Origin of the sequence: Mesobacillus foraminis (assembly GCF_004340465.1) — a bacterium.
GTDB lineage: Bacteria > Bacillota > Bacilli > Bacillales > Cytobacillaceae > Mesobacillus_B > Mesobacillus_B foraminis.
In genome coordinates this window covers 172224-229894 of sequence record NZ_SLVV01000002.1, presented here as the reverse complement: position 1 = coordinate 229894, position 57671 = coordinate 172224, and the positions used below count along the sequence as shown (strand labels likewise).

Annotated in this window: 54 protein-coding genes and 1 riboswitch (2 of these 55 cut by a window edge); of the genes, 31 read left to right on the top strand and 23 right to left on the bottom strand. The window is 42.8% G+C overall.

Annotated features, from left to right (window positions below; translation table 11 throughout):
* Window positions 1-1690 carry the 5' portion of a glycosyl hydrolase family 28-related protein gene (locus EV146_RS03545; RefSeq protein WP_132001944.1) on the bottom strand. 2 nt of this gene lie to the left of the window's left edge, so the window shows 1690 of its 1692 coding nt (coding positions 1-1690); its start codon is at window positions 1688-1690; the stop codon is cut by the window's left edge — 1 of its three bases falls inside, at window position 1.
* Window positions 1691-1850: 160 nt separating this feature from the next.
* Window positions 1851-1963: riboswitch (TPP riboswitch) on the top strand.
* Between the two features lie 87 nt (window positions 1964-2050).
* On the opposite strand from EV146_RS03545, the gene thiM reads away from it, so the two are divergent.
* The 3 genes from thiM to thiE all read left to right on the top strand — a co-directional run bounded on the left by thiM (window position 2051) and on the right by thiE (window position 4418).
* Complete coding sequence (gene thiM / locus EV146_RS03540; protein ID WP_132001941.1) at window positions 2051-2866, top strand: hydroxyethylthiazole kinase; 816 nt, start codon at window positions 2051-2053, stop codon at window positions 2864-2866.
* Window positions 2856-3665, top strand: a complete 810-nt coding sequence (gene thiD, locus EV146_RS03535) for a bifunctional hydroxymethylpyrimidine kinase/phosphomethylpyrimidine kinase (protein ID WP_132001938.1) — start codon at window positions 2856-2858, stop codon at window positions 3663-3665. Before thiM ends, thiD begins: the two co-directional genes overlap by 11 nt.
* An 84-nt stretch (window positions 3666-3749) precedes the next feature.
* Window positions 3750-4418 carry a thiamine phosphate synthase gene (thiE, locus tag EV146_RS03530; protein ID WP_373566047.1) on the top strand — a complete coding sequence of 223 codons (669 nt, stop codon included), beginning with the start codon at window positions 3750-3752 and terminating at the stop codon, window positions 4416-4418.
* Between the two features lie 40 nt (window positions 4419-4458).
* Here the strand turns inward: thiE and EV146_RS03525 are convergent, their stop codons facing one another.
* On the bottom strand, window positions 4459-5430 hold the full coding sequence (locus EV146_RS03525; protein ID WP_121613228.1) for a bile acid:sodium symporter family protein: 972 nt from the start codon (window positions 5428-5430) through the stop codon (window positions 4459-4461).
* A gap of 196 nt (window positions 5431-5626) precedes the next feature.
* Between EV146_RS03525 and EV146_RS03520 the strand changes: the two genes are divergently transcribed.
* From EV146_RS03520 to EV146_RS03515, 3 genes are all read left to right on the top strand, one after another.
* On the top strand, window positions 5627-6109 hold the full coding sequence (locus EV146_RS03520; RefSeq protein WP_132001935.1) for a hypothetical protein: 483 nt from the start codon (window positions 5627-5629) through the stop codon (window positions 6107-6109).
* A 526-nt stretch (window positions 6110-6635) separates the two neighbouring features.
* Window positions 6636-6947, top strand: coding sequence for a hypothetical protein (locus tag EV146_RS27760; RefSeq protein ID WP_241993794.1), 312 nt, complete (start codon window positions 6636-6638; stop codon window positions 6945-6947).
* An 18-nt stretch (window positions 6948-6965) separates the two neighbouring features.
* The gene (locus EV146_RS03515; protein WP_277873206.1) at window positions 6966-8471 is read left to right on the top strand and encodes a M6 family metalloprotease domain-containing protein; all 1506 of its coding nucleotides are present in this window, start codon (window positions 6966-6968) and stop codon (window positions 8469-8471) included.
* Window positions 8472-8714: 243 nt separating this feature from the next.
* Here EV146_RS03515 and EV146_RS03510 read toward each other — a convergent pair whose 3' ends face one another.
* On the bottom strand, window positions 8715-9527 hold the full coding sequence (locus EV146_RS03510; RefSeq protein ID WP_121614064.1) for a YitT family protein: 813 nt from the start codon (window positions 9525-9527) through the stop codon (window positions 8715-8717).
* 284 nt (window positions 9528-9811) lie between these two features.
* Between EV146_RS03510 and EV146_RS03505 the strand changes: the two genes are divergently transcribed.
* From EV146_RS03505 to ppc, 3 genes are all read left to right on the top strand, one after another.
* Window positions 9812-10465 (top strand): TetR/AcrR family transcriptional regulator, encoded by a 654-nt coding sequence (locus EV146_RS03505; protein WP_132001932.1) that lies wholly within the window; start codon window positions 9812-9814, stop codon window positions 10463-10465.
* 907 nt (window positions 10466-11372) lie between these two features.
* Entirely contained in the window at window positions 11373-11717 is a 345-nt protein-coding gene (locus EV146_RS03500) for an ArsR/SmtB family transcription factor (RefSeq protein ID WP_132001929.1), read from the top strand.
* Window positions 11718-12176: 459 nt separating this feature from the next.
* Window positions 12177-14939 carry a phosphoenolpyruvate carboxylase gene (gene ppc, locus EV146_RS03495; RefSeq protein ID WP_132001926.1) on the top strand — a complete coding sequence of 921 codons (2763 nt, stop codon included), beginning with the start codon at window positions 12177-12179 and terminating at the stop codon, window positions 14937-14939.
* Window positions 14940-15068: 129 nt separating this feature from the next.
* Here ppc and EV146_RS03490 read toward each other — a convergent pair whose 3' ends face one another.
* The 3 genes from EV146_RS03490 to EV146_RS26765 all read right to left on the bottom strand — a co-directional run bounded on the left by EV146_RS03490 (window position 15069) and on the right by EV146_RS26765 (window position 16567).
* Window positions 15069-16037, bottom strand: coding sequence for a DMT family transporter (locus EV146_RS03490; protein WP_132001923.1), 969 nt, complete (start codon window positions 16035-16037; stop codon window positions 15069-15071).
* 141 nt (window positions 16038-16178) lie between these two features.
* Window positions 16179-16292 carry a biofilm-forming protein gene (locus EV146_RS03485; protein ID WP_121613221.1) on the bottom strand — a complete coding sequence of 38 codons (114 nt, stop codon included), beginning with the start codon at window positions 16290-16292 and terminating at the stop codon, window positions 16179-16181.
* Window positions 16293-16423: 131 nt separating this feature from the next.
* Entirely contained in the window at window positions 16424-16567 is a 144-nt protein-coding gene (locus EV146_RS26765) for a hypothetical protein (protein WP_158286987.1), read from the bottom strand.
* Window positions 16568-16776: 209 nt separating this feature from the next.
* Between EV146_RS26765 and purT the strand changes: the two genes are divergently transcribed.
* A complete protein-coding gene (gene purT, locus EV146_RS03480; protein WP_132001920.1) occupies window positions 16777-17961 on the top strand; it encodes a formate-dependent phosphoribosylglycinamide formyltransferase in 1185 nt (394 codons plus the stop codon).
* Between the two features lie 22 nt (window positions 17962-17983).
* A complete protein-coding gene (locus EV146_RS03475; protein WP_132001917.1) occupies window positions 17984-19249 on the top strand; it encodes an L-lactate MFS transporter in 1266 nt (421 codons plus the stop codon).
* 320 nt (window positions 19250-19569) lie between these two features.
* Here the strand turns inward: EV146_RS03475 and EV146_RS03470 are convergent, their stop codons facing one another.
* Entirely contained in the window at window positions 19570-20850 is a 1281-nt protein-coding gene (locus EV146_RS03470) for an MFS transporter (RefSeq protein WP_132001914.1), read from the bottom strand.
* A gap of 719 nt (window positions 20851-21569) precedes the next feature.
* On the opposite strand from EV146_RS03470, the gene EV146_RS03465 reads away from it, so the two are divergent.
* The 9 genes from EV146_RS03465 (at window position 21570) to EV146_RS27755 (ending at window position 27636) form a co-directional block, all read left to right on the top strand.
* Window positions 21570-21821 carry a spore coat associated protein CotJA gene (locus EV146_RS03465; protein ID WP_132001911.1) on the top strand — a complete coding sequence of 84 codons (252 nt, stop codon included), beginning with the start codon at window positions 21570-21572 and terminating at the stop codon, window positions 21819-21821.
* Window positions 21818-22078, top strand: a complete 261-nt coding sequence (locus EV146_RS03460; RefSeq protein WP_132001908.1) for a spore coat protein CotJB — start codon at window positions 21818-21820, stop codon at window positions 22076-22078. The genes EV146_RS03465 and EV146_RS03460 overlap by 4 nt, the downstream gene beginning before the upstream one ends.
* 94 nt (window positions 22079-22172) lie before the next feature.
* Complete coding sequence (gene cotJC / locus EV146_RS03455; RefSeq protein WP_132001905.1) at window positions 22173-22742, top strand: spore coat protein CotJC; 570 nt, start codon at window positions 22173-22175, stop codon at window positions 22740-22742.
* Between the two features lie 136 nt (window positions 22743-22878).
* Window positions 22879-23619: a Cof-type HAD-IIB family hydrolase gene (locus tag EV146_RS03450; protein ID WP_132001902.1), complete on the top strand. Its 741-nt coding sequence runs from the start codon at window positions 22879-22881 to the stop codon at window positions 23617-23619.
* Window positions 23620-23730: 111 nt separating this feature from the next.
* Window positions 23731-24648, top strand: a complete 918-nt coding sequence (locus EV146_RS03445; protein ID WP_158286986.1) for an ABC transporter ATP-binding protein — start codon at window positions 23731-23733, stop codon at window positions 24646-24648.
* Window positions 24629-25471 (top strand): ABC transporter permease subunit, encoded by an 843-nt coding sequence (locus tag EV146_RS03440; RefSeq protein WP_132001895.1) that lies wholly within the window; start codon window positions 24629-24631, stop codon window positions 25469-25471. Before EV146_RS03445 ends, EV146_RS03440 begins: the two co-directional genes overlap by 20 nt.
* Window positions 25472-25572: 101 nt before the next feature.
* Window positions 25573-25854: a hypothetical protein gene (locus EV146_RS03435; RefSeq protein ID WP_132001892.1), complete on the top strand. Its 282-nt coding sequence runs from the start codon at window positions 25573-25575 to the stop codon at window positions 25852-25854.
* 42 nt (window positions 25855-25896) lie between these two features.
* Window positions 25897-26430 carry a histidine phosphatase family protein gene (locus EV146_RS03430; protein WP_132001889.1) on the top strand — a complete coding sequence of 178 codons (534 nt, stop codon included), beginning with the start codon at window positions 25897-25899 and terminating at the stop codon, window positions 26428-26430.
* A gap of 99 nt (window positions 26431-26529) precedes the next feature.
* On the top strand, window positions 26530-27636 hold the full coding sequence (locus tag EV146_RS27755) for a CAP domain-containing protein (RefSeq protein ID WP_241993792.1): 1107 nt from the start codon (window positions 26530-26532) through the stop codon (window positions 27634-27636).
* Between the two features lie 427 nt (window positions 27637-28063).
* Here the strand turns inward: EV146_RS27755 and EV146_RS03420 are convergent, their stop codons facing one another.
* Both EV146_RS03420 and EV146_RS03415 read right to left on the bottom strand, forming a co-directional pair.
* Entirely contained in the window at window positions 28064-28258 is a 195-nt protein-coding gene (locus EV146_RS03420; protein ID WP_121613208.1) for a hypothetical protein, read from the bottom strand.
* Window positions 28259-28374: 116 nt separating this feature from the next.
* On the bottom strand, window positions 28375-29289 hold the full coding sequence (locus tag EV146_RS03415; protein ID WP_132001886.1) for an aldo/keto reductase: 915 nt from the start codon (window positions 29287-29289) through the stop codon (window positions 28375-28377).
* 559 nt (window positions 29290-29848) lie between these two features.
* On the opposite strand from EV146_RS03415, the gene EV146_RS03410 reads away from it, so the two are divergent.
* Window positions 29849-31675: a rhamnogalacturonan lyase gene (locus EV146_RS03410; RefSeq protein ID WP_132002597.1), complete on the top strand. Its 1827-nt coding sequence runs from the start codon at window positions 29849-29851 to the stop codon at window positions 31673-31675.
* 93 nt (window positions 31676-31768) lie between these two features.
* Here EV146_RS03410 and EV146_RS03405 read toward each other — a convergent pair whose 3' ends face one another.
* The 4 genes from EV146_RS03405 to EV146_RS03390 all read right to left on the bottom strand — a co-directional run bounded on the left by EV146_RS03405 (window position 31769) and on the right by EV146_RS03390 (window position 37378).
* Window positions 31769-32953 (bottom strand): rhamnogalacturonan acetylesterase, encoded by a 1185-nt coding sequence (locus tag EV146_RS03405; RefSeq protein WP_132001883.1) that lies wholly within the window; start codon window positions 32951-32953, stop codon window positions 31769-31771.
* 327 nt (window positions 32954-33280) lie between these two features.
* Window positions 33281-34765: a potassium/proton antiporter gene (locus EV146_RS03400; protein ID WP_132001880.1), complete on the bottom strand. Its 1485-nt coding sequence runs from the start codon at window positions 34763-34765 to the stop codon at window positions 33281-33283.
* A gap of 1099 nt (window positions 34766-35864) precedes the next feature.
* On the bottom strand, window positions 35865-36452 hold the full coding sequence (locus EV146_RS03395) for a hypothetical protein (RefSeq protein ID WP_132001877.1): 588 nt from the start codon (window positions 36450-36452) through the stop codon (window positions 35865-35867).
* Window positions 36453-36967: 515 nt separating this feature from the next.
* On the bottom strand, window positions 36968-37378 hold the full coding sequence (locus tag EV146_RS03390) for a GNAT family N-acetyltransferase (protein ID WP_132001874.1): 411 nt from the start codon (window positions 37376-37378) through the stop codon (window positions 36968-36970).
* A gap of 158 nt (window positions 37379-37536) precedes the next feature.
* Between EV146_RS03390 and EV146_RS03385 the strand changes: the two genes are divergently transcribed.
* Window positions 37537-38499, top strand: coding sequence for a M20/M25/M40 family metallo-hydrolase (locus tag EV146_RS03385; RefSeq protein ID WP_132001871.1), 963 nt, complete (start codon window positions 37537-37539; stop codon window positions 38497-38499).
* A 40-nt stretch (window positions 38500-38539) separates the two neighbouring features.
* Here the strand turns inward: EV146_RS03385 and EV146_RS03380 are convergent, their stop codons facing one another.
* Window positions 38540-38983, bottom strand: a complete 444-nt coding sequence (locus EV146_RS03380) for a hypothetical protein (RefSeq protein WP_132001868.1) — start codon at window positions 38981-38983, stop codon at window positions 38540-38542.
* An 11-nt stretch (window positions 38984-38994) separates the two neighbouring features.
* A complete protein-coding gene (locus tag EV146_RS03375) occupies window positions 38995-39345 on the bottom strand; it encodes an ASCH domain-containing protein (protein WP_132001865.1) in 351 nt (116 codons plus the stop codon).
* A gap of 165 nt (window positions 39346-39510) precedes the next feature.
* On the opposite strand from EV146_RS03375, the gene EV146_RS03370 reads away from it, so the two are divergent.
* Window positions 39511-39888 (top strand): PH domain-containing protein, encoded by a 378-nt coding sequence (locus EV146_RS03370; protein ID WP_132001862.1) that lies wholly within the window; start codon window positions 39511-39513, stop codon window positions 39886-39888.
* Window positions 39889-39951: 63 nt separating this feature from the next.
* Here the strand turns inward: EV146_RS03370 and EV146_RS03365 are convergent, their stop codons facing one another.
* Both EV146_RS03365 and EV146_RS03360 read right to left on the bottom strand, forming a co-directional pair.
* The gene (locus EV146_RS03365) at window positions 39952-41298 is read right to left on the bottom strand and encodes an FAD-dependent oxidoreductase (RefSeq protein WP_132001859.1); all 1347 of its coding nucleotides are present in this window, start codon (window positions 41296-41298) and stop codon (window positions 39952-39954) included.
* Between the two features lie 256 nt (window positions 41299-41554).
* The gene (locus EV146_RS03360; RefSeq protein ID WP_132001856.1) at window positions 41555-42247 is read right to left on the bottom strand and encodes a DUF421 domain-containing protein; all 693 of its coding nucleotides are present in this window, start codon (window positions 42245-42247) and stop codon (window positions 41555-41557) included.
* Window positions 42248-42396: 149 nt separating this feature from the next.
* On the opposite strand from EV146_RS03360, the gene EV146_RS03355 reads away from it, so the two are divergent.
* Window positions 42397-42942, top strand: a complete 546-nt coding sequence (locus tag EV146_RS03355) for a DinB family protein (RefSeq protein ID WP_241993791.1) — start codon at window positions 42397-42399, stop codon at window positions 42940-42942.
* 67 nt (window positions 42943-43009) lie between these two features.
* Here EV146_RS03355 and EV146_RS03350 read toward each other — a convergent pair whose 3' ends face one another.
* Window positions 43010-43207 carry an H-type small acid-soluble spore protein gene (locus tag EV146_RS03350; protein WP_132001853.1) on the bottom strand — a complete coding sequence of 66 codons (198 nt, stop codon included), beginning with the start codon at window positions 43205-43207 and terminating at the stop codon, window positions 43010-43012.
* Between the two features lie 432 nt (window positions 43208-43639).
* Here EV146_RS03350 and EV146_RS03345 point away from each other — a divergent pair, with 432 nt between their 5' ends.
* From EV146_RS03345 to EV146_RS03330, 4 genes are all read left to right on the top strand, one after another.
* Window positions 43640-46783, top strand: a complete 3144-nt coding sequence (locus EV146_RS03345) for a family 43 glycosylhydrolase (protein ID WP_158286984.1) — start codon at window positions 43640-43642, stop codon at window positions 46781-46783.
* 712 nt (window positions 46784-47495) lie between these two features.
* Window positions 47496-49325: a heparinase II/III family protein gene (locus EV146_RS03340; protein ID WP_132001847.1), complete on the top strand. Its 1830-nt coding sequence runs from the start codon at window positions 47496-47498 to the stop codon at window positions 49323-49325.
* A gap of 13 nt (window positions 49326-49338) precedes the next feature.
* Entirely contained in the window at window positions 49339-50466 is a 1128-nt protein-coding gene (locus tag EV146_RS03335) for a glycoside hydrolase family 88 protein (protein WP_132001844.1), read from the top strand.
* Between the two features lie 87 nt (window positions 50467-50553).
* Window positions 50554-52416 carry a DUF2264 domain-containing protein gene (locus EV146_RS03330; RefSeq protein ID WP_132001841.1) on the top strand — a complete coding sequence of 621 codons (1863 nt, stop codon included), beginning with the start codon at window positions 50554-50556 and terminating at the stop codon, window positions 52414-52416.
* Window positions 52417-52578: 162 nt separating this feature from the next.
* Here the strand turns inward: EV146_RS03330 and EV146_RS03325 are convergent, their stop codons facing one another.
* The 3 genes from EV146_RS03325 to EV146_RS03315 all read right to left on the bottom strand — a co-directional run bounded on the left by EV146_RS03325 (window position 52579) and on the right by EV146_RS03315 (window position 54672).
* Window positions 52579-53274 carry an LrgB family protein gene (locus tag EV146_RS03325; protein ID WP_132001838.1) on the bottom strand — a complete coding sequence of 232 codons (696 nt, stop codon included), beginning with the start codon at window positions 53272-53274 and terminating at the stop codon, window positions 52579-52581.
* Window positions 53271-53645, bottom strand: a complete 375-nt coding sequence (locus tag EV146_RS03320) for a CidA/LrgA family protein (protein ID WP_121613190.1) — start codon at window positions 53643-53645, stop codon at window positions 53271-53273. The genes EV146_RS03325 and EV146_RS03320 overlap by 4 nt, the downstream gene beginning before the upstream one ends.
* Before the next feature lie 133 nt (window positions 53646-53778).
* Entirely contained in the window at window positions 53779-54672 is an 894-nt protein-coding gene (locus EV146_RS03315; protein ID WP_422392467.1) for a LysR family transcriptional regulator, read from the bottom strand.
* Between the two features lie 158 nt (window positions 54673-54830).
* Between EV146_RS03315 and EV146_RS03310 the strand changes: the two genes are divergently transcribed.
* Window positions 54831-55265 (top strand): DMT family transporter, encoded by a 435-nt coding sequence (locus tag EV146_RS03310; RefSeq protein WP_132001832.1) that lies wholly within the window; start codon window positions 54831-54833, stop codon window positions 55263-55265.
* Between the two features lie 67 nt (window positions 55266-55332).
* On the opposite strand, the gene EV146_RS27390 is transcribed toward EV146_RS03310, so the two are convergent.
* On the bottom strand, window positions 55333-55479 hold the full coding sequence (locus tag EV146_RS27390) for a hypothetical protein (protein WP_181215813.1): 147 nt from the start codon (window positions 55477-55479) through the stop codon (window positions 55333-55335).
* A gap of 207 nt (window positions 55480-55686) precedes the next feature.
* Between EV146_RS27390 and EV146_RS03305 the strand changes: the two genes are divergently transcribed.
* The gene (locus tag EV146_RS03305; protein WP_181215812.1) at window positions 55687-56223 is read left to right on the top strand and encodes an HD domain-containing protein; all 537 of its coding nucleotides are present in this window, start codon (window positions 55687-55689) and stop codon (window positions 56221-56223) included.
* Between the two features lie 90 nt (window positions 56224-56313).
* Here EV146_RS03305 and EV146_RS03300 read toward each other — a convergent pair whose 3' ends face one another.
* Window positions 56314-57147, bottom strand: coding sequence for a glycerophosphodiester phosphodiesterase (locus tag EV146_RS03300; protein WP_121613187.1), 834 nt, complete (start codon window positions 57145-57147; stop codon window positions 56314-56316).
* 421 nt (window positions 57148-57568) lie between these two features.
* Here EV146_RS03300 and EV146_RS03295 point away from each other — a divergent pair, with 421 nt between their 5' ends.
* A protein-coding gene (locus EV146_RS03295) for a tripartite tricarboxylate transporter TctB family protein (protein ID WP_121613185.1) crosses the window boundary here: on the top strand, window positions 57569-57671 show its beginning. 359 nt of this gene lie beyond the right edge of the window; only the first 103 of its 462 coding nucleotides appear in the window; the start codon lies at window positions 57569-57571; the stop codon falls past the right edge of the window.

The following is a 57671-nucleotide window of genomic DNA, read 5'->3' as shown; positions in this document are numbered from 1 at the left end:
AGGAAAAGGTCCGGTATTCTTTGCCGTTAATAAATGCAGGAAGTCTGTATCCTTCGGTATAGATCCCTTTTAACTCGGCAGGTGGGTGAACAGCTTTTATGGCATATGTTCCACTAGTGGATAATGCCTTGATATTTTCCACAGCTATTTTTGCGACTCCCTGGCCTATGTCGATCGCATGCTGGGCAGAGTCTTCTACATAGATGTTCCTGAGGGCGATCTGGTCAGCATGCTGCTTCCCTCCAAAAATTTTAATATCAGCTCCTGCGCTGTGAAAACCGCGGATGGAAACTGAATTCAAGGTAATATTCCGTGCTTTGTACTGGACAGCAACGACAGGATTACCGCGATAATCATATTCCTGATCGCCAATGATCGTGAACTGGTTAATGACAACATTCTTATATGCGGAAACAACCATGGCTCTTGGTGTTGAACCTTTGTAAAGCTCTGTGTCGACAGGATCAATGGAGATAATCTTCGTGGCTCGGATATTGGAAGCCGTTTTTGAGTCGGGATCAGCCTCTCTATGATGGCCGATGTGGCGAAAATTATAGGAACGGTTGTCGTTAACCGACAGATGCCCGACAATCTGTACGTTATTTCCTGCAGATGAAGTATGGTGCGCCTTCACTTCAACCCCGCCAAAGCACCTTGTTGTGGAGTTATGGACAAGCCATACATTTCTTGAGCCATCGTCAACTTCTATGCCATTTGAATTGGAGAACCCTTTCGCGTGGGCCCGGCCGCTGGGATCACTCATATGGCAGTTGGAAATGAAGATGTTGTCACTATGATGGGTGGTTATGCCGTCATCTCCAAAGCCGTAGCCATTTAATCGATCAAGCCAGACGTATTGGCTGCCGCCGCGCGCTCTGTAGCCATCCCCTGAGTAATCATAAAACGTGGAGGATACATCGAAGCAGTGTAACCCTGGATTTATTCCTTCCACATTTTTTACCCAGCCGCAGGTGACATTTGCATAGGTCAGGCAGCTGGAATGGTTCCCCCACGTACTTGTCTTTTGAACATCCCCCAGACGCTCGATGTTCCAGTCCAGACTTAAAGCCTCAACTGAGATATGATGATTGCCACGCCAATGATTTGAATTTGTCACCAGCCGCATCCCTTTGGGAGCAGAATCGCTTAACTTAATGGTCGATTTCCCTTTGCCTTCTCCAACAAGGCAGGTCCAGGAAGGTAGCCTGATTCCTTTTGTGATAAAGACACCTTCCGGAACTATAACTTTGACCCGGCCGTGGCCGATTGCTTTTTTAAAGGCATCCGTGTTGTCTGTCAGGCCGTCGCCTATGGCCCCGCAGTCGAGAATGTTGACTTCCCTATGAATCTCTTTTTGAAGCTGTTTGTATTCATCGTCAAGCATAGATTTCCATTCCGGATACACCTCTTCCCGATTGTCGGCAATCGTTTTGTATGGCGAGAGAGGGGTATGCGCGGAAACTGTTGCAATGGAGCGAACAAGACCTAGTCCCAGCTTTTTAAAAAGGAAAGGAAATCGATTAATATTAGAACCTGAATGCATGACTCCAGAAATTGCCGTGTTCGAAAGGCTGTCAAACAATTCATCCGTCTCCTGGATTGCTGTTTTTAAGTTCCCTTTATGATGGCTGAATTTCTCTATTAAAAAAGCGTTTCTGCGCGGGTCGTGCTTTTTATCCAAATGGAGCATTCTCTCACTTCCTTTAACTTGAAACAGGATTATGGTATTATTCCCTTCAATTTATTCATATAAAACGAAACCAGGATTGATTTAATTTATCTGTTAAGTGTAAGTTAATCTTCTTTACATACTATCAGCAGAAGGCTATCATGAAATTAGAATATTTTTAAAACACTGCTAGGGGTGCCCGCGATCATTTGGGCTGAGAGGAAAGCTTTTGCTTTCTAACCCTTTGGACCTGAACTGGATCATGCCAGCGTAGGAAAGTAGGAAAAATGAGATTGCTTATTTTTGCTCCTTTAGCCAGGTCCATAGGGATTTGGCTTTTTTGCGTCTCAGGGATCCCGGGGTTAGGGGAGGAAAAAAATAATGGAACTTGGAGTTATTTTACAAAAAGTTAGAAACGAAAGTCCTTTAATACATAATATCACGAATGTGGTCGTTACAAACTTTACTGCCAATGGACTTCTCGCTTTAGGAGCGTCACCAGTAATGGCCTATGCCGCTGAGGAAGTAGCCGATATGGCAAAAATAGCGGGAGCGCTCGTCCTGAACATCGGAACGTTGAATCCTGAAGTTGTTGAGTCCATGCTAATTGCCGGAAGAGCAGCGAATGAACATGGGGTTCCTGTCATCCTTGATCCAGTCGGGGCAGGTGCTACCCCTTATCGGACTAGTACTGCTCAAAAACTGCTAAAGGAATTGACTATTTCGGCAATAAGAGGAAATGCAGCAGAAATCGCCAATATAGCGGGTCAAAACTGGAGCATAAAAGGGGTAGATGGTGCAGCTGGGAGCGGTGACGTGTTGGAATTAGCAAAAAGTGCGGCAAGGATGTTCCATACCGTTGTGGCAATTACCGGGAAAGAAGACATTGTGTCGGACGGTTCTATTACACTGACAGTGAAAAACGGGCATCCAATACTTACAAAGGTTACTGGAGCTGGCTGTCTTCTTTCTGCGATTGTTGGAGCTTTTACAGCGGTCGAGAAGAATCCTGTTCATTCAGTAGCTGCAGCTCTGGCCTATTATGGAGTAGCTGCCGAAATAGCTGCTGAACGTACTTCAGAGGCAGGACCGGGCAGCTTTCAGATTGAATTGCTGAACCAGCTTGCCCTGGTTACACCATACGAGGTTGAAAAGCGTGGAATTATTACACTTGGAGGTGCTGCAAATGTCCATTAAAAAAGCATTGACTATTGCCGGATCTGACAGTGGCGGCGGTGCCGGTATACAGGCGGATCTTAAAACCTTTCAGGAGCTGGGTGTTTTTGGAACAACGGCACTGACAGCGGTGACAGCCCAGAATACACTAGGAGTCCAGGATGTATTTCCTTTAACTCCACAAATGGTGAAAAGTCAGATGGAGTCTGTAGGTGACGATATAGGTGTACAGGCACTGAAAACAGGAATGCTGTTTAACGCTGAGATCATTTCGGCAGTATCTGAGACGATTTCCCGCTATAAATGGGAAAAGGTCGTGGTAGACCCCGTCATGATTGCGAAAGGAGGAGCTTCCTTGCTCCAGCAGGAGGCTGTGTCTGCCTTGAAATCCAAGCTGCTCCCATTGGCCATGGTTGTCACACCGAATATCCCGGAGGCTGAGGTGCTGACCGGTATGAGGATTAAAACCGAAGAGGAGAAACGAGAGGCAGCGAGGAATCTATTTGAACTTGGTGTCAGCAACGTGGTTATTAAAGGCGGGCATGATGAAAATACGTCAGAATCAATCGATTTGCTGTATGATGGCCTGGTTTTTATAACATTCCGGAGTGAAAGAATCCGGACAAAAAATACTCACGGAACAGGCTGCACATTTTCTGCGGCCATTACGGCAGAGCTTGCTAAGGGGGTGGCTGTCCCTGATGCAGTTTCGACAGCCAAAAGCTATATCCAGGCAGCAATAGAAGACCAGCTTACGATTGGCAGCGGCCATGGGCCAACGAACCATTGGGCATATAAAAGAAAATTTATGAATGTCTGATATGAAAAATTGATCGAGCGAGAAGACAATGTCAGTGAAGATGATAAAACTGTGGATGCGTTAGCAGGAAAGGGAACAGAAATGATGGTTGATTTAAGAGAGTATTTAAAAGTTTATTTTATAATGGGCAGTGTCAATTGCAAAAAAAATCCGGCAGAGGTTTTACGGGAAGCCATAGACGGGGGAATTACCATTTTTCAGTACCGAGAAAAGGGTGAAGGAGCACTGGAGGGGAAACAAAAGCTTGAGCTGGCAAAAGAGCTTCGGAAAATATGCCTTGAAAGCCAAATCCCTTTTATAGTCAATGATGATATTGAACTTGCTCTTGATGTCGATGCAGACGGCGTCCATATCGGACAGGAAGATGAATCTGCTGCGGAGGTACGGAGCAAAATCGGGAACAAATTTCTGGGAGTATCAGTCCATACCTTGCCGGAGGCCGAAGAGGCTATCCAAAATGGCGCCGATTACTTTGGCGTAGGACCCATTTACCCTACAAGCACAAAAGTGGATGCCAAACCAGTCAGGGGAGTCGCCTTTCTTCAGGAGTTAAGATCCCATGGCTGTCAGGTTCCGATTGTCGGAATCGGGGGCATAACTGCCAAGAATGCCGATGCTGTGACCTGTGCGGGGGCAGATGGCGTTTCTGTGATTTCAGCAATTACACATGCAGGAGATGTACGTGCGGAAGCAGATAAAATCTCTAAAGCTGTTTACAGAGGGATCGAAGAGAGAAGTACAGCTGATAGATAACAAGAAAGCCGTCTGCGGTTCAGCAGACGGCTTATTGGAGTTATATGCTTGGGGCTTCTGGGTTTGAAACCGGCTCATTATTTTCTTTTCTGGCCTTTTTCCCCCAATAATTAGCTAAAAGGGATCCCGATACATTATGCCAAACGGAGAAGATGGCTCCGGGCACAGCCGCAAGCGGTGAGAAGTGTGCTGTTGCCAGTGCAGTTGCAAGACCTGAGTTTTGCATGCCAACTTCTATTGATATAGCTTTGGAATCATGGTAATCCATTTTCAAAAGTTTTGAGGCAAAGAACCCAAGCATATAGCCCAGTGCATTATGTAAAATCACAACAGCCAGGATAAGCAGGCCACTTTCAAGTATTTTTTCTTTGCTGCCGCTGACAACAGCAGCCACAATGGCAACAATTCCAATAACCGATACCAACGGAAGGGCCTTAACACTTTTCTCAACTTGTTTGCGGAACAACGCTTTTGCTACTAACCCAAGAATAATTGGAATTAGGACGATTTTTACTACAGAAATGAACATGGAGCTTGCTGATACTGGAAGCCATTGGCTGGCTAATAGCAAGGTAATCGCCGGGGTTAACAATGGTGCGAGCAAAGTCGAAACGGATGTAACCGCTACTGATAAAGCAGTATTTCCTTTCGCAAGAAAGGTCATAACATTGGAAGAAGTTCCTCCAGGACAGGAACCAACGAGGATGACGCCTACGGCAACCTCATCAGGCAATTTAAGGGCGACAGCCAGTAAATAGGCCAGCAGCGGCATGATAAGGTATTGGGCAAATACCCCAATAAACACTTTTTTAGGATGGCTAAAAACTTCCTTGAAATCATCAAGAGATAATGTCATTCCCATGCCAAACATAATAATTCCCAGCAAAAGGGAGATGTGCGGCCCAATCCACGTAAACCCGCCTGGAACTAACAAGGCCAGGCCAGCAAACAACAGAACCCAGTAGGCAAAGGTGTTTCCTGCAAATGCACTTGCTTTTTCTAAAATCCTCATTTTTAAAATCCTCCTTAAAAAACTAATTTTCATTATACTCTCAAAATAACAATTTTCAATATATTTAAAATACAAAAATATTATTAATTTAATAATATTAGGTTTTCCTAACAGTTTAGCAAGCTTATTTCAACCCTAACAAAAATGCTAAAATAGGCGTATAGTATATGGGACAGTAATTTTTGGAGGCATTCATATGTTGTTGCAAGAAGAAAAGAAAATGAAGAAATTTATGTTACAGATCAAAGAATCCGGTTTGAAAGAGGCCATTCTTCAATCGGTAAATCACAAGGTAGCCGAAATCAAGGAAACAAAAGATACATACAGGTCCGCTATAGGACAAACGGTTCAAACGTATAAAACAGTGGATGGCGTTTTCCTGGGTGAAGTAAACAGAAAGTTAAATATCATAGCTAAAAAAGGAATACATACGAAACAGCTTCATAAGGGATGGGTCACCATTGTTCTCTCCCGTAAAAAGACGAATGTATTAGCAACAGTGGATGAGATTTCACGGATTGAGGAAATGATTGATCGGCTCGAAGGAATGGAGAATTTAAGGTTAAGTGAATTTTATAGCTTTCAAGTTAAGTATTTCGAGAAAAAGTGGTTAAATAATGTCATACGCTGGGTGGAAATTCATATTTCAACTCCTCGAGAGGTAATATCTTGTGATTAAAAGCTCTTTTAGAAAGGGCTTTTTTTTATTTGGTTTACATAACAAAATTATTGTTCAGTTTATAATTCTACCTTTTTAGGAAACTTCCAAGGTGGCGTTCAAAAAGTGTTAGGTGTTCTTCTATGGGAATATAATCTTTACTAATGGAATCTAGTAAAATTGACCGTTAATAGAAGGGTCTGCAACATTGGGGAAAACGGAGGATTTTGGTGGTTTTTGTCTGTTCCTAATAATCTAAGGGTTAGCATTGTGAAGCGACACCGGCATTGTCAATGTTTTTTGATCTTTTATATAAAACAGGACTATTTACCTCAGTGAAAAGCCCTTTAAAAAAACAATTTATAACCCCTTGAACAATTTTTCTTGTTACGAAATAGGTACAAGATGATAAGGACCCAAGTTGGGCGAGCCAAATACGCCTTATTATTGGAAGATCACTCCAAAAAAATGAGCTAAATAGCATTTGTTTATTGTTGTATTATTCAGATATATTAGAATTATATAACAATAGATAGGAGTGTTGAACTTGCTGAAAGTATTTTCAACATCTGTTCTGTCTCTAGCATTAGCCGGAGCACTCGTAATTCCGGGCCTACAGGCAGAAGAAGAGAATGCACAGGAAAAGAGCACCTATAATTTGCATCTTGCAGAATATGTTGGTGCTGCACCAGAACTAGCTGAAAAGACTAAAAAGCTTGGTGTTGATTTGTCAAAGTCCGACCCTGCGGAAAAAGCTGCAGAAAAATTGGGAACCAAATTTCAGCGGCCTGGCGATCACCAAGTTTCTTATCAAGAAGCAACTGGAGATATTCCAGTACTTGTCATCCTAGCTAAATAAAAGGATGGTGATGAGCCGATAGGAGACCTTGAGGGACAAGTTCCAGCTCACTATTATGAAGACTTGATTTTCGGAACAGAGTACAATCCATATGAACTGGATTATTTTAAAGAGTATGCTGAGCATAATGGTGTAAAAGCACCGACTGACAGAACGATGCAAAACGCGTATAAGGAATCCAGCTATGGAAAAACAAATCTCGTCCGAAAAGAAAACACTGAATTTGTCTGGGTGGAGCTTCCAAAAGGAGCGTCCTACTATCTTGACCAGGAAGGGAAGTATGCGGAGAACGGAAAATATGTTCTGGGCAATGTAAATGGCGATGCACATACCGGTGAATTTATCCGCGACCTTCTTAAGGCTGCAGATGAACAGATCGACTTTTCCAAGTATGCGGAGGATGGAGAAGTTCCAAATGTTTTTGTTATTCACGAAGGAACAGGTGCGGAGTGGAGCCAGGACCCTGCACAGTTCTGGTCACATAAATGGAGTCTTCTGAGCGCACTGTATTATGGGAAATATTATGAAACAGGGAAACCGGCAGATCAGCATGCTGGAATGAGCCAAACGGAATGGATCAGCAAGACAGTTAAGGAAGATATGACCTATGATGGTGTTATTGTTGATAATTATAATATCCAGCCGGCAATTGGAGGGAATGTCTCGGGGTATAACGCTGTCTCAGGAGGATATGAAGAAACATCGAAAACCGGGCCTTATCCGGCGCAGGCTGGTGTCTATGCCCACGAATTCGGCCATGCTCTTGGGCTGCCTGACTTTTATGATACAGTCTATTCCTCAGAAGGCGTCGGAAACTATTCCATGATGGCAGGAGGGTCGTGGATGCGCTACCCAGATGCCGGAGAGTATTCAGGAAACTCGCCAACTCATTTTGATCCTTTCTCTAAAATTTTCCTGGGATGGGTTAATCCCATTGAGGTTAAGCCGCAGGATGGAGTAAAGACCATCAATCTGCCGCCTGTCAACGCTGCCACTTCGAACAATGGTATTGTGAAAATGGTGGTTCCCGGCTCAACTGGCACAGAGTACTTCTTATTTGAAAACGTTCAGCAACAAGGGTTCAACCAAGGCTTAATCCGCCAGGGGACAGAATCCCATGGATTGCTTGCCTGGCACGTGGATGAGAACGTTATAAATCTTTATCAAACGGCGGGCTTCCGTCCTAATAACGTCGAGAACTGGATGAACAAACGATTCCAGTACAATCAGTCCCAGACAGCGAGCAACGGGGAAGTGGTTACACACTATGGGTTATCGGTCCTTCAGAAGGATGGTCTCTATGATATGGAGAAGAACCTGAACAGGGGCGACGCTGGAGACTTCTTTAAGACAGGGTCCAAACTTACTCCAGTCTCGGGCAACGTCCATACAGGCTCTTATTATTTCTGGAAGGGCTTCAGTGCAACCCCGGCCGACTCGGGAATCCACGTTACAGATATTAAAGAAAATAAAGATGGATCGATCACGGCAAAATTTTATTATAACTTCACTGAGTCTAAATAGAATTGTATGGTGTCTAAAAAAGAACCCGCTCATCCTAAGAGGAGCGGGTTCGCTTTTTTAGTGAAGCGGCTTGAGACAATGGAATCATGCCACAAGAAATTATTGAGATTGGGACCACCGTGCATTTGGACAACCAAAAGAATAACGCCGTGAAAGGTTGGAGCAGCATTATTAGCAAGCTTGAAAAAAGATATTCAAAGGGAAAACTGAACAAGGCTATTAAGTTCTTCGCAAGTTAACTTTCTAATGAATATCCTTCTTCTTGAATTGGCCTCCACGCACTTCTGCCATATCCGCAATTGCTAAAAAGGCATTGGGATCCCAATGCTGAACGATCGTCGTCAGCTTGGATTCTTCAATTCGGTTGATGACACAAAAGATAACCTTTTTGTTATCTCCTGTAAACGCACCTTCACCTTTCAGGAAAGTAACTCCCCTTCCTAGCCGGGCGTTGATGCTATCAGCAATTTCAGTTGCGTAGTCCGAGATAATCCAAACGGATTTGGATTGTTCAAACCCATCAACGACAGTATCAATTGCCTTTGATGCAATATAATAGGCAAGCAGCGAGTACATCGCCCGGTCCCAGGTAAAAACAAATCCTGCAGCTCCGAGAATAAAGAAATTAAAAAACATCACGATGCTGCCTACGGAAACTGGCAGTTTTTTATTGATCAGGATTGCAAGAATTTCTGTTCCGTCCAAAGCTCCGCCACTTCTTATCACTATTCCAATCCCGATGCCGATAACCATGCCGCCAAACACAGTAGCTAAAAGGACATCATCTGTAAAGGCGGGAACAGGATGTAAAAGAAACGTAAAAATGGACAGCACAGTAATTCCAAATACAGTGGAGAAAGCAAAGGTCTTCCCGATTTGTTTATAACCTAAATACACAAATGGTAAATTTAAGAGGAAAAGAAAGATTCCCAGGCTCAAACCGCTCAGGTGGGAGATCATTATGGATATACCGGTAATTCCTCCGTCAACAACCTGGTTTGGCACCAAAAAGATTTCAAGTCCGACAGCCATCATCAAGGCTCCGAGCGTGATCATAAACCCTCGGATCAGGACTCGGGTTAATGGAAGCCTGGGGTGCTGATTTAACTTTTGGTCATTTTCATTTTTGCTCATAAAATTCCCCCGTTGCTGTAAAGTATGAACGAATTATGTTCCTTTCATAACCGTTTATAAGAAGGAAACAACTATAATTATTTGCATAATTTTAAAACATGAACTATAGTTCAAGTATATCAAGGTGGTCCCAGAACCGTCAACAAAAATATGAACACGGGTTCATGTTTTGCGGTTGTATGTTAAACTGTTTGTGAGGTGATCCAATGCGAAATGGAAACGATGAAAATCTGGTCGGCTCGTTCCCTTTTGTCCCAAGGCAGGAAAGGGCTGTGAAGAAAAAGGATGCGCTATTACAGAGCGGTCGTTATCTTTTTATTACAAAAGGATATGAAAATACCACAGCCAAGGAGATAGCGGCCCATGCTGGAGTAGCGACAGGAACGTTTTATCGATACTTTTCTGACAAGAGGCAGCTATTTATGTATTTGGTAAAGGATAAATTGGCCAATCTTCTTCCTCCGGAACCAGAGTGGGAGGCAGGTGACCCAGAGCAATTGTTATTTTCACTTTTGGAGAATTACCAACAGCGGCTTTATGAGGTAAAACTGGATAAAGTAGTAGTGGAATTGCTTCCAAAGGACCCTGATTTGGCTGAAACCCTCAAAGAAGCAAAAAGGAACATGCATAACCGCATCTGTAACGGATTAAAACGAGCACAGGAAAAGGGACATGTATGGAAGGACCTGGATCCATCTGCGATTGCCTGGTCTGTTTTAGTTCTTCTTGAAAATGCTGCAAAGGATGATTCCGGGCAGTCCATCGATTTCCGTCAGCTTGCCAGGCTGATCGGACGCATGGTATTTCCGCCTGAGATAATAAAAAGGCTGCAATCCGAACAGCAAGCAAAATCCGAATAAATACCCGAATCTTAATAACCTGCCTGTAAGGACCTGCTTCAGCAGGTCCCTCTTAATGTGCCGGGCAGGACTATGGAGAAGTTCAATGGAAATGATCAAGCAAATGCTGACGCTAATTAAGAAAATCCCCCTAATTATTTGCTGACACAAGAATAAAATTGATTTAGTATTTATTAAAATATATTAAAAAATTCCAGACGAATATATTCAATATTGGGGGTCAGTGTTTCCTGTACTTTTAAAAACTGAGACCGCCGACTCACGAATATAGGTGGTTACATGCAAGTTGACTTTCTTTGTGAAACTGACTGCAGAGGTTGAAATAGGACTGTGTTGGCAGTTGTTCTTCTCGCACAAAAAGAATGAGTATATAATGGTTGCCTCCAGTGCTTTGCAAAATTCAAATATTACAAGGGAAAATAGAAAGCCAAGGAGCCAATGCGCACCATTGTCCGCAATTCAGTATTTATATTGAAAGCCCGCTTTTATTCGGTACTGTCCAAACTTTTGAGCAGAGTGTCATGGTACAATCAACCAATGGCCAAAGGCATTCTATTTAAGAATGGGATAGGTGCCTTTTCATTGACCTCACCGGGGTATCAACTCACTCAACTTTGGCCGAGCATTTTTCAAAGAGAGGTCTTGTGCTCATATCGGATATTAAGATGCAGCCAGAAGCGCTGTTGAAGAAGACTGGCGTATAGGACTTTTAATTGGCCAGGAGTTTTTCTCAAGCACACGTGGGCAAGTCATATGCTTTACTTTAACCCATGTGAATGAAAACGATTGCCAGGGCCGCCGGCATTTTGTCTTTAAGGAAAGCAATGAATTTTCAGGTGCAAATCAAGAGTCCCAAAATAGATTGCAGCCTTGTTCAGTTGAAGTATAGAAGGAAAGGAAGAGAGAATTGAATCTAGAAATGCAGCGTTTTAAGGCGGATTTTTTTAAGGCATTGGCGCATCCGCTCAGAATCAGGATATTGGAGCTGTTATCTGAAAGTGATAAAAGTGTAAATGAAATCCAAAGCCTCGTAGGAAGCGAAGGTTCGGCAGTTTCGCAACAGTTGACTGTATTGAGGTCTAAAAATATTGTAACTGGCACGAAAGACGGCAATCGGGTTATTTATTCACTAAGAGATCCCATGATAATTGAACTGCTGGCAGTTGCAAGACAAATATTCAACAATCATTTAGTTGATACGATTACCATGCTTGACAAGTTTTATGAAAATGAAACAGAGGAGAGCACTTGAAGGATACAGCTTATCTCTACTAGGATTCTTGCAGATTAAAATTCCAGACGCCAAGAAAATTCCCCATTTGAGGTTTGGGACACCGCCGGAGAGGGTAAAGAAGACAGGGGAATTTATGTTTGTCCCACAATTTTATATCAATTGCTCGCTGTTTCGAATAGTGAATACGCTTTTTTATTTTAATAGAATATTAAAATAGGATATAATGGTGTATACATTACATAATTTACAGGCGCTTTTCCTGAATATAAAGCTCTCTTTGTCTGTAAATGAAGATATCGCCGGAATGTCAGCAAGCCGGCAGAAGACAGGGGGAAGATAGCAGTTTTTCTCTGCGATTATCAGCTGACTGTTATAAAAAATAATCAAAAAATTCTATTTTCCCCTATCATGTTAATGAAAAGGTATGGTATATTATTTAAAAATTCAAAGAACTGTACTAGTTAGGAAGGTGAAACAATGGCAACAGGAATAACAGTAAATGACAGCAGTCTTCCGTTGCGCCGAGATGTAAAAATGCTGGGCGGCATGCTTGGAGAAATCCTTGTCTACCAAGGCGGAACTGAGCTATTGGACACGGTGGAAAAGATTCGGATCATGTGTAAAAAACTCCGTAACGAATTCCAGCAAGAAACTTATGATGAACTGAAACAGGAAATTGCACTATTGGATGCACCAATGCGCAAACAGGTTATACGTGCATTCTCCGTATATTTTCATTTGATTAATGCGGCTGAGCAAAATCACCGGATCCGCAGGAGGCGGGAATATCAGCTGAGGGCTGATGTGAATGCACAGCCGGGATCCATTGACAGTGCCATCCTGTCTTTAAAAGACAATAATATTACATCCGATATCATTCAAAATGTCCTCGATAAATTATCTTTAGAGCTGATCATTACAGCTCACCCTACAGAAGCTACGAAAAGAACCGTTCTAGAGCTTCAGAAAAGGATAGCCGATATCCTTAAAAACCTGGACAATCCATTGATTTCGAAAAAAGAGCTCAAAAAACTGCAGGAGAGCCTCTTCAATGAGATGATGGCCTTATGGCAGACAGATGAATTGAGACACCGTAAACCAACGGTCATCGATGAGGTGCGAAATGGATTATATTATTTCGATCAAACCCTTTTTGATGTCCTTCCTGAAATCCATCAGGAAGTGGAGGATTGTCTTGAAGAGCACTTTCCTGACCAGCAATGGAAAGTTCCAAACTTCCTTCGATTTGGTTCTTGGATTGGCGGGGACAGGGATGGAAATCCAAATGTAACCCCTGAAGTAACATGGGAAACATTGAACAAACAAAGACGGCTGGTATTAAAGAAATACAAAGCAGTCCTCATTGAACTGATGAAAAGGATGAGCCAGTCTACTTCAAGGGCAAAGGTAAGCGATGAAATACTTCAAAGCCTTCCTGAGGAAGAGGCAAAATACGTTGATGAAGATAAAAGATGGCCAGTGGAAAATGAAGTGTATCGCAGGAAATTTGCTGTCATCATTGAGCGTCTAAGGCAAGTCGGAGTTTCAGAGGCAGGATATCAGTCTGCAGAAGAACTCCTGGAAGACTTATTGATGATCAAACGGAGTGTTTATCAGCACCATCCTGTCATGCATGAATTAAAAATGCTGCAGAAACTGATCCGGCAGGTGCAGTTATTTGGATTCCACCTTGCTACACTTGATATCCGCAATCATAGCGGCGAGCATGAAAGTGCGGTTGCTGAAATGCTTCGCAAGGTAAGGATTGCGGAAGATTACTCAGCTCTCCCTGAGGATAAAAAAGTCAGCCTTTTACGGGAAGTTCTTGCAGATCCCAGGTCCCTGCAGCTTCACCACGGAGATTACTCCCAGGAAACACAGCAGATGCTTGATGTGTTCCATCTGATCAAAAAGGCTCACAATACGTTCGGCAAAAGGTCCATTTCCGTTTACCTCATATCGATGACACAATCAGCGAGCGATCTGCTAGAGGTTTTGGTTCTTGCCAAAGAAGCCGGCATTTACCGCCTGCATGCTGATGGGTCCATTGACAGTGACTTAAATGTTGCTCCATTGCTTGAAACGATTGATGACCTGACTGCAGGGCCAAAGATCATGGAGGAAATGTTCCAAATGCCGCTTTATCGTGAACATCTGCGCAAAATGAATAACCAGCAGGAGATCATGCTGGGGTATTCGGATGGAAGCAAAGATGGAGGAACCTTGACAGCTAACTGGAAGCTTTACAAAGCTCAGCTGGAAATCCATGAAATGGCGAAGAAGTATAATATTGGACTCAAATTTTTCCATGGCCGGGGCGGTTCACTTGGACGTGGAGGCGGTCCGTTGAACAAAAGCTTGTTGTCTCAGCCTGCAGAAACGCTGGGAGACGGCGTCAAAATCACTGAGCAGGGAGAAGTTCTTTCCTCGAGATACTTGCTTGAGGATATTGCTTACCGGAGCCTTGAACAGGCTACATCCACACTCCTGCTGGCGGCTGCGCATGTCTCGAAGGAGTCAGAGCAGGCACATCATCGTGACGAAAGATGGGTACAGGCCATTGAAGAGATTTCAGAAATGAGTCTGGGAAAATATCAGTCTCTTGTTTTTGCGGATTCTGATTTTATTACCTACTTTAACGAAGCGACGCCATTAAAAGAAATTGGCGAGCTGAATATTGGTTCACGGCCTATGGCAAGGAAAAACAGTGCTAAATTTGAAAATCTCAGGGCTATTCCTTGGGTGTTTGCCTGGACTCAAAGCCGTCAGCTATTTCCGGCTTGGTATGCTGCTGGATTTGGACTTGAAGGCTTCATTAACAAAAATCCAGGAAATCTTCAAATCCTTCAGGATATGTATAAGGAATGGCCATTCTTCCGGTCAACGATTGACAATTTGCAAATGGCTTTAATGAAAGCAGATCTGACAACTGCAAAAGAATATAGTCAATTAGTGAGTGACCAGGAAATCGGCCAGCGCATTTTCTCCAACATTGTCGAAGAGTACAACAGGACCAAGCACGTACTTCTGCAAATCGCCGAGGATGAAGAACTGCTTGACCATACGCCGAACATCAAGGATTCCGTCCATCGTCGTAATCCGTATGTTGATCCATTGAACTTTATCCAGGTTGAGCTGATTAAAGAGCTCCGCAAGGTAGAAGAACCAGATGAGGAGCTTGTCACACAGGTATTGTTAACAATCAGCGGTGTGGCAGCGGGACTTAGGAATACAGGTTGATTTAACTTGAAATAGAAAAAGCAACAGCCTTATTTTTCAAGGCTGTTGCTTTTTTTTTTTACAAGGTTCAAGGCTCGACATGGAAGGGTGTGGTGTACTTGCAGGCTTTTTTTCTGCTTTAAAGGTATGTTACATATTTACAGCGGTTTCCGCTGGATTTTCTTTTATTCGTGAGGCATAAGAATGAGCTGCCATTCCTATTATGACAAGTAGAATTCCAAACCATGAAAGGAGGGAAGGGACAGCGAGTGACAAGAACACCATTTCCCCTGCGAGAGCAAAAAGAACTTCAATTGACTGTGTGGCTTCCACTGCAGCAAGCTTGTGCATATTTCCCCTGACTATATCGGTAGCCATAAAAAACAAGACTGTGGCGATGACACCTGAACTGATGGCGACAAGCAAGGATTGAAAAGTTTGGGACGTAGAAGGAGCTCCAACCGTGAAATATCCATATACAGAGAGCACTAGCCACAGAGGCATGCTTGCCAGTGTCATCCCCAGCACCCTTTGATAGGCGTCAAATTCACCACCGCATACTTCCATCATCTTTCTGTTTCCCAAGGGATAGGCAAAAGAAGCTACCAGGACAGGAAGAAGTCCGAGTACCAGGGTGCCCAAGGAAATTTGCCTGGCATGCTCGGCCTGCATGATTATTATCCCAAAGAGTATGATGCATGACATAATTAGGCCTTTTAGAGGAATTTTTCCACGGACTTTTTTTGGACCAGTACATGTATGTATGGTTTCGAGGAACAAAGGTGCAAGCAGAGACCCGGAAATAATAGTGATTTGCCAGGTACCGGCTATCAGCCATCCGGGAGAATACGCCGCGGCTAAACATAAGGGGGCATAAAAAAGTCCAAAACCTACAAAACTCCATAACATCCATGCCAATGGGCGTGCTTTCATCGCTTTAATAAGATGCTGAAGGTTTCTCCTAACCATAACAATTGCCAAGAGGAAGGGAATCATAAAGAAGTATCGAAGGGAAGCGCTCCATAGCCAGCTTCCTCCCGATAAATCTATTGCCCGGTTTGCAACAAATGTGACAGCGAAGAAGAGTGCTGCAAGGATTCCCAGGATAATAGGCTTCACGAATAACACCTCCTAGGTTCTATTTGTATAAAAGTACTACATTAATTATGTATGAATGTTCAATCAATGACAATCATTTGCTCTCTATTAGTGTTAAAGATGCCAAGAATAAAAAAAGGAACCAGCTGGCTCCTCAAAACCTTACTTATTCTTTTTTTGCTGTTTCTTTGCTTGATTTTGATGGAAAGCTGTTTCAGTTTCGTGATCCTTGCCAATCTGTTCCACGCTTGAATTTTGGATTCCCTTCTTAGCCATAAATTTCACCTCCTTATTAATTCCCTGCCCTTATTTTGCCTAACTCGTTCAGGAACCATTCCCGGAAAAAATGCTGCCGTGCTTACCTTACTTCCGGCATCCACTCTAAGGGGAGGATAAAGAGCACGCGTTTATAAATCTTCTACATCATCATCAATCTGTCTCCCGTTCCTCCCGCGCGGAGGGGGTGCCTGGTTCAAATGCTGTGTCTGCTCGTCTGTGTTTTTCTTGCCCTCAAACGGCTTCTCAGTCGATTTGTGCTTATTGAAATTCAAAAAAATCACCTCCGTTTTATAACATTTGAAGAAGAATAAAAAATATTCAGGGGATCTTATTATCCATAGGATATGTGATTGCCTCCCTTAAAGGCGAATGTTTTTAAGAAGTAAAATAAAAATTGTTCGTAAATTGGTTTAAAAAAGATTGAAACATCCATGAATATGAGTTAATATGTTGAAATAACAAACAATAAGGGGGAAATCAGATGTATGGAGCACCAATGGGACAGCATGCGAAAAAAATAATGCTGCTTGGTTCAGGGGAACTTGGCAAGGAAGTAGTCATTGAAGCACAAAGGCTTGGAGTGGAAACAATTGCAGTAGACAGATATGCAGATGCACCTGCCATGCAGGTGGCTCACCGCTCTTATGTCATTGATATGCTGGATGGAGAAGCACTGAGAAGGACCATTGAGCAAGAAAAACCAGATTATATTGTTCCTGAAATAGAAGCAATCGCTACGGAAACATTAATCGAATTGGAAAAGGAAGGCTTCAATGTTGTACCGACAGCAAAAGCTGCCAATTTAACAATGGACAGAGAAGGTATCCGAAGACTGGCCAGCGAGACGCTCCAGCTTCCAACAGCGAAATACGCATTTGCGAATACTCTTGAAGAATTAAGAAGCGCTGTTAATGAGATTGGTGTTCCTTGTGTAATCAAGCCGATCATGAGTTCATCCGGAAAAGGGCAAAGTGTCTGCCGGTCATTGGAGGAAGTTGAGCATTCTTGGAATGAAGCATTGGAAGGCGGACGAACCAAGAGGGCAAGGGTAATTGTAGAAGAGTTCATCCGCTTTGAATCTGAAATCACCCTGCTTACAGTTCGTTCGGCATCGGGAACGTCCTTTTGTGCTCCAATTGGTCATATCCAAAAAGACGGAGACTACATTGTTTCCTGGCAGCCCCATAATATGTCAGACAGGCAAATAAAAGAAGCGGAGGAGATTGCCAGTAAAATTACCGATGCTCTTGGCGGCTACGGCCTGTTTGGCGTCGAGCTCTTCCTCACGGAGAATAAGGTCTTTTTTAGCGAAGTATCGCCTCGTCCTCATGATACCGGAATGGTCACGTTGGCAACACAGGACCTTTCCGAATTTGCGTTGCATGTAAGGGCCATTCTTGGGTTCCCTGTTCCGGAAATCACCCTGAGGACACCTGGGGCGAGTCACGCTGTAAAGGCCTGGCAGGAAAGCAAGGACTACCAGGTTAATGGACTGGAAAAGTGTTTGGAGTTACCCGGCACGCAGGTCCGCTTTTTCGGAAAGCCAGAAACAAAAATTGGCAGAAGGATAGCCGTGGTTCTGAGTTCGGGGGAAACGGCAGAAAAAGCCAGGGCTGTTGCCGAAGAAGGAGCTACGAAACTCAAGATCACCTACCATACATCGTGAGCATACAAAAGGGGATGAAAGTATGAGAGATAAAAATCGTTGGCTTATTGCTCTTTCAGCAGTAGGAATTCATATTTCTATCGGATCTGTCTATGCGTGGAGTGTATTTACAGGGCCGTTACAGGAACAAAAGGGATGGGGGCTCAGCCAAATATCCTTCACCTTTAGCCTGGCCATCTTATTTCTTGGTTTATCTGCTGCTTTTCTTGGACATTTTGTTGAAAGATATGGACCGCGTGCAGCGGGAACCTTAAGTGCCATTTTCTTCGGGGCGGGCATGACAGGAGCTGGATTTGCGATCCAGATCGATTCCTTGCTTTTATTATACGTGTTTTATGGGATGCTTGGCGGGATTGGCCTGGGGGTTGGTTATATTACTCCTGTTTCCACTCTGGTAAAATGGTTCCCTGACAGAAGAGGGCTGGCAACCGGCCTTGCCATAATGGGCTTTGGATTCGCCTCCCTGATCAGCAGTCCAATTATGAATAAGCTTATTGAGTCATTCGGAATCTCGAATACCTTTTACATGCTAGGAATTATCTATTTCATCATTATTTTGATTTCTGCCCAATATCTGGCTCCACCAAAGGAAGGCTGGACACCAAGCTGCTTTACAACCGTAAAACACGCAAATGGATCGAAGAGAGTAATACCTGACCTGTCCCAGCTGACTGCCAATGAAGCGGTAAAGACAAAACGTTTCTGGTCATTGTGGCTAATGCTGTTTATCAATGTTACTTGCGGGATTGCCATCTTGTCGGTCGCATCCCCGATGGCCCAGGAGCTTGTGGGGATGAGTGCTGCAGGAGCGGCAGCAATGGTTGGCATCATGGGGTTGTTTAATGGAGGCGGCAGAATCTTCTGGGCAAGCATTTCGGACTATATTGGAAGGCCAAATGTTTATACTTTATTTTTTGTCTTTCAAATCATTGCGTTTTTCCTCCTGCCTAGCATCACCCTGAGCCTTTTATTTTCGGTGATCGTATACCTGATTATGACTTGTTATGGAGGAGGGTTTGCCTCCATACCTGCCTATATAGGTGATTTATTTGGGACGAAACAGCTTGGGGCCATCCATGGGTATATCCTGACAGCCTGGGCCGCAGCGGGAGTATTCGGACCTGTGCTTGTTTCATGGATCCGGGAAACAACGGGCAGCTACCAAGGGACCCTGCTGTTCTTCGCCATTCTGTTCATTGTAGCATTGTCAGTCTCTTTATTGATCAGGCTGGATATAAAGAGGATTCAATTAATGACTGAAAACCAGCTTTTTAAGAAAACAAGTTAATGACAATACGGGGTCTCTAGTTTGTACCTCATAAACTTAGAGACCCACTATTTTGAAAGAGTACAGCTAAGGCAAGGGATGCTTAGAAGGCACTTTTTCTGGGAATTGCCATCCGCGGATTAAATAGATGGAATTAGAGTTTCTGGCCCGCAGTTGCCGTGATATCCCTGATCTACCTCTAATGAGTGACCGAGATTTCGGGAAAGTGTTTCCTGGAGTTTTGCCCCCAAACCAGATTACAGCCCCTACAGGAAGAGCAAGCGCGGGTACTGCTCATGAAGACGGTTATGGGAAAAGAGAGTCAACCCTATCCGTCATTTTTAAAGCGTCTTTATATTTCCCGGGACGGGAATGCTGGCCTTCGGATCTGGTACCCTGGATAGAAGGATCAGGCCTGCTATGAATAAGAAAATAAGGCTGAATACCCCGTGGCTGGAGCTTCCGGTTACCTGTGCAGTTGCACCCACCAGCAAAGGTCCCATGATTGAAGCGAACTTTCCAAATATATTGTAAAAGCCGAAGAATTCGTTTGATTTTTCCTTAGGAACCAGCTTAGCAAAATAGGACCTGCTTAGAGCCTGAATCCCCCCCTGTGAGGTGGCCACCAGCATGGCAAGTATCCAAAAATCCATCGCAGAGTTCATGAAATAGGCGTAAATACAAACAATAATATAGATAATAATGCCAATATAAAGCATGAATTTCCCTGTAAAACGGTCGGCCAGCCTGCCATACAGGATGGCAAAAGGAGCAGCTGCAACTTGTGTGGCAAATAGAATCACTAGGAGGCTGGTTGAACTGATGCCTAAGTCCGTCCCGTAAGCGGTGGACATTGTAATGATTGTCCCTACGCCATCAATATAAAAGAAATAGGCAAGTAAAAACAGGAAAAGTCCCTTGTATTTCCGTATGTCCTTAAAGGTCTCTGCAAGTCTCTTGAAACTTTTGGCAACTGGATGTTTCTCTTTTTCGATAAAATACCGCTGCTCGACATTTCGAAGTACAGGCAGGGTGAATATTCCCCACCATACTGCGGTAATGATAAAGGAAATCCTGCTTGCGGCACTTGCAGAGAGGGGCAGGATTCCATTTTGAGCCGATATAATGATGGCGATGCTGACAATGAATGGGATGGTACTGCCTATGTATCCCAAACTAAACCCTCGGGAAGAAACCCTGTCCATTCTCTCTTCCGATGAGACATCGACCAGGAACGCATCATAAAAAACGTTCGAGCCTGCGGAGCCTAACACAGTAATCGTGTATATAATCAACAGCAGCAGCCATTGCTCTGGTGGAATAAGAGAGAGCGCAGCAGTTGCCACAACTCCAAGCGCTGCGAAAAACCTAAAGAATTTTTTTTTGTTGCCCCTGTAATCCGCAATGGTGCCAAGGATGGGTCCCAGCATCGCCAATATAAACGTAGCAATGGCAATTGTGTAGCCTAAGTATGCGGTCGAATCAGCACCTGTAATACCGGCTTCAGTGGCAGAAGCCTTATAATAAAGCGGGAATACGGCAGTTGATATAATTATAGAATAAGCAGAATTTCCCCAGTCATAAAACATCCAGCTATTTTCTTCCTTAGTGAATCGTTTCATCTTTTATTTGCCTCCCTCAATTATTTTTCGGAACGCAATCATGGCAGAGAGAAAAACAACCCTTGATAGTCCGTGGGCTCATGCCTTGACGACTGGTTTCCATTGTCAGTGCCGAGCAGGCGGATAAAGTCAGGACCTTTGCCTGCAATATCCATATAAGGGATAGAGGAGACTTATCTTAATGCCTGTCTTTAGCTATGAAAAAAGGTCGGGTAATACCCCTTGCGGAAAAAAAACTGCGTCAACGCAGAACTCTTGGGTTTAACCTCTCATCTGCAAGGGGCTCAAAAATTCACCTTTAAATTTCCTCAGAAAAACTTCGGCATGGATGCTGCCTTCGGATCTCCCCCTTTTATGGTCACCTCAGACTGGAAAATACCTTTTGGATTCCATTATTTTTTCAGCCAGAGCCTCGGCTGAAAAAAGAAAGTGAAATGTAATTACAAAAAATAGTCAGTCAAACCATTCAGAAGCATTTTCTCTGCTATTGAGGAATTCTGCGAAAACACCCCATTATTTTTATATATTATATTTTGACTCTTGTACGCTTTGGATAGAAAGCTCTATATTAGAAACTATATTCGGTATAAAGGAAGGATTTCCCTTTGGGCTGACTATTTTTCTTTTTCCTTTTAAACCACCTGAATATAATGCGGGAATAAAGACAATCCGTTTCTGAGTATAATGAATGGAAAAATTCTGAAAGGGGTGTGTAAAAGTTGCCAAACCGCCTCGAGAGTGTCAACTTTACCAGTACTAAAACCTATCGTCCTTACCATAGCCCATTCGATCCATGCAGGCCCATTGGAATAAAATACTATTCAACCCCTCCGCAGGTATATATAGGGTTTCAACCGCCGAACATGAATCAATTCCCCCCGAGAGAAGCCCTTTACAAAGGTACATTATGGCCCGCATTTTGGGATTACTATGACAATCCCTATGAGGCAAAGGGGAGGGACCCCTTATGAAGCAGATGCCTGAAGACTATTACCGGAGATTAGAAGAAATTCAGGCTGTAGACTTTGTGTTAGTGGAACTTACATTGTACTTAGACACACATCCTTCCGATCAGCAGGCAATGCAGCAGTTTAACCAATATGCCCACTATTCAAAACAGTTAAAGCAAGTTTTTGAAGAAAAATATGGCGCGCTCCAGCAATTCGGAAACAGCTATACCGATTCCCGCTGGAGCTGGGGTACAACTCCCTGGCCCTGGCAGGTATAAAGAATGTTTTACAGGAAAAAAATCAAACCTGGATAGATTACTATAATCAAATTCATGTGAAAAGCTGTAAATAGAAGAGCGGGGAGGGACCGGGATGTGGATTTATGAGAAGAAGCTGCAATATCCAGTAAGAGTCAGTACGTGCAATCCAACCCTTGCAAAGTATTTGATCGAACAATATGGCGGAGCAGATGGGGAGTTGGCTGCTGCATTGCGGTACCTCAATCAGCGGTATACGATTCCCGATAAAGTAATTGGACTCCTGACCGATATTGGGACAGAGGAATTTGCCCACCTTGAAATGATTGCTACAATGGTTTATAAGTTAACAAAGGATGCAACTCCTCAGCAGATGCGTGATGCCGGGTTAGGTGACCATTATGCCAATCATGATGGTGCCTTATTTTATCATAATGCTGCAGGTGTGCCTTTTACAGCTGCATATATTCAGGCAAAAGGTGATCCTATTGCTGATCTATATGAAGATATCGCTGCAGAGGAAAAAGCAAGGGCTACCTATCAATGGATAATAGATATGTCAGATGACCCTGACTTAAATGACGGACTCCGGTTTTTAAGGGAACGGGAGATCATCCATTCTCAAAGGTTCCGGGAAGCAGTAGAAATAATAAAAGATGACCGGCAGCAAAAAAAGATTTTTTAGCATCGGAAGGCAGGAGAACCTGTCTTTTTTTGTCTTCTGGGTGGACAGGCTTTATTGGCAAGCGCGACGGTTCCATCTCTGGAAAGATAAATGGTATGATGTGGATACTACTATTTTATACGGAGTTGAATGGTCAATGGGAGAATATCCAGGAATCAAACTTATTGCTATTGATATGGATGGTACTTTATTGGACGCAAATCATCAGGTCTCAGAGGAAAACCGCCTCGCAATCAGGGAAGCGGAGGAAAAGGGAATTAAGGTCGTTCTTAGTACAGGCCGGGCAATCAGGACGGTCAAAGACTATGCAGTTTCACTTGAGCTTTCATCTTATCTTGTGACAGTGAATGGGAGTGAGATTTGGGGCCCGGATGGGGAGCTGGTAGAAAGAAATCCTGTCAGCACTCCGCTCATAAAGTGGATGTGGGACATGTCAAAGCACCATAAGACACATTTCTGGGCAATTAGTTCCACTGGGAATTGGCACAATGAAATGCCAGAGGACTTTGAGAAGCATGTCTGGCTGAAATTTGGATTTGATGTAGAAGATGATAAAGTAAGGGAGCTAATTCTAAAGGATTTGGAAGCCCGCAAAGAATTTGAATTAAGCAACTCAAGCCTTAAAAATATTGAGGTTAATGCACAGGGGATAAATAAAGCCAAAGGCTTAAAAAATGTATGTGATTTGCTTGGAATATCAATGAATAATGTACTTTCAATTGGAGACAGCCTCAATGACGTTGCGATGATTAAAGAGGCTGGCATTGGAGTGGCAATGGGAAATGCCCAGGATGCAGTTAAGAAAGCTGCAAACTGGGTGACCGCGACCAATTTAGAAAGTGGTGTGGCCAAAGCTATCCGTAAATGGGCAATATAGCCAAAAAGTGTTAAATCATTCGATTTAACACTTTTTTTATTTTTTTTTGAACAAAAACAACTTCTGGTTCGTTAAATTAGAAAACAGATTATAGAGCAGGGCGGGGTTAGGGTGAATTTGATTGAAGTATCCAATGTAGACAAAGCTTTTAATGATAAAAAAATTTTAAATAATGTGTCCTTCACTGTGAAAGAGGGAAGCATCAATGGGCTGCTAGGTCCAAATGGTGCAGGGAAGACTACGATGATCCGGCTGTTAAATGGGGTGATTCATCCTACAGGAGGAGAAATTAATGTCATGGGTTATGACCCTCAAAAAAATGGGGATGAAATTCGGAGACGAGCTGGTATTATAACCGAAAGTGCCGCGTTGTACCATGATATGACGGCATGGGAAAATCTCTCATTCTTTGCCAGGATTTATGGAGCCTATGATGTAAAACGGATTGATTATTTGCTGCAGCAATTCAATATGGTTCAGCATAAAGATGAATTGGTGGGTACCTTTTCGACGGGTATGAAAAAAAGAATCTCCCTTGCTAAGGCATTGCTGCACAAACCTAGGCTGCTATTTCTAGACGAACCAACAAATGGGCTGGATCCGGAAGGCATTAAGGAAGTTATCCAGTATCTGGGGCAAATAAATCAGGAAGAAAAAGTAACCATTTTAATTTGTTCACATGTACTGCATCAGCTTGAAACGATTTGTGATTCATTTTTGTTTTTATCAAAAGGAAGACTTATTGAAAAGGGCACAAGGTTGGAGCTTGAGGATAAGTATTTATCCCAGGTTTATGTTGTGATTGAAACCGGGCTTCAATTGGAGGGAAATACATTCATGGAATTTGCATTCCGGAGGATTGGCCCGAACAGGCTGGAATTCTGTTTGCCTTCGAAGGATGAGATTCCTGTCTTATTAACCCGCATACTTCAGGTTTCCTGGGTTCATTCATGTGAAATTACGAACCGAAGTCTAGAATCCCTGTATTTTAAAATTAAAGGAGACAGTAATGAGCAAACACATCATTAAAGCCATCGTTGAAAAAGATATTAGGGCCACATTTTCTTCTAAGAAAATATGGGTTCCCATGTTTATCCTGGTCATCCTACTCTGTATGATTGTACCGGCCATTATCGCCTACTGCGGATTATATACAGGGGTGTTCAATAACCCTGCTGAAGATATCGAAAAACCAATCAATTCAGTTATTCAATCCTTCCCGGATGAAGCTATGAGGGAGAAACTTGCAGCCTTGCCTACACTTGGATCCAAATTTGTTTATTACTTTATGAATTTTATGCTCATCCCGTTCTTTCTAATGGTGACCATCATTAATTCTATGGTTATTGCCTCAAACAGCTTTGCCGGAGAAAAGGAAAGGAACACACTGGAAACCTTGCTATTTGCACCTGTTTCCATAAAAGAACTTTTTGTCGCAAAGGTCATTGCTGCCTTTATCCCTACAATTGCACTTACTTTTGGGGCCTTTATCGTAAATATCCTTGTGCTTAATTTTATTTCTTATTCCATTATCAGAGAATTGCTGTTCTTAAATGTAACATGGCTTCTGCTGATGTTTTGGGTCATACCAGCTTTAGTCCTTTTTAACATTATCCTGAGTGTCCTTGTTTCAGCAAAGGTCAAATCATTCCAGGAAGCCCAGCAATTTGGGGGGATCATGGTTTTGCCGATTGTCGGAATCATTATTAGCCAGGCAAGCGGGCTGTTCTTCTTAAGTTCTCTTATCCTTTTTCTCATCGGCGTCGGTCTGCTGTTAGGGAATATTCTCCTCCTGAAATGGGTAACGGTATTTAATTCAAGAAACAATCTGTTTGAGAGCCAGATTCATTGAAAATTCGATTGTTTCATTTGCCAACCCTTCAACTATGCGATAGATTAAACGAATAGAAAAGTGCGTGGCTATTGCAAGAAGAGAAGGGTGGTTTGTTTACAATGCTTATTATGCTGCCATATATAAGGGTGATCCGAAGAATTCATAATAATTCCCAGCAAATCATTGAAACAGAAGAGTATCTAACTCTTTATGAAGATAAGGTAGTATCCGCAAATGACCACTTTAAAATGGAAGACATACTTGATATGTCATACAGGCCTTTTAATGACAGGAATGGCTTTCTTTACTTTCACACGATCAGAGGGCTGTATTCCTTCCATTTAAAGACTGATCCAAATGCTTTTATGACTATTTATAAAAAAATAAGGCTGACCAATTAACATCAGTTTTATTTTATTACTAATCAATAGGGGAAGGTAAACGTGAAAATTGGCTTGATACGGCATTTTGAAGTTACAAGGGGATATCCTGGGAAAATGGTGTCATCGGGAGAGCTAATGGCATGGCAGGATGAATACAATCAGTCCGATGTCATTGAAAAAGAAATTGATACCATGAATATTGAGTGGAAGCATTGTTATTCAAGCGATTTGAAAAGAGCAAGAACCACTGCGCAAAAGGCATTTCAGGGTAATATCATTTTTTTGGAAGAATTGAGGGAGATACCTCTTTCTCCATTCTTTAAGACACGCCTAAAGCTTCCCTTGGCTTTACATCTGCTTTTTATCCGGATGGCCTGGTTCTTTAATCATCGTTCTCAGCAAGTGACGAAGGCAGAGGTAATCAGGCAAATCAATAAAACACTTGATATGGTGATCAAACATGATGAGAACCTGCTTATTGTTGGCCACGGTGGTTTAATGATATTCATGAGCAATGAGTTATTGAAACGAGGTTTTTCCGGCCCGAAAATTAAAAAGGCAGAAAACGCTAAAATATATGTGTTCGAACAATAGTGACTGCGGTCTTGTCTGCTCCATCCTTTCATTCCCATCTATAATTTAATGAAAAACATTAAAAATAAGAGGGATATTCGAAAAAAGGAGGAGACTCAATTGCTCAAACGAAAATTTGGATGGATTGCTGCCGGCGTCCTGACAGTCAGTCTTGCAGCGTGCAATACTGGCGACAATGCAGATAATGCCATGGATAATCGCGGTCCTGGTGTATACGGAACAAATAACAATCAAGGCACCCGCAATAATAATGACGGGGATAACGGTATTGATAATAATGGACCGCTTACCGAGGACTACAACAAGGAAGAAGGAGACTTAAACCTGTTTGGAAACAATCGGGACAATGAAAATAATGCGCGGAAGAAAGGCGAAAGAGACAATAACACAGCGCAACATGACAATCGTAATGCCAGAACCAATGATAATAGGGATCGAGATCTGAACATATTTGACAACAACGGCAACAGGACGAATGATGAAGAGGATATGAATATTTCCAGTTACAGAACTTCACAGTCAAGTAAACAGTATCCGCATACAAGGGCAGTTTTGATCAGGGAAGCAAAATATCAGTTCCTGCCAGTAGGACCTAGAAACGGAATGTGGTTCCATGCTGGTGGTCCTATGGCTCCTGCTCCGCGTCAGGATCAGCAAGCAGCACCACCAAACCAAGGGGCAGCACCGGATCAGCAGGCAGCACCAAACCAGGGGGCAGGACCGGATCAGCAGGCAGCACCAAACCAGGGGGCCGCACCAGAACAAGCACTAGAACAGCAGCCGGCTCCAGAACAACAAGCACCTGCAAAACAGCAACCGGCTGCAGGAATCAGCAAGGAAGCTCAGCAAGTCATTGATTTAACGAATGAACAGAGAAGACAAAACGGTCTGCCGCCATTAAAAGCAGATGCCCAGCTGAGTGGGGTCGCTCAGAAAAAATCCGTTGATATGCAGCAAAAGGGGTATTTCTCGCATACAAGCCCGACATACGGCTCTCCTTTTGACATGATGCGTGATCATGGAGTCAACTACAGGTCGGCGGGTGAAAATATTGCCCAGGGACAGCGCACACCTCAGGAAGTCGTTCAATCATGGATGAACAGTCCTGGCCACCGTAAAAATATTTTAAGCCGTGATTTCACTCATATCGGTGTAGGGTATGAATCTCAAGGTAATCACTGGACACAGATGTTTATCGGAAAATAAAATAATGGATGCAGTGGCTGGCGTCTGACGTCAGCTATTGCTTTTTCAGACTCTTGAGGGTCTGATGAAAAGCAGACTATTCTTCGGGAGCATTTTTCCGCTCTAGGGCAACGGCAGAAAATTTCATTATTTCAGCATCCAGTTTACAGGACTGCCTGTTCCGTTGGCAGAAAAGGCTTTTTAAGCTTTAATTTGTCCCAGTTAACGGGAATAAGCCACCGTGTAATATAAGTGAATCCATTTCTTCAAAATTAATCTGATTTTTCTAACGTAAAACGGCCGTTCTCACAGCTGTACCGGAGACTTCCGTGATATTGGGGAGGGCAGGCACTAATGTATATGCCGTGTTCCATTCATCATGTGCAGGAGGCAATAAAAGACCTTCAGCCGGACTGAAGGTCTGTGTCATTTCCTGACAAGGAATTCATTAGTGTTTAAAAGATAGCCATTTTAATAGAGGATGCTTGTTCTTATCAATGATTTTCAAGTCATCCATTGACAGCCTGTGCTTATTTTCCGCGAGCCATCTGTTTAATTCTGCTTTGTCCTGACAATGGGTATAGTATGTTTCTCCACCTTTACCTAAAGCGTTAATAACATACCTGCAAGAAGACTTACTCATAATGCCCACCTTTTTATAAAGTTATTCAAGTAAATTCCTAACCCATTATAACAAGGATTATATAAATTGCTAGGGTTTTTTTTGTCGAAAATCCTTTTTTATTATTTCGAAAAAGTTCAAATTGACTGTGGATGATCCTGAGAGGCAAATTCAGCAGCCATTGCATTCATTTCAACTTGTTTTGTATTTTTGCAGCCTGGTATTACAGATGTGACAGCAGGGTGTTTCAGACACCAGGAGAGGGCCCATGAGGACATTGGGACGCCTTCTGGAACCTCAGAAGCAGCAATGGCCTCTACTTTGGTTAATACTCTATTGATTTGATCTTCATTAGTCTTTGAACGAACGTCATTATCACCGAAGAAAGCGCCTGGTTTATATTTGCCGCTTAGAAATCCGCTGGCTAGCGGGACTCTGGCAAGGACGCCTAAATTTTGTTCTTGTGCCGCAGGGAAAATTGATTTTTCAGGTGCAGTATCGATCCGGTTGTATACCACTTGTATGGCGCCGACCTTATAATCAGAAGCCTTTTCAGTTTGCCAGCTGTAGTCATTCGTACGGAGAGATACTCCGAGGTTCCTGATTTTACCTGCTCGAACCTGCTTATCCAGTAGCGTCCACAGGGCGTCATTATTGAATTCCTCGTCTGTGCAGGAATGTGCCTGGTAAAGGTCTATGTAATCTGTTTGTAGGGCTTTCAATGAGGCATCCAATTGATTGAGCACTTCATCAGGTCTCCAGTGCCTGGATCGTTCAAAATTTTCATGGAAATGGTGTCCGAATTTCGTAGCAATGATCCAGTCTTCACGTTTTCTTCGGCTGAGATAATCTCCAATAAAACGTTCTGATAAGTGGTCACCGTAACATTCAGCCGTATCGATCAGATTGACCCCAAACTCTTGAGCTAGATCCAGTATTCCATCAACTTCTTTCTGGGTAAATTCTTTTCCCCATTCTCCGCCGTATTGCCATGTTCCGATACCGACTACAGACACATTCAAATCAGTTTTTCCAAGCCTCCGATATTTCATGGATTCACCTCATTTTATTTTTCTTCCCCCTCTAGTCCTTCGTTGTTGTCTTAACAAAACAAACAGTGCAGGAACTGCTGGGAAGAAGGAATTTTTGTACATGGAAATTTTATCTTATACTTACATTGGTTGTCTATTAATCTTCTTGTTTGACACAGAAAGGTGGGTCCAAAGGTTTAGGAAGAAAAATTGAAATCTACCCAATTTATTAAAAAAAGTCCAATGTATTAATAAAACACTGAAATTTAAACAAAATTGTCTGAAATGTAAATTCAAAATTTTCAGTTTAAACTTACAATGGTTATTGTAAGTGCTTACAATTTAAATTCTGGGAGGGATTAATGGAACTATAAAACAATATTGTACATAAAGATTTAGGTTACATGCGTGCAAAAAAATTTTATCAGGAGTGTGAGAAATGGTCGGGAAAAAGAAAAAAATAGGAATAAGGCGATGCATCATTTCAGCATTGCTTGCATCTCTTTGTCTTCCACAATCAGCCGCTGTACTCGCAGATGCACCTCAGCAGCCGAAAACAGAAACAGCTATCAAAAGACAAATGGAAGATCTCGGTAGGGGAATGGTGGCAGTCAAAACGGATAATGGGGTTTTTGTCAGCTGGCGCCTGCTGGGAACTGAATCCGAAACAGTGGTTTTTAACCTTTACCGGGACGGAAAAAAGGTTAATAAGTCACCGATAGCAACGAGCACAAATTTTTTAGATCATGAAGGGACTTCTGAATCCCGATACTATGTGCGTGCAATTGTGGACGGAAAAGAACAGCCTCCATCTGAAAAAGCAACCGTATGGGGGCAGAATTTTCACGATGTTCCTCTTGAGAAGCCTGAAAATGGAGTAACCCCAACTGGACAAGCCTACAGCTATAGTGCGAATGACGCAAGTACAGGCGACTTAGATGGGGATGGAGAATACGAATTGGTTGTAAAATGGGATCCATCAAATGCACAGGACAACTCCAGGAGCGGATATACCGGCGAAGTTTATATCGATGCCTACGAATTGGATGGAACACTGAAGTGGCGCATCAGCCTTGGCAAGAACATCCGTGCAGGGGCCCATTACACGCAGTTCATGGTATATGATCTTGATGGTGATGGCCGGGCAGAAGTAGCCATGAAAACAGCGGACGGGACCAGGGACGGAAAAGGAAGCGTCATTGGTGATGAAACCGCGGATTATCGAAATTCAGGGGGATATATTTTAGAAGGCCCTGAATATTTGACGATTTTTGATGGGAAGTCGGGGAAAGAGCTAATCACAACCAATTATGACCCTCCTCGTGGAAAGGTTACAGATTGGGGCGATGGCTATGGAAACAGAGTTGACCGCTTTCTTGCCGGAATCGCCTACCTTGATGGGAAACAGCCGAGTCTGATCATGGCGAGAGGCTATTATACAAGGTCAGTTCTGGTTGCCTACAATTGGCGTGATGGAGAACTAAAAAAGGTTTGGACCTTCGATAGCAATAGCCCAGAAAATAAGGGATATGCCGGCCAAGGGAATCATAATCTCAGTGTCGCCGATGTCGATGAGGACGGCAAGGATGAAATCATTTACGGTGCTATGGCAGTAGATCATGACGGTAAAGGAATGTATACAACGGGGTTGGGACATGGAGATGCCATGCATCTAAGTGATTTGGACCCATCTCGTCCTGGACTTGAGGTTTTCCAGGTTCATGAAGACAAGAATGCGGCATACGGAATGGAATTCAGGGATGCCGATTCGGGTGAAACTCTGTGGGGAATTAAATTAGGGATTGATGTTGGAAGAGGCATGGCAGCAGATATCGACCCTAGGTATCCAGGAGCAGAGGTCTGGGCAGCAGATCCGCCGGGCAACAGAGGGAACATCTATGGTCTGTATACAAACAAAGGCGAAAAAATCAGTGACCAAGTTCCGTTATCTCCAAACTTTGGGATATGGTGGGATGGGGATTTGCAGCGCGAACTGCTTGACCATAAATGGAACAGTGCCACCGAAACAGGTGTAGGAACGATTGATAAATGGAATTACAAGAACAGCAATACAGAGAATCTGTTAACAGCAAATGGCACCTTCTCAAATAATCACACAAAAGGGACTCCTAGCCTGCAGGCAGACTTACTAGGGGACTGGCGTGAGGAAGTGGTCTGGCGTACGGAAGACAGCAGCGCGCTCAGGATCTATACAACAACAGACCCTACAGAGCACCGCATCCATACACTGATGCATGATCCAGTTTACCGACTGGGAATTGCCTGGCAGAACGTTGCCTACAATCAGCCGCCTCATACAAGCTTTTTCCTGGGATCTGGAATGGAGACTCCAGAACAGCCAAATATCTACCCTGCAAAACAAGGAAAAAGTGAAGTAATCCGATAATAGAAAAGATGGGACCGTCCATGGACGGTCCCATCTCACTTTTCAACAAGATAATTCGGCAATAAACCTGGTACTCTTTATCTTTATATATATTTAATCCACATCTTTTTCTTCTTCCTCTACAAAACCGTCAAAGCCTTGTCTTTCTAGCTCTTCGGCCACAATTCGGGCCAGTTCAGTGCCACCTTTGCGGTTTAAATGCAGAGTATCCGGCATATAATGCTGAATGGTTGCTTCCTGGCCAATGGAGGTGAAATAAGCCGAACTTAATAGATTAAGGTCCACCAAAGGAACATTCTCTTCCTTAGCAACTGCAATAATGGAATGACGGTACCATCTGTTCACAGAAGTATGTATTCCTTCTTCGTTGAAGTCCATTGCTTTGCCTTGTGGTGTTGATAAGATTACGGTGGCTCCCTTAGCTTCTACTTGATGAACCATATCTCTCATTATTTCCTTAAATTGTTCCTCTGTTGTATTATTCTTCGCGGCAGTGTCATTTATTCCAAATTGCAGGATGAAGTAATCACCAGGTTTAATATATTTCAAGATTGCTTCAAGCTGGCCGTCATCCCTGAAGCCTCTGGCAAACTGGCCGCCGGTAGCCATATTCCTCACCTGAAATTCTTCAGTATCCACAAATTCCGGAAGGAGCTGGCCCCAGCCTGTCTGGACACTTGAGTCAAGAGGATAATAGTTGCAGACGGTTGAGTCGCCGCCGATGTAAATCGTTCTATTGGTTTCAGGATGACGGGATAGTTTATTGATTTCCAGTGCACTTAATGTAAAATTAGTCCCAACTTTCCCTTCTGTAACGAGCAAGTTTAATTGTCCGTCGGTTACGGGAATTTGAAAAGTATCTGTGGCACCGTTGCCTGTCATATTCATAACCTGATAGACTCCCTCAGCCGCGATGCTGGCTCTGGCTGTATTTCCCAGCGTCACTTTTACTTCATAAAGTCCCTCTGGAAGATCCACATTAAAAGTATTATCACTCTTCGTGCCAAATTTCAAAAATTGGACGGCGTCACTCGCTTCCCCTTCACCTGAAGCGGGAACATCAGCCATGTTTTCTGGAGTATTGAAACCATAACGTGTTTTCTTATTGTATTTGTCCCCTGCGCTGACTCCAATATATCCCTGTTCAACATCACCATTCCCAAAATCAAATTTGTAATTACTAGGTTCAGCATGTGCAGGGCTGCCAGCTAGTCCAGTCATTAGCACCATAACAAACAACAGCACGCCTATTGCTTTTGATAAGATCTTTTTTTTCATCTTTTTCCTCCTTAACGAATTGTCCTCCAAAGTATTCAGCTCCATATGCCCCAAAGAGTAATTTTGGATGGAGCTTCTTTCTTTGAATAGTGTGGATCCCCACCATTTTTTGTAAGCACTTACATAACTATTCTAACCATTGACAGAAAATTAAGAATTAGACAAAACAGACTTCCTTGTTCAAAAAACAGTGATTTTATGCTTTGTCTATGAATTGCGGCCAGGGAATTGAATAGGAAGGGGAGTTCTGCCTAATTTTACAGACACTATTCAATATATCTTTAATCAGGAAAAGGCCGACAATCAAAAAGATTGCCGGCGAGGTTTCTATCCAACTTGTTCTGTATCATTCTTACTCTTCTTTTGAAGGAGCTGAACGATTTCTTTTTTATGCTTTCTTGAGGAAAGAATGTAGAGAAAGTCACCGCCCTTGATGATGGTAGTAGCAGTGGGAGGGATTAGCTGATCGTCCCGGATAATAGCATTGACAAGCGAGCCAGTTGGAAATGGAATGTCCAGAAGAGTCATTCCAACAATCTCGGCATCGTCTTCCATTCTATATTCAATCATCTCCGCATCAGCCTTTCCAAGAGAAACCAATTCAAGAGAATGAGTAGGTTCTGACACTTTTGGACCGGTTAAATTTAATTTTTCTGCCAGCCAGGTTATTGAGGAACCTTGAACCAAACAGCTCGTGAGCACTACGAAAAAGACAATATTGAACATCTGGTGGCTTCCCTGAATATTTGCCAGAAGCGGGAAAGTAGCAAGAACAATTGGAACAGCTCCTTTAAGTCCTGCCCAAGAAATGAATACCAGTTCTTTTATGTTGTAATTCATCTTGAAAGTGGAAGTGAAAACTGCCAGCGGCCTTGCGACTAACATTAAGATAAAGGACATCAGCAGTCCTTTTATAATAATATCGAAAGCAAAAAGTTCTGAAGGAAATGCCAATAAACCGAGAATCACAAACATGGTGATTTGCATCATCCATGCAAATCCTTCAGAAAAACGGAAGATAGAGTGGCGGTAAGCGATGTCTGCGTTGCCGATGATTATAGCAGAGATATATACAGCGAGCAGGCCGCTACCGTTCAAGAATGCGGTCATGCCGTAGGTGAGCAGGGCAAAGGCTGTAGCGAATACTGGATATAGTCCGCTTGAATCAAGATTAATCGAGTTCAATCCCCATACTGCCAGCTTGCCGAAAATCAGGCCCAGGATTACACCAACTACCATTTGAACAAAGAAAGACCCAATTAACGAAAAGATACTGGCATCTGGAAGGGTGATCAGCTCAATCATTGCAACTGTGAGAAACACAGCCATAGGATCATTGGAACCAGACTCTGCCTCAAGTGTTGCACCTATTTTTGGTTTTATATTTTGACCTTTTAAAACTGCAAAAACGGCAGCAGCATCAGTTGAACCGACAATGGCCCCAAACAGGACGGCTTCAAGCCAGCCAAAGCCCAGAATGAGTTTAGCTGCGATTGCAACAATTCCCGAGGTGATTAACACACCACTTGTTGCAAGAGATAAAGAAGGGAGAATGACTGGACGGAGAGTGGACCATTTTGTTTGCAATCCGCCTTCAAACAGGATAATAACGAGGGCAAAGACTCCAATCATTTGTGCAAGATGTGCATTGTCAAAATAAACAAAACTCCCCATCAGCATTCCAACAATCATAAAGAGTATTAATGAAGGCAAGCCTATGCGCGAGGAAAATTTCGTGGTCAGTACACCAACGATAAAAAGGATACCCGATAGCAGTACCAGGCTATCCGTTGTAAAAATTTCTTCAATCAATTTTATCGCCCCCCTGTTATAAATGATATTTGCTTATTAAGTATCTAATGTAACTAAAATTAATTATATCATATATTTATGTAACATTGAAGCGGAATGCATTTTTTCTATAAAACCCGTTGTCAGGTATCCAGGCAGTTTGCCAGAGAATGTCGATTAACTGGGAATCTATATGAGGAGCGATCCTTTGGAATTAGTCAATTGATGCTGGTAAGAAGGTGCTCTCATGACGGCACAGAAGTAGGCGTCTTAGCTTCGTTGGTTGAATAGCAGCTCTGATCAATGGAAATTAACAGGATAGCTTGTTCTTTTTGCGCGTTGTCACTGGCTGGACACTGGTTTTTTAATAAACAAGAAGAATCGATGCATAAAAAAATACAAACGATGCAATAATGTCCAAAATCAATCGATAACTTACAACAATCTATCTATAAATGGGAAGGGCCTGTTCGTTCAAGAACAAATCATTGAAAAATAGTGAGTTTTATTACAAAAATCTATATGTATTAAAGAAAAACAATCTTTAATGCTGACCAGAGGAACAAAGAGTCTGAAATCCCTTCGTTTTTGCATGTTGGAGGATAGGGTTTTAATAATAATGTTGGTCAAAATTGCTGCACTGCTCTCGACGAATAGAACATCAACAAGAGGATAGAAACAAAAGTAGCTGAGTCCTTAGAGGAAAAAGTCTTCATAAAGTCAATGAAAACCAAACGCGTTGAAATTAGATAAAAAAGACACATCAACAAGCGAATGAAAACTAAGTTCGTTTTAACCACGATTGTGAAAAAGAGATCATAAAACCAATAAGGCCAATTACTAAGAATAAGCTCAGGAAATGAATCGAGTCAGGCATACTGTGCAATAACCAGTTTGACCCCACAGCATGACTGTTAATCTTCGGAAAGAAGAAAGGGAGAAAGGCATATGAATTTGATTTTCATTAATCAAGTTAAATTCATGCTGTAATATCGTATGAGTACCCAAAAATGAGCCTTTCCTGAACTCGAAGACTCAGCACTAATAATTTTGTCTTTAGCTGAAAGCATCGCGATTTTGTCTTTCATGCAGGAAGATTGGAGGACTGTTATCCCCCAACCTACCCTTTGTTTCCTTTCCCAAGGCTTAATATAGCAGTGACATCACCCGTTTCATTCTTGCTTAATACTACTGTGAAAGTTCCGGGCTCGTCTCCGCGAAAACTCTGTCTGCTGAGAGCTTTTCCTAAAGATTCGCTCTTATACTCAAAGAGTTCCTGGTCTGAATTTTGCTTATCAGTGTATTTTCTCATTTCGATAGAATCTTTGGGTATACGTTCCTGGATATACTTACGAATCTCCTCGTCAGACATTTCTCCTTTTGGGTAGGATCCAAATTGATATTGAATATTGACTGCACGATGCATTTCATAGGTCACTAACATGAAATTCCCCTGATACTTCGCGATTTCCTCATCACCGTTATTCTTTCCATAGGCTCTGTCGAAATGCTCCCGTATATCTCCTAATCCTACTTCATTATTTAGAAGTTCAGCTTCTTTTGCTTCATTTTGAGTATGGTACCTGACTTCTTCCCTTGAGGGATTGGTTACATCCTCCTGGATTTTGATCTTTTCTTCATCGGCATTACAGGCGGTCAATGCAAACATCATTGCTGCACTGATAGGGAGAAACGGCCGTAATTTCATTTTTTATCCTCCTTATCTAGATTTGTTACTATTACCATTCCCAAAATCCCTATAAACCATGAATGCCTTGAAAAGAGGCCGTCTCGCTTAGTGGAAGCGAAGAAGTTACATGAGAGCGCTTTAAAATGGGGATTCAACCCAACAATTTTTTGCTTTGTTCGACATTTAATAGAGGGAAGAGACTATAGTTAGGGGATGCGTGAAAGTGGCAAAAAGGAATCGTGGGAAAACGTTGTACCATTTACCTTCGAAAGGACGGGGAGTTTGTCCTTTATGTGGGAGGAAAAGGATTAAATTATTATATTCCTATAAAACCGAAGATAAGGAGGTACTGAAGGTTTGTAAAAATTGCCGGGAAAAGTGAAGCGACATAAAAGGAATCATTAGTGAATAATAGAAGCTTAGGATTGTAAAAGACAGAAGGGACTCATTGAAAATAGATAACTGTTAAAGACAAATGCAGGGCCTTATTAAACGGTCCTGCATCTTATTTTAATAAAAGAGTAACTTGAACATTAGCGTTTCCTGGCTATCTTGAACCCATTCTCGATTTTTTCAAAACCAATTCGAGGGTAATATTCCATCGCTATCGGGGAAGCCAAAAGTATTAAAGCTACTTCATCCCCAAGTTCGTTTTGAAGGATTTGGACAAGGTTTCTGCCAATCCCAGACTTTTGATAATCCTTGTTAACAGCCAGGTCTGATAAATAACAGCAATAACTGTAGTCGGTTATCGCCCTGGCAATCCCAATCAGCTTTTCATTGTCCCACGCTGTGGAAATAAGATCAGAGTGCTGTATCATTTTTTCAAGACGATCCAGGTCATCAGAAGGCCTCTTGATTCCAGAGGACTTAAATAAATCAGCCAGTTCTCTTGGGCTCACTGCCGCATTCAGTTTATAGGTTACATGCGTTGATTGTTCCATAAATTTCCTCCTTTAGTAAAATAAAATAATCTTACCATAGAGAATGAGGATTGATAATATTTTTTATAAAAAATTAAAGGAATTTTGTGATTTTAGGAGAATGTTATTTATCAGCGCTAATACATAGTTTTGCAGAATAATATAGGAAGCGGGGGATTATGATGCTCAAGGTGGCAGGGAAAGCTTTCCTGGCGGGAGCCTTCACCATTACAGCTTTTTTCAGTGCGGGCCATGCTGAGGCTGCGCCCAAAAAATTTGCCGGGGATCTGGCGTATCAGCATATTGTAGAATTGACAGAAGAAATTGGTCCGCGCGTAGCTGGGTCAGACAATGAAAAGAAGGCAAGGGAGTACATAAAGAAGGAATTAAGTAACATTGATGTAACAACTGAAATCCAACCATTTAACTACACGAGAAGAGGAGCAGAAAAAAACTCGGCCAACATCATTGGGGTGAAGGATTCCCCAAAAACAGAAAAGCAGATTATTGTTGGTGCTCATTATGATTCAGTAAGTACAGGAAAAGGGGCAGATGACAATGCTTCGAGTGTTGGAGTGATTCTCGAGACGGCAAAAGCTCTTGAAAAACGAAGTCTTCCTTACGATATAAAATTTATATTCTTTGGAGCAGAGGAAGAGGGGTTACAGGGATCAACTTTTTATGCAAAAAATATGTCGAAGCAGGAAGTTGACCAAACAATTGGCATGATTAATTTAGACAGTTTGCTTGCAGGTGATCAGATTTATGTATATGGCGGTTCAGGGGAAGCTGGGTGGATTCGTGATCTTGCCTTGGATATTGCCGAAAAGAGGAAAATCCCTCTTCAGACAAATCCTGGGTTAAACCCTGAATTTCCGGCAGGAACTACAGGGGACTGGAGTGACCATGCCCCATTTGAAAATCTCGGTATCACCATTGCCTACCTGGAAGCAACTAATTGGGAGATTGGCGCCATGGATGGCTACGATCAAACCGTAAAGCATGGCGGAATCTGGCATACTCAAAATGATAATCTTGATTTTCTGGAAAGAGAATTTCCAGGAAGGACAAAAGAGCATCTCAATCAATTCACCAATATCCTGACCGAACTCCTGACTGAGATTAAAAAAGAAGCAAAATAATTATTATTAAAAAAACCTTGTCATGTGACAAGGTTTTTCTTTACCACCACAAAGCTGGTTTGGCTACCATAAACCAAAGCATCAATGCCAGCAGCACGAGGTATTTCCATAAAGCATAGTGAAGCTTGGACGCGAGTGCAGGTTTATCCTGGTTCCCCTCCAGGAACTGGCGAAGAAGCGGGGAAAATGCCCTTGCTAAAAAAAATAATGATCCAAACATGATGACAAGAGTCATGACAATCCATGGCGTCACCCAAGTCCATGGTCCAGTCACTACCAGAAGGATGCCGGATCCAACTAAAACATGCCCAGCATGTTTCGTTAGAGTGACAACAAATCTGAAGGTTTCCAGATAGGATTCCAAAAGCTGCCCTTCCGCCTCAGGCAGTTTTTTTATCAGCGGGAAAAGGATGAAAAAGGGCCCGATGGAAGCGATGACGCTAAGTACATGAATATAAATGAGTGCTTGATACAAGAAGTCCATTAACGAGGCAGTTAGTCTTGCACAGGACTGAACTCATGTACCCAAACTCTCATTTGCGGGAGCCATGGCATTCCAGGGTGGTAGGAGAGAATGGATTGTTTATACTCCTCAACATTGCTAAAGCCCTCCTGAACGGCGTGTTCATCTGTTAATTCGCCAAGGGACTGGGAATAGACCCGGTCTACAATAAATCTTTTCCCTTTAAGCTCCATAATTTCTCCAACGTCTGCATATCGGCCATTTCTGCGGGTAGCGGTCTTCTTGCCGTCGATTACTTTTTGCACATCTGAAGGCATGGTGACAAGCCTGTCAATCGTACACGTTTTTGGCGGCAGTTCATTATGTTTTTCCTGATTGGTCATAAATAAAGTCCCCTTATTCATAGATTCTTTCTTAATGTACCATATATGATAAAAAAGGGTAAGCAAGCAATTGTCCCGTTTTTTGAGGCACTTGTGAAAGGATAACGGCTTCGCCGGGAAGAATAATAATACAATATAAAATAAATGTTAAATGGAGAGATAATAATGGGATTTCTTGATGGACTTATGGGCAATGTCAGTCAGGTAGATGTACAGGAAGTGGAAAAAGAACTGGAAGTGATTGTTACAGAGGGGGAAAAGGTAGAAAAAGCGTACAAATTAATTAGGGATATGATCGTTTTTACAAATAGACGGCTAATACTAATTGATAAACAGGGGATGACAGGCAAAAAGGTGGAATATCATTCTATTCCTTACCGAAGCATTACTCATTTCAGTGTAGAAACAGCGGGAACCTTTGATCTGGATGCCGAACTGAAAATCTGGATTTCAAGCATGCAGCAGCCGATTCAAAAGCAATTCAAGAAAGACAAAAGTATTTATGATGTTCAAAAAGCACTTGCTCTATATGTAGCAAAATAACATAGGTAGAGAAGGCATAAGAGGCCATACCATTTAATGGACAGGCCTCTCTAATTTCTGTTCTTATATATAATTGCTTTTTTTGACAGAAGCGAAAATTTTCAGCATCATCTTTGGACTAAAAAGGGTGATTGGATGTGCCTTTAAGTGAAGCACGTGTATAAATTGCCCATATACCTCAGTGTTACGAGAACAGGCTTTTACAACCTTTTTTACATACCATTGAAGGAAGGGCAATCCAAAAGGTTTTTTTCCTGAAGTCGTTTTGAAACGAAAATCTTCTGACAGTGCAATCAGCCATGGAATATCGGTTATCCTGCTGAACCGTCTATGAATCTTTTTAGATAGATGCTTCGGGTTCCCTGGATTTCCCTCCCGTTTACTCAGTTCTTTCTTCAAGGCAAGGGCCTCCAGCGCGGCGATGCTCATTCCCTGGGCAAACACTGGATTAATCCGTGAAAAGGCATCCCCAATCACAATCAGGCCATCAGGAAAGTGCTTCATATTCTCGTAATGATATCTTGAGAGTGACGGGAATCGGTAGAAACTGACAGGCGTCACAGGATCCGCATCTTTGATTGTTTCAAATATGCCCTGATCATCAAGTTGTTTCGTATAATTGATAAATTGTTCATCATTAAAAGGAGGGTGTTTGACACCGTATCCCAACAGGGTGACCATCCACTCATTATTTTCAATCTTTGAAATAGCCCCGCCGAGATTCTGGATGGGAGGATTGGGATAAATGAGCAGACTGCCGCCATTTTTGGGTGATAAAGAGCAGTATTTTCTGCTTGAATAAAATAGGTCAACCTTTACTTCTGTTTTAGGAGGAACTCCAAGGCCCAGTTCCTTCAACCATCTTGGAGTGGCTGAACCAGCTCCGGAAGCATCTACGACAATGTCAGCAAAAAGGTCAGATATGTTCCCGTTCTTTGTAGTAAGTGTTACTCCAATCGCCCGATTTTCCTTCACTACCACCCCTTTTACCTTGGTTTCATACTGGAAGAAGATATTAGGAATTAGTTCCAGCCTTCGCTGGATGTGCTCCTCAAGAAATGGGCGGCTTTGCTGTATGATTGAAACACCAGATTTGAACTGGACTTTCCAGCTTCCGTGATGGTACCACGATAACTCGCTTGCAAAATCGGAGGGAACCGCACCGTCAGCTATGAGTTCATCCACGATGCCGGGGAAAAGCTCCTCCAAGGCTTCTTCTCCGCTTTTTAAGAGGGCATGGCCATGAAATCCCTGCGGGACACTTGTCCGCGGAAGCCTTTGCTCACATTTCGGGTCCTTTTCAACAATAATTACTTCCTCAGCAAAATCCGAGAGTACTCTCGCAGCCAATTTACCTGCTATGCTGCCTCCTATGATGATGGCCTTATTTTTTGTTACCGTTTTAGACAATGATCGAGCCCTCGCTTTTATTTATGTAGGTAGAATATATTAGTCTATTATATAGTAAAATATACCTGGTTGTTTAGTCCTGAGTTTCTTAAGTTTTTAAACTGGATAAATAACCAGGGACGTTTGCGATATTAGCAGAAGAAAGAATCCTGGTGATTATAAATAAAGGTTCCATCATTTAAATGGTGCAGGAGAGAATTTATTTAATCAGGTTTTGAATATTTCTGCCCAATTGTAAATAAAGGTTTCCGTATATTCAGTGCAGCAGATCCTTCCTGCAGTCAATATATAAGGAACCATCTTGCTGAATTTCAGCATAAAACACATCTGATACTTTCTTAATGCCTGATAGCTGGAATTGCTCACAAAGCCATTGTTCATCGAGCTTTAGTTTTGCTAAGTTCTCCCTGTTGATAATTCCGTCAGAAACGATTTCTGCTGAGACGGGATTAAAAGCTTTCCGGACCAAGGGGGGAATCTTTCCGTTTACAAATGGGTTCGCCTCTTTTTTCATCACAGAAAGTTTCCCGTCTACTTCAAAGATGGCATATTCAACATCCTGAAGAGAGAAGATATCTTTTTCGCGAAGCATGGTTCTTAGAGCATCGATATCTAATTGAGTCTTGCGGAGGGCATTTTCCAGGATTTTCCCATGTTTGATCACAATAACGGGGTCGCCTTCAATGAGATGGCGCAAGGGTTTAAATTTTATATCAATCACGCCCATTAATACAGTAAAACAGGACCAGCCTGCTAATGCGAGAATTCCGTTTTGAAGGCTTAATGCTGGGTCTATGACCAATGCACCGCCCAATGTACCAATGGTCATGGCGGAAATAAAGTTGAACAGCGTCATTTGGCTGATTTCTTTTTTTCCCATGATCCTCGTTAGAACTAATAAAGCCCCAAAAGATAAAACCAAACGTATCAACAGCTCAGACCATTCCACAAATATCCCACCTTTTTTCTTATTATTCCTAAAAAAGGAGAAATTATCGCTGGACCATTTTTATCATCCCTCTCTAAATATTAGAGAAGGATTTCCATGTTTTCCCTCGAATGTGTAAGGGAGAACAGGTGAAGAAGGGGAGATGTAACATGCAGTTTGATTTAAGTACTTTATTTCTGGTCGATAAGAAGGAGGGTTTTTCTCCGGCTATGAGTCATTTGGTGTCCATGATGAATTATACCAGGGACACAACATTAAGATCCGTTCAGGATGTAACATTTGAAGAACTGGATTTTCTAATGCATGACGAGGCCAATTCGATTGGAATGCTCCTTGGCCATATGGCTGCGGTCGAAAAGGTTTACCAAATACTCACGTTTGAAAATCGTGAACCCACAATGGAAGAAATCGAGGAGCTCTCCCCGGGCTTGGATTTAGGGAAGAAAGGAAGGGAGTTTTTCATCGGAAAATCCCTTGAATCTTATATCGAAGAACTGGAGGAGATACGTGGAGTCACGTATCAAAAGTTTCGTAGTCTTCCTGAGCAATGGTTATTTGAAAAGACCCCTTTCTGGATGGATCAGCAGGGAAACAATTATTTTAAATGGTTCCACGTCTTCGAGGATGAAATCAACCATCGTGGACAAATACGCCTGATCAAAAAATATTGCAGGGTTACACAGCTGCAAAAATAATTTGTTGTTAAATGATAGGAAGCTAAATCCTGGCTCTAAAACAAAAAGCACTCTATTCCGAGTGCTTCTACATAGGGTCCTCATTCTCGTTCTCGACTAGTCCGTCAATCGAAACCAAACGCCTTTCATCATGTGTACCCCTTGCCGAAATCATGGCCATACTGGAGGTTTCCTCAATGTTTTCAATCCAGACCGGAACACCGTGATAATGGACGGGGATTTCTTTATCGGAGGAAAGTATTTCTTTTACACGCATAAGATCCATCTTTTTCACCTCTCGCTTACTGTTCCCAAAGTAAAGGGGCAATATGACAGGCAAAAGTTCAATTCCATTAAGGTGTCCAATTCTTTATTTATTGTTTCCTTATTGAACAAGCAACCCGGGAGTCTGGAACAGGAATCCATGTCAGATTGAAAAAGGCCTTCCTTTGCTGAGCCCTGGCAATAAAAGGTATATTTTTGATAGTACAGTAATTAATATGCTTCCGTAATGAAAGCGCTATAATCTTGTGATCCCTTCTAAATAAAGAGTAACTAAATGCTGTGAGTACGACCTTCTGTTCTATAAGAGGGATGAAACGGCAGAAATGAAGTCCAATTTCTTTTAATGAATGCCAAAACATTTTTGAACATAAAGACATCGTGTTTTGTGATGGAAGCAAGCGTTAAATCATATGTACAAGAGGGAGGAATCACTATGATGAAAAATAAAAGGGCAGCATCATTGCTGCTAGCAATTTTAGTATTGTTCTCTTCTGCGTTTACTTTTTATAAACCTGTTTCAGCAATAAGCCCAAATGAAGGCGGAGAAGCAGAAATGAAAAATAATGATTATATCCTATATTTTGTAAACGCTGGAGACACGACTCCAGAAAGCGTAGAAGGCAATGATAAAATGGGCCTATATGCAAGCAAAACGGAGCAGGTGTATGGCGCGGATCCCATAACCGGGAAAAAATGGGGTCTTGTGACCACTACCAGCAGTACAAGTGTGCGGGATGCCGGTAATAAATTCGGTTCGCTAAGATATTATAATGGTCCCCAGACCCGCGACAAGGCATTATATTATAAATTTGAATTGCCGGATGGGGAATATGATCTTACTTTAGGCTTCAAGAATCCGTGGAGCGGACGGAGTGTCAATATTATCTCAGAAGGTAAAAACATTTCCAACGGCGATTATGACATTGGAAGCTATAATATGGAAAAAGAGGTAACCTATCAACAGATATCTGTCACTGACGGTGAGCTGGATCTCAAAATTCAAGGACCAGCGACCGCGGGGTTATCAAACCACAATGATCCTTTAGTCAATTATATGATCATCAGGAAATACGTTGTGATTCAGCTCGATGATTTAAAAGCAAAGATTTCGAAGGCAATGGCAGAGGCGGATAAGACGGATACCTATACAAAGTACAGTTTAGCACCTTTAAATAAAGCGATAGAACAAGCAAAAGGGCTAATACAAAAAATTGAAGAGGGCCAGCTCGATGTCGGCACAAAAGCTGTCCAGGAGGATATCAGGGCTTCGATGAAACAGCTGGAAACGGCGCTTGGCGGACTGGCACTTGATATTCCGAATGAATCCTTTAAACCAGGACAAGAATGGCGGGATACAAATGGTGCTGTGATTCAGGCTCACGGCGCGGGCATCATGTTTGACGAAAAAACGGAGACGTATTACTGGTACGGTGAAGATAAAACCAACGGCTACCTTCCCGCAACCGGGGTTCATGCCTACTCATCGAAAGACTTGTACAACTGGAAAGACGAAGGAGTTGTCATGAAGGCAATTGAGAAACGTGAAGATATGGAAACCAATCCATATTTTATCGAGCTGTATAAAAATCGATCTGCCGAAGAAAAAGATGTAATTTTCAGTGATATCAATACAGCACGCGGCATTCTGGAAAGGCCGAAAGTCATCTACAACGAAAAGACTGGCAAGTATGTACTATGGCTGCATGTAGACGGGCCATATAATGGTTCTGATGCCAACTATGCAAAAGCAAAATCTGGAGTCGCTATCAGCGATTCACCGACAGGTCCTTTTGAATATTTAGAAAGCAACCGCCTGAACAAAATGCCGGAAGGGGAACAAGTCTGGGGGCCAAATACAGGGATGGCAAGGGATATGACTTTGTTTAAGGATGAAGATGGAACAGCCTACATCATCTACTCCAGTGAAGAAAATTATTCCTTGTATATTTCCAAATTGAATGAGGATTACACTGCAATAGCTGGTGACCAGTATGGGAAGGATTTTATCAGGGCTATACCGGGCCAGCATCGAGAAGCACCTGCAATGTTCAAATACGATGGCAAATATTATATGATCACCTCGGGTGCTACGGGATGGGATCCAAATCCCGCCAGATATTCGGTGGCCGATTCGGTGATGGGAGAATGGAAGACGATGGGAGACCCGTCGGTCGGGACAGGTTCTGAAACGACTTTCCGCTCACAAAGTACGTATGTGATTCCGGTTGATGCAAAAAAAGGAAAGTTCATATATATGGGTGATAGATGGAATAAGGATGACCTAACCAACTCAAGATATGTGTGGCTGCCAATCGAATTTGGCCAGGAGGATGAAATCATCCTTAAATGGTATGATGAGTGGAAGCTGGATTTATTGGACCGGATGGGCAGAGTGACCGTAAACACCGAACTGCCAAAAAAAGTCGCGGTCGATGAGATACCTGAACTCCCCAATGTTGTCAATGTGACAAACACGGAAGGCAAACAAATGGACACCCCAGTAAAGTGGAAAGTGAATTCTGAGGATTTTGCCAAACCTGGATCTGCAGTAGTTGAAGGGACTCTGCCGGAGCTGGCCAACAAGGTGATCAGAACTGAAATCATTGTCATCCCAGATCATGTAAGATACTTTGTCCATGCGGGCGGTGCAGAGACAAGAGACTACAAGACATGGTCCTCCTATATGCAGAAAACCCTATTAAATAAAGAAATCGTTGACCAGCAGTATGAGCCGGAGAAAGGCCAGACCTGGGGATATGTTGGAGACCGTACAAGACCAGCAGGAACAGAGGACGAGGATCTTTTCTCATCATTGAGATATTTATTAGCTAATTCAGGCGACGATCTCTCCTATAAATTTAATCTTAAAGACGGGAAATACACGGTATATACTGGATTGCATGATCGCTGGTATACATCAACAAAAGGAAGCCGAAAAGCTGATATTCTGATAAATGGAGAACCAAAAACAAAGGGATACGTATTTACTAATTCATATGATGTCCTTGGCTATAAAAATATTGAGGTAAAGGATGGAAAGCTCGATGTGACTGTCCGGAGGGTTGCCGGTTCCCCTGATCCTCAAATCAGCTGGATTATGATCGTGGAGGAAGATACAACAGCACCAGTTGTAACCTTCCATGGCAATAAGGGTGCATATTCAGTAGATGAGCAGATTTCCATCTCCTGCAGTGCGACCGATGATTTATCAGGAATCGCAGAAATTGATTGTCCAAAGATTGAAGGAAGGGCGTACGAGTTTGAAATTGGAGTCAATAAATTTAAGGCTGCGGCTACAGACCGAGCCGGCCATACAACGGTGGAGGAAGTTGAATTCACTGTCACTGTTGATTTTAAAAGTCTTTCAACATTAACTCAATCCCTTGTCAGCAATGCAAGTGTAGCAGAATCTCTTTCGGTAAAACTTCAAGGTGCTGAGGATTCAGCCTCCAAAGGAAATAAAGAAGCTATGGAAGGGAAATTGAATGCATACATCAATCAGCTTAGGGCTCAAAGTGGAAAAACTGTGACCGAAGAGAATGCAGCTTTGTTAATCTCCCTGACTGATAAGTTGTAAAATACCCGCCATGAATATTAAACTCTGTCTTCCGCACTCGGGGATGGCAGAGTTTTTTTTTATGCTTGAATAGCCAAGTAATTTCTAAAGAAAGGGTATCTTTTTTGATAGACTTTAGGGGGATGAACTTCTTTGTGAGCGGGAGGGGAATCGGGGAATACGGATGATATTGATGCTCTCAGACGTGCTGAAAACTGCGGTACCGTTGCGAAGAAGCATATTCCTTTTACCATGATCTTCGCTGTTCCTTCCTCTGATAATTGTAAGGAATTATTTCCACTTTTTTATCTGTGTTACGGGCCTCTCTATAAGGCAGCGAATAAACTTAGCCTTTCAATTAAGTAGACTATGCATCAGCTGTGGCGGTCCTTTTATTTCTGTGCGTCTTCTCCCAAAACATTCCGCAATGGATTGGATATAAGAATTGGGTCAGTAAGAGCAGGGAAAATAGATGGCAAAGAAGAACTATATCAGTATGGGGATATATAAACCGATTTTTTGATTTACATCGGTCAGATTGTTAGATTCAGCTGGCGCTGCGATTACATAAAGTGATTTAATTTTACTCCCTCCTATTTACTTGCTGTTCTGCAATCCTTCCTTTGGACAATATGTTCCTTATTGGCCAGATGCAAGTTATTAAAGGGGTTGCTCCTTCTGGAGTTAGAGGAAAACCCTAATACTTTTGAAATGAATTAAAGGAGGACAGGGCGTGCAAAAAGAAGGAATTAAAAGTGTAATTACTCCTCGGACACTATTATTGTTCAAAGATAAAGCGGAAATAAAGGACTGGCGCAGGAAGATCATTGAGAACCCTGTTTACGAACCGATCCTTAATGAAGTTAAGGAAGAAGGAAATAGACTGATAAAAGAAAGTGACCCCGAACTTTCCTTTACACTTTTTCGAATCTTTGGCGAAACAGGTTCCCGGCTGGAATATGAAAAGGTTTACTTTCAAAGAAGGCGCAGGCTAAACACTTTTGCCATTATGCTCTTGCTTGAGCCTCATAATGATGTTTGCCGGGAGGCGCTGGAAAACACGATTTGGTCCATTTGCAACGAATATACATGGTGTTTGCCGGCACATCTCATGAATGGTCCAGAGACGAAACTTTCAACCAATAATTGCTTAATAAATCAATCTGTCCAGGAATTTACAATCGATTTATTTGCAGCTGAAACGGCGTTTTCTTTAAGCGAGATTATGAAGCTGTTAGAGAGTGACCTTAACCCCCAAATATGTAAGCGCATTTATGAAGAGGTCAATCGCAGGATTTTTCACCCTTTTATAAAACAGGAACCCTTTCCATGGGAGACGGCAACACACAACTGGGCAGCTGTATGCGGGGGGGCAATAGGAGCCGCTGCAATGTATCTGGTTAATGATGATGACACCCTGGCAATGATCCTTAATAAAGTTCTCCGGACAATGGATTTCTATCTTGATGGCTTTAGGGAGGACGGGATATGCCTTGAAGGTTACGGATATTGGCAGTATGGTTTTGGATACTATGTTTATTTTGCCGATCTGTTAAAAACAAAAAGTGCCGGTGTCCTGGATTTATTCCAGACTTCAAAAGTGAGGGAAATTGCCTTTTTTGAACAGAAAAGCTTCCTTTTTGGGAACCAAGTTGTTAACTTTTCGGATGCAGTTCCGACTGCTGAAGTTTTCCTGGGACTAAGCCATTACTTAAGCAGGGTTTACCCGGATTTTGAAGTGCCTGAAAAATCCCTGGGGGCCAGCTATACTGCGGACCATTGCAGCAGGTGGGCACCGGCTATCAGGAATTTGATCTGGTTTGATGAAGCTAAGGAAGGAAAGGAGTGGAAGCCAGCTACGTTCTTTTCCGAGGATTCACAGTGGTTTATCTCCAGACACCGATCGGAGCAAGGCCAGTTTTCATTTGCAGCAAAAGGAGGGCATAACGACGAGCCGCATAACCACAATGATATCGGCCACTTCATCCTTCAAGGAAATGGCCGGGTATTTTTAAAGGATTTGGGCAGCGGATTATATAATAATGATTATTTTGGGGATCGCAGGTATTCCTTTTTATGCAACGGTTCTCAGGGACACTCTGTTCCATTGATCAATGGACTGACCCAAAGGGAAGGGGGAGGCTGCAGGGCTTCCATTAAAAATGCTGCCGAGGAAGGGAAAGTCGAAGTGTTTGAGATTGACATTGCCAAAGCCTACGAATTGGAGGAACTGCAAACTCTGATCCGTAAATTTACCTGGACAAAGAAAAGTCTGCCAACACTTGTACTGGAAGACTATTATTCTTTTAAAAAAGGCCCATCCTCTATTGTCGAACGGCTGATTACTCCAATTCTTACAGTTTTAGAGGTTGAAGAGGGCATCATCCTCGAGGGGAAGGAAAGGCTGAGGATCCTGTTTGATCGGAATCAACTGATTTTTGAGGCCCAGAGGCTATCCTTCATGAATCATTTTGGCGAGAACGAAGAATTGATGGCGCTTGATTTTCAAGTGAGGAATCCTGGAAAGGAAATTTGGACGAAATTCGTTTTTGAATTTATTTGAAAGGGTGAAGAGCATGACCAACCAGCAGCAATGGGCAGAAAACGCATGGAATCAAGTAACGCATAAAGTAGGGAGAACTAGTAAAAAAATTGGATCAAACTTTCCGCATGCAAGCGAAAACGGTGAGTACCAGCTTGCTGAACCGCATTGGTGGACTGCCGGTTTTTGGCCAGGGTTATTATGGCTAACTTATAGGGATACCAAGGACAATGATTTGAAGGAATTGGCTGCAGCATGCGAAGAAAAGCTCGATGCTGTCCAGAAAGACTATTATCGATTGGATCATGATATGGGTTTTATGTGGACCCTAACGAGTGTTGCCCGATATAAGCTTCTAGGAGAAGAAGATTCTAAACGAAGGGCGCTTCTGGCAGCCAACCTTCTAATGGGCCGCTTCAATGTAAATGGAAACTTCATTCGTGCCTGGAATCCCTGGACCGAAGGGGAAGATAATCGAGGCATCGCCATTATTGATTGTTTAATGAATCTGCCCCTCCTTTTCTGGGCCACAGAAGAGACTGGCGATCCAAGATTCAAAGGGGTAGCGGAAAGGCATGCCCGGACAGTCCTTCAGCATTTTATCCGGAGTGATGGAGCTGTTCATCATATTATCAGGTTTGACCCTGAATCGGGAGACTTCGTTGAAGCGGTTGGCGGCCAGGGATATGCGCCTGAATCTGCCTGGTCCCGCGGGGCTGCGTGGGCCATTTACGGCCTTGCTTTGTGTTATCACTATACTGGAGATAACAACTATAAAGAAACTGCTAAGCGAGTGGCACACTTTTTCATCTCCCACCTGCCCGAGGACTATGTTCCCCATTGGGATTTCCGTCTGCCTGCGGGGGTCGATGCCCCAAGAGACTCATCAGCTGGGGCGGTTGCGGCGTGCGGACTGCTTCTGCTTGCTGACCAGTCAGCAGCTGAGGAGGCTACTGTTTACCGTAAAGCGGGTGAAAGGATTCTGCGTTCACTCTTTGAAAATTACGGAGATTGGGAGAATCAAGAAGAGGAAGGGCTGATCCTCCATGGTACCAGCCATTTTCCGGAAGGGCGATATACGGATAACCCCCTCATATACGGAGATTACTTCTTTGTTGAAGGACTTGCGAGATTAAAAGGCTATACCCAGCTTTTCTGGTAGAGGACAGGAATACTTATCTGTTTCCACTGCTATATCAAGCGGTGAAGACGCAGGTTTCGTTAAAAAACGTTTAGGAGGAAGAAATTCATGCTGAACCTCGAGTTGCCAATCCAACCCACCCAGCTGCAAACTCGTGATGAGCTGTGCAGGGCACTTGAACAGATTCTCGGTGCTTTAGGCCCTTTTTACAGCAAGGGGAAAGCCAGGCTTAAGATTGGACAAACAGGAACAGGCTATACGAGATCCATTGCTGAAATGGAAGGATTCTCAAGAGTTCTATGGGGCCTTGTTCCACTGCTGGCGGGAGGAGGGAAATCTGACCTTTGGGAGTCGTGTCTGGAAGGAATTAAAAATGGAACGAACCCTTCCCACGAAGAATATTGGGGAGAAATCAGCGATTATGACCAGCGGGCAGTTGAAATGGCGGCCTTTGGATTTGCGCTGGCTCTGATCCCGGAAATAATCTGGGATCCTCTGACAGAAAGGGAGAAGCAAAACTTTGCATCGTGGCTGAACCAGATTAATAGGTGTAAGGTCCATGATTGCAATTGGCTGTTTTTCCCCGTTCTCGTCAATCTCGGTTTAAAAAGAGTAGGGGAGCCATATGATCAGCAGAAAGTGACTGAAAACCTTGACAGGATTGATCAATTCCACCTGGGCAATGGCTGGTATGAGGATGGAATTGATGCCCATTGTGACTATTATGGACCATTTGCTATCCATTTTTACAGCCTTATCTATGCTAAATGGATGGAACATGAAGACCCTGTAAGGGCCCGGCTTTATAAAAAACGCGCAATAAGCTTTGCCAAGGATTTTATTTATTGGTTCGCAGGCGACGGTTCAGCCTTGCCATACGGCAGGAGTCTTGCCTACCGGTTTGCACAGTCTGCATTCTGGAGTGCACTGGCATATGCGGATGCAGAAGCCTTTCCGTTAGGAGTTGTGAAGGGACTGATTCTCCGGAATCTGCGCTGGTGGCTGAAGCAGCCAATCTTTGATCACAATGGGCTGCTGACCATTGGCTACAGCTATCCCAATCTGATTATGGCTGAAAATTACAATGCGCCTGGATCGCCTTATTGGGGCCTAAAAGCGTTCCTCCCGGTGATGTTTCCTGAGTCCCACCCGTTTTGGAGGGCAGAAGAAATGCCGCTCCCGCCACTGAAAGAAAGGACTGTACAAAAATCTCCAAGGTTTATCTTTTGCAGGCAGGAAGAGAAGAACCATCTTCTTGCTTTTAATGCAGGATACAGACATACCAATGAGCATTCACATACAGCTGCGAAATATGAAAAGTTTGTTTACTCCAGCTTTTTCGGCTTCAGTGTCCCAAAAGCGGATTGGGGCCTGTCTCAGGGGGCGTTTGACTCCATGCTGGCTGTAAGCGAGGGAGATAATTTATATCGTGGAAAAAGAACCTGTGAAGATTTTAAAGTGGATGAGCGCGTTGTTTATACTTGCTGGAAGCCGTGGCGGGACGTTGAAATCAAAACATGGCTTATTGCAGGAGCTCCGTGGCATATAAGAATTCACAGCATTGATACGGCACGTTTTTTGGATTGTGCGGATGGCAGCTTTGCCCTTGGCCTTGAAATGGAGGAGGGGAAAGAAGCTAAAGCGAAAACGATTCGGGAAGCGCATGCCTCGCTCGCAACCTTCCCATGGGGAGCAAGCGGAATCAAAAACCTTTATGGGGGAGAAGGTGCAGAGCTAATCTTTCCAAATGCGAATACAAATATCATGCATGCCAGGACGGTGATTCCGACCGTAAAAGCAAGTCTAAACCCAGGAAGGCATCTCTTTATTAATGCATTTTTTGGAGAACCAGGCGGCGATGCATCTCTATGGGAGGAACCGCCAGTGGCAGAAATAAAAGATGGAGAAATCATGATTATTGGCGGTGGGTTTGATGGAACGGTGATTCAAAACAGCGCCTTCACACTATAAGTTTTTCCGTTTTATGAAGGTGAATGTTTATAAGGAGGCCCGGGGAAAAGGACATCATTCAAGTTATCATGACGAAAACGCTGGAAAAAGCCGGAAAAAGGACATCGTGATCTAAATTTATGCAAAGACCCCCTTTTTTCTTTAAAGAAAAAGGGGGGTCTTTTATAGAATCTGATCGATATTCATTAACGCCGGGATCAGGATGACTCCCCACAACAGAGTAATCCAGGCAGCGAATATCATGGCCAACGATGAAAAGGTTGCTTCCTGTTCACCATATTCCATTGCTTTATTCGTTCCTGCTCCATGTGCCCCCATGCCGAGAGCCAGACCTTTTGCAATCGGCGTCTTGATGGAAAGCCTGTTAATCACGATTGGTCCAACGATCCCGCCAATGACACCTGTCAGGATAACAAATACCGTGGTCAAGGTTGGGAGTCCTCCAATTTCTTTAGACACCTCAATTGCAATTGGGGTCGTAATCGACCTAGGCAGGATGCTAGTAGTGAAGCTTGTTTGAAGGTGAATGACCTTTGAAAGAGCATAGGTAGAGAATATGGCGATAAGGGTACCAGCTGTAATACTGATGATGATTGTCCCAAGGTATTTCTTAACCAATGGCAAATGTTTGTATATAGGGATTGCAAAGGCAACCGTGGCAGGTCCCAGCAAATGGGTCAGCCATTTAGATGCATTGAGGTAATCATCAGCAGGGACATCAAGTAAAGCAATCAACCCAATCAAAGCCAAAGGGGCAAACAGCAAAGGATGAAACAATGGGAAAGCCCATTTTGAATAGGTTCGTTTCGTAAGCCGGTAGACCAAATAGGTGGCGACAGTAAAAAATATCATCATCATCTGGCTTCACCCCTGCGTTTTCCGGTAATTCTTTCGGCAATCAAGGCAGTCATACCCATGACAATAATTGTGCTGATGCTGATCAAGAGAACGATCTCGACACCCTGCAGGCTCAGAATGTCATCATAATTAACAATACCAACCGCAGAAGGAATGAAAAACAGCAGCAATTCAGCCAGCAGCCAGTTTCCGCCTTTCTCAACCCATTCCAGTTTCACAAGATTTAAGCACAATGCCAAAAACAGGAGTATCAATCCAAACATTGAACCCGGGATGGGAATGGAGATGGGGATGATTAGCTTGAGAGCTGCCCCGAGATAAAGAAATACATGTATGAACAAAACCTGTATAATTATTACTCCAATTTTCATCGTTATGACCCTTTCTAATTGACACCCAGCAGGTGTAAAAGATTGTATAGGTAATCATACGACGGTTTTTGTTATTCGTAAAATACATAATAAGAATAAACTTCATAACTAAAAGTTATGGTGGTGATTTGGATCAGGTGGTTTGAGAAAAAAGTTTTGCTTTTAAAATAAAATCAATAAAGGTCCTGCCAGCATAAGAGATATAACGGCCCCTTTTTGTTATAACCGCCAGTCTCCACAAGATATTAGGTTTTAATCCAAGAATTTTAACTTCCTCATTGACAATCCGGTTGCATATGGACTGCGGGAGAATCGTAATGCCAAGATTAGCGGCAACCATTTCAGACATAAAGTCCCATTGAGAGCTTTTAAATAAAATTTTTGGCTCGAAACCAGCTGTGATGAAATGCGTCCTTAAGATTTGATGAAGAGCAAATTCCTCGTTGTAAAAAATAATCTCCTCTTCGGTAAGGTCCTTTATGTCAACTTGTTCCCTGGAAGCAAATTCGTGGTCTTGATGGACAAGCAGCTTCATTTCTTCTTCAACAATCGGAAATACATTGAAATCTTCTTCATTGACAGGCAGTACAACCACTCCAAGCTCGAATTCCCCGTCCTCCACACTTTTTACTACTCGGGCACCTCCGTACTCAGTAATATTGATTTCAATATTTGGGAAGGTTTTATGGAACTCCGCCATCACCTTTGGAAAGAAAAGACTGCCGATAAAAGGGGGAAGTCCTATGTTGATTTGTCCGCGGGCAAGGTTTGTCATGTCATTCAATGTCGTTGTCATTTCGTCCATCAGGGCAGTCATCCGCTGGGCGTATTCCACAACAACCATGCCGGCATCCGTCAGGTCACTTGTCTTATTCGTGCGTACAATCAATGTCATGCCAAGGTCTTCTTCGAGAGCCTTGATCGATTTACTCAAGGCTGGCTGTGAAATATGAAGGGCCTCTGCAGCTTTAGTTATGCTTTTATGCTTTGCAACCTCAAGGAAGGTTTGTAATTGTCTTAATTCCAAAAGGAACATCTCCTATGTAAAAAATAAGTTGAGCATTAACAACTTAATGAATCTTCTTTGGTCTTGTCAATTATTTAATCACTTTTTTGCAGTGTCTTGTTTGGGAAGATAGTTTAGATATGGTAATATGTCCTTGATTATGAAATGGAGGTGGCCCTGTGAAGCTGATCTATTCATTGATGGCAATTGCAGGAGGCTTAGCACTGGGCATTCAGGCAGTTGTGAACGGTGGTTTGGGGAAAAGAGTGGGAACAATAGAGGCATCTTTTATTTCTTTTCTGATAGGGACGGCCGCTTTGTTCTTTCTGGTCGTATTCTTCGGAAAAGGGAATATGCTGGCCGTTTCAGAAGTTCCGAAATGGCAATTGATTGGCGGGCTGCTCGGAGTTGTTTATGTGTATATTATGGTTCTGGCTTCGCCAACTATAGGCGTGGCGTCCACGTTGATAGCGGTGATGGCCGGCCAGCTGCTCATGGGCGCCATCATTGACCATTTTGGACTGTTCGGTGGAGAAAGGCACCCTCTTGATGGGAGGAAACTGGCTGCGCTGGCCTTAATGTTTGCATCCATCTATTTATTTAATTCCAAGTAGTCTGATGCGGCATATTGCAGTGCCGATCGTTTAAGTAAGAAAGGGAGCTCTGTCAGGTAAAGTTTATCTACTCCGTTTTTTCCTTCGCTTCATCATTGCGTTGGGCACCTGGCTGCTGGACAATATTTCGCAGCTCCCCTTCATCTCCCTTGGCATTGATCATCTCGAAAATTTGATTTAACCCTTCTGACGTGTTTTTATCTTCATTTTTCACTGGCCATCCTCCTAATGTGTTTTAGTAATAAGATGTTCCATGTATAACCGGATTATACCTTCAGGAAGGATAAAAACGGGGCACAGACAGGTCAGTGATCAATTTTGGTTAAAACAAACTAGGCAAGGAGACGGGAAGCGCTCTTTCTAAGTAAATAAATGTTACACAAACAACGGAATCTTTTATCTTAAATCGGAGGTTTAATGTTTGGAAATCATTGAAAAGGCCTTGCATATGGCCGCCAAGGCTCACGAAGGCCAATATAGAAAACAAAGCCGAATACCGTACATTACTCACCCTGTAGCCGTAGGGATGATCCTGATGAAGGCAGGATATGAGGATGACATCATCGCAGCAGGGATATTGCACGATAGTGTTGAGGACACGGAGCTGACATTAGCCCAGCTTAAAAATGTGTTTGGTTTAAAGATTGCTTCCATTGTAGAAGGATGTTCGGAACCGGTTAAATCCCTGCCCTGGGAAACGAGGAAAGAGCATAGCATCGAATTTTTAAAAGGGGCCTCTGAAGATATAAGAGCAGTGGCATGTGCCGATAAGCTTCATAACATTAAGTCAATCATTGCTGATTTTAACCAGGAAGGTGACAAAGTTTGGCAAAGGTTTAATCGAGGCAAAGTACAGCAGGAATGGTACTATCGAAGCATTGCCGAGAGTCTTGGGCACATTTCCCGCTTTCCGCTCCTGGATGAATTAAAAGAAGAGATAAACCGTCTTTTTTACTAATTCCGTTATGTTGATTGATATGGAATAATGCCTCGCTTGATAAATAGATGCACCCTGGTACCAGGGTGCATCTCTTCCTGACAAATTCGTTTAATTTCTAGGATCAACATAATCCGGGTAGTCTGTAATAATGGCATCTACACCCATCTCAATCAGAAAGTCTGCTGCTTCCTGACTTCGGACAGTCCAGGAAGAGATTTTCATCCCTAGCCCGTGTACTTCTGCAACTAGTTCTTTTGTAACAATTCCATAACTTGGATTAAAGTAATCAGCATAAGCAGAAAATTCTTTTAGGGCTTCTGGGGCAGTATGAGCCTTTGAAGAGGTTAAGACCCCAATTGGGACGTTAGGAAGCAGGGTATTCATTTTTTTCATGGATTCGAAGTTGAAAGATTGAATAATAATCTTTTCATTGTTTGGACGATCGAGATTTCGTTGAGTTAATTCCTGTGCTACTTGTTCCTCGATTCCTGGATAGAGCTCAGGTGCTTTTAATTCTATTAAAATACCAGTTTTGCCGCGATAGCGATCCAAAATTTCACTAAATGAAGGAATTTTCTCGCCGGTAAATTGTTCCCCTTTCCAGCTTCCTGCATCCAGCTGCCTGAGCTGTTCAAAGGTTAAATCCTTTATGTAACCTGTTCCATCTGTAGTCCTGTCTACGGTCGTATCATGGATAACGACCAATTCACCGTCTTTGCTCCGCTGTACATCAATTTCAATATAATCAGACTTCATTTCTACTCCCTTATCAAATGCTGCAAGGGTGTTTTCCGGTGCATATCCAGTCGCTCCACGATGGGCCACATTATCAATTTTCCGCAGGTCACCGGTTGTGGCCGAATCAGCTGCCAGCGCTTCATGAAACGGACTAAATAATAAGGATAAGGCAAAGCCGGCCCCTAAAATACTTCTCTTATTCATACGATCAGCTCCTCTTTCGATTAGATTCATTATGAGTATAGAAAAGGAATATTGAGAGAATATGGAGGTTTCATGTCGATTCAGTTACGGAAGGTAAAGAAATTTCAGGGATATTGTAGGATTTTCCTTTACATTGTCTTCATCCAAAAACTAGAACAACCCTTTCGGACGATAAATCGGGATGTCATTGTTGTTCGCTGCATATTGTTAAATATGGGGAGCCACTGGAAGCCTAAGGCAATGATTGAACGAATCAATATGCACATGAAAGAACCTATTAACCTTTTTGATTGATTACGGTGACGTTCGCCATATGTATTCAAGATAGCTCCTTCAGTCCGAGTAAAAGGATGACGTTAGTTTAGAAAAGACAAGACAAGATAGGACTCGACTTACATCTGGAACCGAAAGGGGGGAGAATATGACACTAACACGCTTTTCTCCCGATAAAATTGGAGGGGCGGTCTGCACTATAATTGGTGCTGTATCCCTTATTGAGGCACTTAGGCTTTATCCATACGGTG

What these genes read in the sequence shown, in the direction of transcription:
- thiM (WP_132001941.1), top strand. Translation starts at nt 2,051, where the DNA reads ATGGAACTTGGAGTTATTTTACAAAAAGTTAGAAACGAAAGTCCTTTA.
- EV146_RS03510 (WP_121614064.1), bottom strand. Translation starts at nt 9,527, where the DNA reads ATGATCACGCTCGGAGCCTTGATGATGGCTGTCGGACTTGAAATCTTT.
- thiD (WP_132001938.1), top strand. Translation starts at nt 2,856, where the DNA reads ATGTCCATTAAAAAAGCATTGACTATTGCCGGATCTGACAGTGGCGGC.
- EV146_RS03525 (WP_121613228.1), bottom strand. Translation starts at nt 5,430, where the DNA reads ATGAGGATTTTAGAAAAAGCAAGTGCATTTGCAGGAAACACCTTTGCC.
- EV146_RS03335 (WP_132001844.1), top strand. Translation starts at nt 49,339, where the DNA reads ATGACCAACCAGCAGCAATGGGCAGAAAACGCATGGAATCAAGTAACG.
- EV146_RS03485 (WP_121613221.1), bottom strand. Translation starts at nt 16,292, where the DNA reads ATGGCTAAGAAGGGAATCCAAAATTCAAGCGTGGAACAGATTGGCAAG.
- EV146_RS03420 (WP_121613208.1), bottom strand. Translation starts at nt 28,258, where the DNA reads ATGAGTAAGTCTTCTTGCAGGTATGTTATTAACGCTTTAGGTAAAGGT.
- ppc (WP_132001926.1), top strand. Translation starts at nt 12,177, where the DNA reads ATGGCAACAGGAATAACAGTAAATGACAGCAGTCTTCCGTTGCGCCGA.
- EV146_RS03325 (WP_132001838.1), bottom strand. Translation starts at nt 53,274, where the DNA reads ATGATGATGATATTTTTTACTGTCGCCACCTATTTGGTCTACCGGCTT.
- EV146_RS03450 (WP_132001902.1), top strand. Translation starts at nt 22,879, where the DNA reads ATGGGAGAATATCCAGGAATCAAACTTATTGCTATTGATATGGATGGT.
- EV146_RS03470 (WP_132001914.1), bottom strand. Translation starts at nt 20,850, where the DNA reads ATGAAACGATTCACTAAGGAAGAAAATAGCTGGATGTTTTATGACTGG.
- EV146_RS03460 (WP_132001908.1), top strand. Translation starts at nt 21,818, where the DNA reads ATGAAGCAGATGCCTGAAGACTATTACCGGAGATTAGAAGAAATTCAG.
- EV146_RS03380 (WP_132001868.1), bottom strand. Translation starts at nt 38,983, where the DNA reads ATGGACTTCTTGTATCAAGCACTCATTTATATTCATGTACTTAGCGTC.
- EV146_RS03410 (WP_132002597.1), top strand. Translation starts at nt 29,849, where the DNA reads ATGGAAGATCTCGGTAGGGGAATGGTGGCAGTCAAAACGGATAATGGG.
- EV146_RS03385 (WP_132001871.1), top strand. Translation starts at nt 37,537, where the DNA reads ATGATGCTCAAGGTGGCAGGGAAAGCTTTCCTGGCGGGAGCCTTCACC.
- EV146_RS03350 (WP_132001853.1), bottom strand. Translation starts at nt 43,207, where the DNA reads ATGGATCTTATGCGTGTAAAAGAAATACTTTCCTCCGATAAAGAAATC.
- EV146_RS03375 (WP_132001865.1), bottom strand. Translation starts at nt 39,345, where the DNA reads ATGACCAATCAGGAAAAACATAATGAACTGCCGCCAAAAACGTGTACG.
- EV146_RS03475 (WP_132001917.1), top strand. Translation starts at nt 17,984, where the DNA reads ATGAGAGATAAAAATCGTTGGCTTATTGCTCTTTCAGCAGTAGGAATT.
- EV146_RS03370 (WP_132001862.1), top strand. Translation starts at nt 39,511, where the DNA reads ATGGGATTTCTTGATGGACTTATGGGCAATGTCAGTCAGGTAGATGTA.
- EV146_RS03390 (WP_132001874.1), bottom strand. Translation starts at nt 37,378, where the DNA reads ATGGAACAATCAACGCATGTAACCTATAAACTGAATGCGGCAGTGAGC.
- cotJC (WP_132001905.1), top strand. Translation starts at nt 22,173, where the DNA reads ATGTGGATTTATGAGAAGAAGCTGCAATATCCAGTAAGAGTCAGTACG.
- EV146_RS03395 (WP_132001877.1), bottom strand. Translation starts at nt 36,452, where the DNA reads ATGAAATTACGGCCGTTTCTCCCTATCAGTGCAGCAATGATGTTTGCA.
- EV146_RS03405 (WP_132001883.1), bottom strand. Translation starts at nt 32,953, where the DNA reads ATGAAAAAAAAGATCTTATCAAAAGCAATAGGCGTGCTGTTGTTTGTT.
- EV146_RS03300 (WP_121613187.1), bottom strand. Translation starts at nt 57,147, where the DNA reads ATGAATAAGAGAAGTATTTTAGGGGCCGGCTTTGCCTTATCCTTATTA.
- EV146_RS03345 (WP_158286984.1), top strand. Translation starts at nt 43,640, where the DNA reads ATGATGAAAAATAAAAGGGCAGCATCATTGCTGCTAGCAATTTTAGTA.
- thiE (WP_373566047.1), top strand. Translation starts at nt 3,750, where the DNA reads ATGGTTGATTTAAGAGAGTATTTAAAAGTTTATTTTATAATGGGCAGT.
- EV146_RS03440 (WP_132001895.1), top strand. Translation starts at nt 24,629, where the DNA reads ATGAGCAAACACATCATTAAAGCCATCGTTGAAAAAGATATTAGGGCC.
- EV146_RS03415 (WP_132001886.1), bottom strand. Translation starts at nt 29,289, where the DNA reads ATGAAATATCGGAGGCTTGGAAAAACTGATTTGAATGTGTCTGTAGTC.
- EV146_RS03330 (WP_132001841.1), top strand. Translation starts at nt 50,554, where the DNA reads ATGCTGAACCTCGAGTTGCCAATCCAACCCACCCAGCTGCAAACTCGT.
- EV146_RS03520 (WP_132001935.1), top strand. Translation starts at nt 5,627, where the DNA reads ATGTTGTTGCAAGAAGAAAAGAAAATGAAGAAATTTATGTTACAGATC.
- EV146_RS03505 (WP_132001932.1), top strand. Translation starts at nt 9,812, where the DNA reads ATGCGAAATGGAAACGATGAAAATCTGGTCGGCTCGTTCCCTTTTGTC.
- EV146_RS03320 (WP_121613190.1), bottom strand. Translation starts at nt 53,645, where the DNA reads ATGAAAATTGGAGTAATAATTATACAGGTTTTGTTCATACATGTATTT.
- purT (WP_132001920.1), top strand. Translation starts at nt 16,777, where the DNA reads ATGTATGGAGCACCAATGGGACAGCATGCGAAAAAAATAATGCTGCTT.
- EV146_RS03435 (WP_132001892.1), top strand. Translation starts at nt 25,573, where the DNA reads ATGCTTATTATGCTGCCATATATAAGGGTGATCCGAAGAATTCATAAT.
- EV146_RS03355 (WP_241993791.1), top strand. Translation starts at nt 42,397, where the DNA reads ATGCAGTTTGATTTAAGTACTTTATTTCTGGTCGATAAGAAGGAGGGT.